Consider the following 55469-nt stretch of genomic DNA (forward strand, 5'->3'; position numbering starts at 1 on the left):
CTTGACCAGGTCGCCGTACTCGCCGGTCGCGGCGTTGAAGCCCTGGCCCTTGTCGAGCTCGGCGACCTTGGAGGTGATGACGTAGCCCTCGAGGCCGGCGTTCTCGGCGATCCAGCGCAGCGGCTCGACGGCGGCCTTGCGGACGACCGCGACACCGGTGGCCTCGTCGCCGGTCTTGTCGAGGTTGCCCTCGAGGACCTTCACGGCGTGGACCAGAGCGGAGCCACCACCGGAGACGATGCCCTCCTCGACCGCGGCGCGGGTCGCGGAGATGGCGTCCTCCAGACGGTGCTTCTTCTCCTTCAGCTCCACCTCGGTGGCGGCGCCGACCTTGATCACGCACACGCCGCCGGCCAGCTTCGCGAGGCGCTCCTGGAGCTTCTCGCGGTCCCAGTCGGAGTCGGTGTTCTCGATCTCGGCCTTGATCTGGGCGACGCGGCCGTGGACGTCCTCGGACTTGCCGGCGCCGTCGACGATCGTGGTGTCGTCCTTGGTGACGGTGATCCGGCGAGCGGAACCGAGCACCTCCAGGCCGACCTGGTCGAGCTTGAGGCCGACCTCCTCGGAGATGACCGTGGCGCCGGTGAGGGTCGCCATGTCCTGGAGCATCGCCTTGCGGCGGTCACCGAAGCCGGGGGCCTTGACGGCGACCGCGTTGAAGGTGCCGCGGATCTTGTTCACGACCAGGGTCGACAGGGCCTCGCCGTCGACGTCCTCGGCGATGATCAGCAGCGGCTTGGAGGCACCGGCCTGGATGACCTTCTCCAGCAGCGGCAGCAGGTCCGCGATGGAGGAGATCTTGCCCTGGTTGATGAGGATGTAGGGGTCCTCCAGGACCGCCTCCATGCGCTCCTGGTCCGTCACGAAGTACGGCGACAGGTAGCCCTTGTCGAAGGCCATGCCCTCGGTGAAGTCCAGCTCCAGACCGAAGGTGTTGGACTCCTCGACGGTGATGACACCGTCCTTGCCGACCTTGTCCATCGCCTCGGCGATGAGCTCGCCGACCTGGGTGTCCTGGGCGGACAGACCGGCGACGGCGGCGATGTCGGACTTCTCGTCGATCGGGCGGGCGGTCGCGAGGAGCTCCTCGGAGACCGCGGCCACGGCCGCGTCGATGCCCTTCTTCAGCAGCGCCGGGGAAGCACCCGCGGCGACGTTCTTGAGGCCCTCGCGCACCAGCGCCTGGGCCAGCACGGTGGCGGTGGTCGTACCGTCACCCGCGATGTCGTTGGTCTTGGTCGCCACCTCCTTCACCAGCTGGGCACCGAGGTTCTCGTACGGGTCCTCGACCTCGACCTCACGGGCGATCGTGACACCGTCGTTGGTGATGGTGGGCGCGCCGAACTTCTTGTCGATGACGACGTTGCGGCCCTTGGGGCCGATCGTCACCTTGACCGTGTCGGCCAGCTTGTTGACGCCGCGCTCGAGGGCGCGACGGGCGTCCTCGTCGAACTTCAGGATCTTCGCCATGACAGCGGGAGCCCTCTCGAAATCTGTGGGTTAAAAAGACACTGCGCCCCGGGCGCCCGGCTTCTTATGTGGTCGCGGGGGCCAGGGGCGCAGCTGGAAGCAAAATGCTTGAGGTGTCTTACTTCTCGATGACCGCGAGCACGTCGCGGGACGAGAGGACGAGGTACTCCTCGCCGTTGTACTTCACCTCGGTGCCGCCGTACTTGCTGTACAGCACGATGTCGCCGACCTTCACGTCGAGCGGAAGGCGCTCGCCGTTCTCGAAGCGACCCGGGCCCACGGCCAGGATGACGCCCTCCTGGGGCTTCTCCTTGGCGGTGTCCGGGATGACCAGGCCAGAGGCGGTGGTCTGCTCGGCGTCGAGCGGCTGGACCACAATGCGGTCCTCGAGCGGCTTGATGGCAACCTTGGAGCTGGTGGTCGTCACGATCCGACCTCCCCCTTCGGAGATCTCACGGGGTTAACTGTCTGAGGTGGCGACCAGGTGGATCCGTCGTCGCGGGTGCCGGACCTGCCCGTCGCGTAGTTGGCACTCTCCAGTGGGGAGTGCCAGACCCGAGACTATGACCGTGATTAGCACTCGGTCAAGCGGACTGCTAATTCGCTGCGCCGGCTGTGCCGCGAACGGGTGACCGGTGCTTCCGGTGACCGGTGTTGCCGTGGCCGCACTGGGGCCCTGCCGCCCCCAGACCCCCGCCCTCGGCCTGAACGGCCTCGTCCTCAAACGCCGGACGGGCTGAGATTGCCTGGGCCGGCACGGAAAGTTCCGTCAGATGTAGTCCTCCAAGCGGCCCACCGTCAGTCCTCGCTCCTGGATCTCCCGCAGCAGCCTCGTCGTGCGTTCCCTCAGACTCAGCCCCGCCGGCTCACCCGATGGGATGGACACGATGTCGCCGGGGAGCAGCCGGGCGGCGCCCTTCGCGTACGTCAGTTCGCCGTCGCCCTCCACCGCGGCCCGCCACAGCACGACCGCCGTCACACCGCAGTCGGCCGCCGCGCGGAGCGTGGTGTCGTCGTACGTGCCGTAGGGCGGGCGGAAGAGGCGGGGGCGGATGCCGAAGCGGGACCCGAGCTTGTTCTGCTGGCCGCAGATCTCCGCGCGCTGGCCGGCGTACGGCAGTCCGCGCAGGGCGGCGTGGTCGAGGGTGTGGTTCTGGATCGACGCGCCGACCGAGCGCAGGCGCGCGAAGTGGCCGTAGCCCGGGCCGACCACGCTGTCCGTGAGGAACATGCTGACGGGCAGCCGCAGTTCCCGGACCAGGTCGATGAACCGGGGGTCCTTCTCGGCGCCGTCGTCGTAGGTGAGGAAGACGACCTGGTGACGGGTGGGGACGCGCTGCACGACGGGCAGCGGGTCGCCGCCCGACCGCACCTGTCTGCGGGCGGGCGGGGCCGGGGGTGCGGGCAGCGGGGCGGTCAGGCCCCAGTGGCGGTACGGCTGTGCCGTGCGCGTCGGGTTCTTGGCCGACCGTGCCGTTTGCTCGCGCGGGTCGGCCGAACCGGTCGCACAGCCGGCGAGGAGGGCGTACGCCAGGAGCGCCGCCGCGAGTGCCCGCGCCCCCGGCGCCGACCTCACAGGTAGTCCTCCAGCCGGGCCACCGCGTACCCCTCGGCCGTCACCTTGTTCAGGAACCGGCGGATCATGTCGGGCATTGTGCCCTTCCAGTCCTCCCGGCCCCGGAAGTGACTGAGCACGATGTCACCCGGTCGGATCTTCCGGTCCCACTCGCGGTACTCCCAGTGGTCGACGAAGACCTCCTCGTTCCACAGCGGGACGTACTCGATGCCGCAGGACTTGGCGGCCCGCAGGCTGTCCCGGTCGTAGTTGCCGTAGGGCGGGCGGAAGAGCAGTGGGCGCTTGCCGTAGCGCTCCTCGATGACCTCCTGCATGCCGCAGATCTCGTGCTGCTGGCGGCGGTAGGAGAGGGCCGGGAGGTAGGGGTGGTGGAGGGTGTGGTTGTTCAGGACGACGCCGTCGCGCTGCATCCGCCTGAAGTAGCCGTAGTCCTCCTTGATCAGGTAGTTGCTGAGGAAGGCGGTGTACGGCACCTGGAGGTCGTTCATCATCCGCAGGAACGTCGGGTCCTTCTCGGCACCGTCGTCGATGGTGAGGAAGACGACCCGCTGCTTGGTCGGGACGGTCGTGAAGACGGGCGGGAGACCGAGTTCGTCGTGGCCGTCGACCTCGAAGCCGTCGCGGGTGGTGATCTCGGGCTTATTCACGGGGGGCGGCGGCGCCGTGAGCGGCACGCTGTCCAGACGCCACCGCCGGGCGGCCGCGATCCGGGCGGTCCGGGCCTCCTGCGCCGACTGGGCCTTCTTGGCCTGCGGGTCCGGAGTGGTCGCCGGGGGCGGTGCCTTGAGCGGCGGCCGGCTCGCGGTGGGCCCCGCGGCCTGTGACCCACCACCGGCCCCGGTGCCGCTCCCGGTTCCCACTCCACCGGGCTGCGCACAGCCGGAGACGACCACGCCGGCGGCCAGCACCGCGAGGACGCCGTGGAGGCGGGCGCGGCGGGTCGTCCACCGACGGCGCGCCTTGCCGGATGCCCCATATCGGATGCTTTTGTCATTTTGTACTACTAGTCGCATGGAGCCGGATCTTGGCAGGCTCCCACCCCGAACCGACGCCGACACCGCCGTGGGCGGGGGACCATCCACCGAGTGGCCGATAGGGGGGTGGGGTGGGTAGGGCGCGGGGTGGTCTGAGGGGGCGAGGAGCGTGCGGGGTACGCGGCCAGGGCTGTGGGTGACTGGGCGGGGCTCGGTGTCGTCCGAAGTCGGCGGGCGCACTCCGCCTGGCCTGGCGAACTCGCGGTTCATCGCGCGGGCGAACGGGCGCGGGCCGCACCCCGCTTGGCCCGAGACAAGCGGCCGCGCGGCGTGGCCCCCGGGGGGAACGGGCCGTACGCCACTCGGCCCGGAGCCGGCGAGCAGCAGCCCCCGCTTGACCTGAGACGAGTGACCGCGCGGCGCGCCCCACGCGGTAGCAGGCGCGACGCCCACGTGGCCCGAAGCCGACGAACGGCACCCCGCCCGACCCGACACCAACGCCCACCTCCCCGCCCAGCCCAGCCCAAGACCACCAGCACCCCACCCCGGCCCAAGACACCCGAGGGTCCGTCACCCACCGCCCAAGGCCGGCCAAAGGCCCGCCGCCGCCCCGCAGTGAGCGGTCAGTCCCCCGGCTGGCCGACAATGACTCGGTGAACGACCATCTCGCCGCCTTCTCCGCCCTCCTCGCCCCCGAGGGCCGCGCCCTCCTCGACGTCGTCCGTGACACCGACCCCGCCGACGAGCTCGCCGTCGCCACCCGGCTGCGCCGCGAGCACCCCGTCGAGCTGGTGTCGGCGGCGCTCGGGCAGGCGCGGTTGCGGCAGCGGGCGGTGGCGAAGTTCGGGGCGGCGGACGCGGGGCGGATGTTCTTCACGCCGAACGGGGTGGAGCAGTCGACGCGGGCGAGTGTCGCGGCGTACCGGGCCGAGTGCTTCCGCGCGGCAGGGGTGCGGTCCGTCGCGGACCTGTGCTGCGGGATCGGGGGCGACGCGATCGCACTGGCGCGGGCCGGGATCCGGGTGCTGGCGGTGGACCGGGATCCGTTGACGGCGGAGGTGGCGCGGGCGAATGTGGCGAGCCTCGGGCTCGACGACCTCGTCGAGGTGCGGGAGGCCGACGTCACCGAGGTGGACACGAGTGGCTACGACGCCGTCTTCGTCGACCCCGCCCGACGCGGCGGCCGGGGTCGGATCTTCGACCCCGAGGCGTACTCACCACCCCTGTCGTGGGCCGTCGAAGCGGCCCGCACGGCCCCCCGCGCCGCGCTGAAGATCGCGCCCGGCATCCCCCACGAGGCGATCCCCGACGACGCCGGCGCCGAGTGGATCTCGGACGGCGGGGACGTGAAGGAGGCCGTGCTGTGGTTCTGCGCCGGTGCCGACACCGGCCTCGGCACCCAGCCCGGCGCCGTGCGGGCCACCCTGCTGCCGGGCCCACGCTCCCTGCTCTCCCGTGGCCTTCCCGACCCCGAGGTCCGGCCCGTCGGCCGGTACTTGTACGAACCCGACGGCGCCGTCATCCGCGCCCATCTGGTCGCCGAGGTCGCCGAGCACCTGGACGGCGGCCTGATCGACGCGACCATCGCGTACGTCACGGCGGACGAGCCCCGGCAGACGCCGTACGCGACGGCTTACGAGATCACCGACCGACTGCCCTTCAACGTCAAGAAGTTGAAGGCGCTCCTGCGTGAGCGCGAGGTCGGCATCCTCACCGTCAAGAAGCGCGGCTCCGCCGTGGAACCGGAGGAGCTGCGCAAGAAGGTCAAGCCGCAGGGGCCGAACTCGGCGACGGTGTTCCTGACCCGGGTGGCGGGAGCGCCGACGATGCTGGTCGGACGGCCGGTCTGAGCTACGCGGTCTCCCCGGCCCGGCGCAACAACATCTCCCGCTCCGCCGCGTTCCGGGTCAGCGCCGCCGCCCGTTCGAACTCGGCCCGCGCCTGTGCCGTACGGCCGAGCCGCAGCAGCAGGTCGCCCCGCACGCTGGGGAGCAGGTGGTAGTCCCGCAGGGCCGGTTCGGCGGCGAGGGCGTCGACGATCTCCAGGGCCGGCTCCGGGCCCTCGGTCATCGAGACGGCGACCGCGCGGTTCAACTCGACGACGGGCGAGGGGGATCGGGCGGCCAGCAGACGGTAGAGGGTGGCGATGGAGGTCCAGTCGGTCTCCTCGTACGTGTACGCGTGCGCGTGGCAGGCGGCGATGGCGGCCTGTAGGGCGTACGGGCCGGGGGCGCCCGTGGCGGTGGCCTCCGCGCGGGACAGCGCGGTGATGCCGCGGGCGATGAGCATGCGGTTCCAGCGGCTGCGGTTCTGGTCCTTGAGGAGGACCGGTTCGCCGGACGGGCCGGTGCGGGCCGCCGCGCGGGACGCCTGGAACTCCAACAGGGCGGCCAGCGCGTGCACCTCCGGCTCCTTCGGCATCAGCCCCGAGAGCACACGGGCCAGCCGCAGCGCGTCCTCGCACAGCGCCGGGCGCAGCCAGTCGTCACCGGCCGTGGCTGCGTACCCCTCGTTGAAGATCAGGTAGATGACGTCGAGGACCGAGCCGAGGCGGGCCTCGCGGTCGGGGCCGTACGGGACCTCGAAGGCGACGTTCCTGGTCGCGAGGGTGCGCTTGGCGCGGACGATGCGCTGGGCGACCGTCGCCTCCGGGACCAGGAACGCGCGGGCGATCTCCGGGGTGGTCAGGCCGCCGAGGAGGCGCAGGGTGAGGGCGATACGGGCCTCCGGCGACAGCACCGGGTGGCAGGTGGTGAAGACCAGGCGGAGCAGGTCGTCGTCGATGTCGTCGGGGTCGGAGGGCTCCTGGGGCGGTGCCGTCGTCTCCAGGTCGCGGCCGATCTCCGCGAGCTTGCGGGCGTAGTTCTCGCGGCGCCGGACCAGGTCCACGGCACGGTGCTTGGCGGCGGCCATGAGCCAGGCGCCGGGGTTGTCCGGGACACCGTCCCGGGGCCACTGCTCCAGCGCGGCGACCAGCGCGTCCTGGGCCAGCTCCTCGGCGATGCCGACGTCCCGGACCATCCGGGTGACGGCGGCGATGACGCGTGGGGACTCGATCCGGAAGACGGTCTCGACGGTCGCGGCGGCGCTGTCCTTGGTGGGCTGGGGCTGCGGTTCCACAGCCCACCATCAGACACCCGTACGGCGCCGGAGCCAAGGAACCGGCTCAGCCCTCCACGATCTCCCGCACCTCACAGGTGATCGTCCAGTGCTCCTCGTGGATCTTCAGGAACCGCTTGGTCCACTCGATCGCCTCGGCCCGGTCCTTGCACTGCATGAGCGCGTACCCGCCGACGACCTCCTTGGCCTCGGTGAACGGCCCGTCGGTCACGGACAGTTGGCCGCCCTCGTAGCGCACACGGGAACCCTGGGCGGTCGGGGTCAGCCCGGCGGTGTCGAGCAGGACGCCCGCCTTGGTCATCTCCTCGATCAGCTCGCCCATCCGCTGCATCAGCTCGGGGCTGGGGCCCTCGGCGGCGGCCGACTCGTCGACACGGATCATGGAGAGATAGCGCGGCATGGTGACTCCTGGGTTTCGGTGACCGGGTCGGTCCCGGCCTCTCACCCCTGCGTCGATCGGCGGACCACCGGATCGACACGCTCCGCGAAATACCTCGAAGTTTTTTCTCTCACCGCAGCGCCGCCCACAGCTCCGCCGCCTCCTGCTCGCGGACCACCACCCGGTTACGGTCCGACGGAGCGGGCGTCACGGGCATCGTCACCGTCCGCACCGCGTCCGACGACAGCCCCGTCAGACTGCGCGCGAGACTCGTCAGTTCGGTCAGCGAGTCCAGACCGGTGTCGGTCGTGAGGCTGCCCGTCACCGCGTCGGCGACCCGGTAGAGCCGGGCCGGGTCGGTGAGCACACTGGTGGCGGAGATCCGGTCCAGGAGGGCCTTCACCAGTGTCTGCTGGAGGCCGATGCGGCCCAGGTCGCTGCCGTCGCCGATGCCGTGACGGGTGCGGGCCAGCGCCAGCGCCTGGGTGCCGTCCAGGTGGTGCGTGCCCGCTTCGAGGGTCAGATGGCTGTCCTCGTCGTCGATGTCCTCGTCCGTGGTGACCGTGACGCCGCCCAGCGCGTCGACGAGTTTCGCGAAGCCCGAGAAGTCGATCTCGACGTAGTGGTCCATGCGGATGTTCGTGATCGACTCGACGGTCCTGACCGCGCACACGGGGCCGCCGACCGCGTAGGCGCTGTTGAACATGGAGTTGTACGTCACCTGGGTCGAACCCCCCGACGGCAGCGGGCAGGACGGACGGGTGACCAGGGTGTCGCGCGGGATGCTGACGACCGTGGCCCGGGTCCGGCCGGCGTCGAGGTGGACCACCATCGCCGTGTCGGAACGGGCGCCGGTGCTGCTCCCGCCGCCCAGCTCCTGGTTCGCCTCGCCACTGCGCGAATCCGAGCCCAGGACCAGGATGTTGAGGGACCCGGTGTGGAGCGGGGACGCGGAGGGGGACGGGGTGGTCGTCCCTCTCGGCGGGCGGTTGTCGCCGAGCGCGCTGTTGATGTCGACGCTCTTGATGTTGTCGTCGAGATGCCGGTAGACCCAGCCCGCCCCGGCGACGCCGAGCACCAGGACGCCGGCGAGGAGAAACCCCACGGTTCTGAGCCCGGTCCCCCGCCGACCCTCGCGTCCGCCGTCGTCCCCGCCCGCTTCCCGCCCGTTCGCGCCAAGTCCCGTCACAGGCAGGAACGTACGTCCGATTTATTACGGCCAGGAACGTCAGAACGCCGTTTCTTCGGAAATTCTCAGACTTCCCCTCCCTGTCCGATCCCGCCGTCACCGCCCCCACACGCGGACGCCGGGGAACCCTCGAAAGTTTCGACGGAGTAACCGACTGACTTCGCCGGGGTGCTGGGGACGTCGCGAAACACCCGCCGGTACAGCGACACCAACACCCCCTCCCGCTAAACCGCCGGAGGCTCCCCCGTACTGCTCCGCACCACCAGGCTGGTCGCCAGCTCCACCCGCGTCGCCACCGGCGCCTCCTCCGCCCCCGCGAGGTCGAGGACCAGCTTCGCCGCCGCCTCCGCCATCTCCGTGAGCGGCTGCCGTACGGTCGTCAGCGGCGGCCCCACCCAACGGGCGATCGGCAGATCGTCGAACCCGACCACGCTCAGGTCCTCGGGAATCCGCAGCCCCAGCTCGCGCGCTGCCTCGTACAGCCCGAGCGCCTGGAGGTCGTTGCCGGCGAAGACGGCGGTCGGCCGGTCCGGGCGGCGCAACAGTTCCAGGCCCTGCCGGTAACCGGTCTCGTGGTGGAAGTCGCCGGGCCGGACCAGGTCCTGCTCGACCGGCAGTCCGGCCGTCTCCAGGGCGGCGCGGTAGCCGTCCACGCGGGCGCGGCTGCACATCATCCGGGACGGCCCGGTGATCGCGCCGATCCTGCGGTGCCCCAGCTCGACGAGATGCCGGGTGGCGGCGAGCCCGCCCTGCCAGTTGGTCGCCCCGATCGACGGCACGTCGGCGCCCGGGTCGCCCGCCGGGTCCATCACCACGAACGGGATCGAGCGACTGGTGAGCAGGGCGCGCTGGGACTCGTCGAGGCCGGACAGCACGAGGATCACGCCGTGCGGTCGGCGTGCGGCGACCTGGTCGGCCCATGTCCTGCCCGGGGTCAGCCGCCCGGCGCTCTCACTCAGCACGACGCTCAGGCCCGCGTCCCGGGCGACGTTCTCCACCCCCCGGATGACCTCCATCGCCCAGGCGCTCTCCAGCTCGTGAAAGACCAGGTCGATCAGAGGAGAACGGCTCGCTTCGGCCCGCCGTCTGCGGTAGCCGTGGGCCCGCAGCAGTCCCTCGACACGGGTGCGGGTGGCCGGGGCGACGTCGGCACGGCCGTTGAGGACCTTCGAAACAGTCGGCGCGGAGACGCCGGCCTCGCGGGCGATCTCGGCGAGCGTCGCGGTCCGGGCGGACCGGCCGGTCGGCGGCGGGGTCGTCCGGTTTTCGCGCGTCGTCGTACGGGTTTCCCGCGCTGTCGTCCGGGATTCAGCGGGCTCCGGGGCAGTCATGGCGGCGATCGTATCCCTGCGCGACCTCTTGACGAACCCTTCTCACCGGCCCTAGGTTCCCGGAACATTCGAGGTGAACAACGAAACATTCGTAGCGGGCCTCCCGCCCCGACAGGAGTTTCATGACCACCGCCCCCTGGCGCGACCCCGCCCTGCCCGCCGCCGCCCGCGTCGAGGACCTCCTCTCCCGGATGACGTTGGAGGAGAAGACCGCCCAGCTGTACGGCGTGTGGGTGGGCGCCGCGACGGACGGCGAGGCACGGGCCGAGGGAGTCGCCCCGCACCAGCACGACATGACCGCCGACTACGACTGGTCCGAGCTGATCACCCACGGCCTCGGCCAGCTCACCCGCTCCTTCGGCACCGCGCCCGTGGATCCGGTGCTGGGCGCGCAGGCATTGGCCCGGGCCCAGCGCCGTATCGCCGAGGCGGGCCGCTTCGGCATCCCGGCGGTGGCGCACGAGGAGTGCCTGGCGGGCTTCACGGCCTGGCAGGCCACGGCGTACCCGGTCCCGCTGGCGTGGGGTGCCACCTTCGACCCCCCGCTCATCGAGGAGATGGCCCGCCGCATCGGCCGGGACCTGCGCTCGGTCGGCGTCCACCAGGGCCTCGCGCCGGTCCTGGACGTCGTACGCGATCCACGCTGGGGCCGGGTCGAGGAGACGATCGGCGAGGACCCGTATCTGACCGGCACGATCGGCACGGCGTACGTCCGGGGCCTGGAGTCGGCCGGGGTCGTCGCGACGCTGAAGCACTTCGCCGGGTACGCGTCGTCGGCGGGCGCGCGGAACCTGGCGCCGGTGCGGGCGGGGGTGCGGGAGCTGGCGGACGTGACGCTGCCTCCGTTCGAGATGGCGCTGCGCGAGGGCGGGGCGCGGTCGGTGATGGCGGCGTACAACGAGACGGACGGCGTGCCGGCGTCGGCGGACCCGGGGCTGCTGACGGAACTCCTGCGCACGGTATGGGGATTCACCGGCACCGTCGTGGCCGACTACTTCGGCATCGGCTTCCTGGAGACCCTGCACCGGGTGGCGGGCAGCGCGGGCCAGGCGGCGCACGCGGCGCTGGCGGCGGGCATCGACGTGGAGCTGCCGACGGTGAAGTGCTACGGGAAGCCGCTGGTGGAGGCGGTACGGGCGGGCGAGGTGCCGGAGTCCTTGGTGGACCGGGCCGCCCGTCGCGTCCTGCTCCAGAAGTGCGAGCTGGGCCTGCTGGACGAGGACTGGACCCCGGAGCCCACGGGGTCCCGGATCGACCTGGACTCCCCCGCGAACCGGGCGCTGGCGCGGCGGGTGGCGGAGGAGTCGGTGGTCCTGCTGGACAACCCCGACGGCATCCTGCCCCTGCCCGCCGACGCCCGTGTCGCGGTGATCGGCCCCCGCGCGGCGGACGCCCTGGCCATGCTCGGCTGCTACTCCTTCCCGTCCCACGTCCTCACGCATCACCCCGAGGTGCCGATGGGAGTGGAGATCCCGACACTCCTGGAGTCGCTGCGCGCCGAACTCCCGGACGCCAAGGTGACGTTCGCGGAGGGCTGCGGAGTCTCGGCCCCCGACACGTCCGGCTTCGCGGAGGCGGTGGCCCGGGCGTCGGAAGCGGATGTCTGCCTGGCGGTACTGGGCGACCGGGCGGGCCTGTTCGGACGCGGCACCTCGGGCGAGGGCTGCGATGTGACGGACCTACGACTGCCAGGAGCACAGGGCGAGCTGCTGGACGCGCTGGTGGCAACAGGCGTCCCGGTGGTACTGGTCCTGCTGACAGGCCGCCCGTACGCGCTCGGACGCTGGCAGGGCAGTTTGGCGGCAGCCGTCCAGGCGTTCTTCCCGGGGGAGGAGGGCGGGCCGGCGGTGGCGGGGGTGCTGTCGGGGCGGGTGAATCCGTCCGGGCGACTGCCGGTGAGCGTGCCGCGGGAGCCCGGGGGGCAGCCGTGGACGTACCTTCAACCGCCGCTGGGGCTGGCGGGCGAGGTGAGCAACCTGGATCCGACGCCGTTGTACGCCTTCGGGCACGGGCGGTCGTACACGTCGTTCGCGTGGGAGGACTTCCGGGGGACGGCGACGCAGATCACCACGGACGGCACGCACGACCTCTCGTTCACCGTCCGCAACACGGGGGAGCTCGCGGGGGCCGAGGTCGTGCAGCTGTACCTGCACGATCCGGTGGCGTCGGTGACGCGGCCGGATGTGCGGCTGATCGGGTATCAGCGGGTCGAGTTGGGAGCGGGCGAGGCGCGGCGGGTGACGTTCCGCTTCCACGCGGATCTGTCGTCGTTCACCGATCGGGCGGGGCGGAGGGTGGTGGAGCCGGGTGTGCTGGAGCTGCGGTTGGCGGCGTGCAGTGCCGATGTCCGGCACTCGGCACGGCTCGAACTCTCCGGAGCCGTACGGGCATTGGGGCCGGACCGGCGGTTGCTGTGCGAGACGGAGGTGTCAGCGCCGGTCTGATGTCCGCACAGCCGGCGCTTCGACTCCCACCGACTCGAACCGCCACCGATGAACCGCCCGACTCACCAGCCCCCCATCAGGCTCGGCAATCTCAGGAAGCTCGGCGTCGAAGCCCGCCTCCCACCACGTCATGACGAGCACCCGGTCCTCCGGCGCGCGAAACGTCTCCCGTCGCAGTGGTGCTACGGGCAACTCCTGTGCGCCGGCCCACGCGAGCAGTTCCTCCCCCCGGCCCGGAACCGCCCGCGCTTCCCACATCAGGACGACCGTCACGAGTAGAGGTTCTCCTTGCTGACCTCGTGCACATGGTCGTGCGAGTGGGCGGTTCCCGGTACGTGCGGGTCCGTCACCGGCAGGGAGGAGTCCGCCGACAGGTCCCAGCTCGACGCCGCCCGGTTGCGCGCCACCATCTCCGCGCCCAGGGCCGCCACCATCGCGCCGTTGTCCGTGCACAACTTCGGCCGCGGTACCCGGAGTCGGATACCGACCCGCTCGCACCGCTCCTGGGCCATCGCCCGCAGCCGGGAGTTGGCGGCCACACCGCCGCCGATCATCAGGTGGTCGACGCCCTCGTCCTTGCAGGCCCGTACGGCCTTGCGGGTCAGGACGTCGACGACCGCCTCCTGGAAGGACGCCGACACGTCACGCACCGGCACCTCCTCCCCGGCCGCCCGCTTGGCCTCGATCCAGCGGGCCACGGCGGTCTTCAGGCCGGAGAAGGAGAAGTCGTACGCCGGGTCGCGCGGACCGGTGAGGCCGCGCGGGAAGGCGATGGCGTCCGGGTCGCCCTCGCGGGCGTAGCGGTCGATGACCGGGCCGCCGGGGAAGCCCAGGTTCAGCACCCGGGCGATCTTGTCGAAGGCCTCGCCCGCCGCGTCGTCGATGGTCGCGCCGAGCGGCCGTACGTCCGAGGTGATGTCCGTCGAGAGCAGCAGGGACGAGTGGCCGCCCGACACCAGCAGCGCCATCGTCGGCTCCGGCAGCGCGCCGTGCTCCAGCTGGTCCACGCAGATGTGGGAGGCGAGGTGGTTGACGCCGTAGAGCGGCTTGCCCAGCGCGTAGGCGTACGCCTTCGCCGCCGAAACGCCGACCAGCAGGGCACCGGCGAGGCCGGGGCCGGCCGTCACCGCGATGCCGTCCAGGTCACGGGCGCTCACGCCCGCCTCCTTCAGCGCGCGGTCGATGGTCGGGACCATCGCCTCCAGGTGCGCCCGTGAGGCGACCTCCGGCACGACGCCGCCGAAGCGGGCGTGCTCGTCGACGCTGGAGGCGATGGCGTCGGCGAGCAGGGTGGTGCCGCGGACGATGCCGACGCCGGTCTCGTCACAGGAGGTCTCGATACCGAGGACGAGGGGTTCGTCGCGCGAGTCAGCCATTGATCTCGGTTCCTTGTACGGAGTTTTCGGGGGCGGTCAGTCGCATCACGAGGGCGTCCACGTTCCCCGGCTGGTAGTAGCCGCGCCGGAAGCCGATGGCCTCGAAGCCGAAGCGCTCGTAGAGCTTCTGCGCGCGGACGTTGTCCACACGGCACTCCAGCATCACTTCGGCACACTCGAAGGCGGTCGCGGCGTGCAGCAGTTCGGTCAGGAGGCGGCCGCCGAGGCCCGTGCCCCAGTGGTCGCGGGCGACGGCGATGGTCTGGATGTCGGCGAGGTCCCCGGCGGAGGCCAGGCCGGCGTAGCCCACGACCCGTTCGGGGTCCTCGGCGACGACATAGCGCCGGGTCGCCTCGGGTCCGCGCGCATGGGCCAGCTCGGACCAGAACATCCCCCGGGACCAGGCGTCCTCGGGGAACAGGTCCTTCTCCAGCTCCAGCACGGAGTCGATGTCCCACCAGCGCATCTCGCGCAGCACGGGACCGGAGACAGCGGCGGAAGGGGTCACGGGTCCGGTCACTTGGGGGTGACCACCTTGTAGTTCTTGGGCACCTGGGCGTCGGGCCGGCGCAGGTACAGCGGCCGGGGCGCGGGCAGTTCCTCACCCGCCACCAGCTTCTCGGCGGCCAGCGCCGCGAGCGCCGCCGCCGACACGTGCTCGGGCTCGTGGGTGCTGGGGAAGGTGTCCGGGTACAGCAGCGCGCCCGCGCCGACCGCGGGCAGTCCGGCGACCTGGTCGGCGATGTCGGCGGGCCGGTCGACGGCCGGCTCGGTCAGCCGGGTGCGGGAGTCGGCGTACCGCGCCCAGTAGACCTCCTTGCGCCGGGCGTCGGTCGCGACGACGAAGGGGCCCTTCTCGATGTCGGCGGCGTAGGCGAGGCCGTCCAGGGTGCACAGGCCGTGCACGGGGACGCCGAGGACGAGCCCGAACGTGTCGGCGGTCATCAGACCGACGCGCAGTCCGGTGTACGGGCCGGGTCCGATGCCTACGACGATGCCGGTGACGGCGTCGAGTTTCACACCGGCCTCGGCGAGGACGCGGTCGACGGCCGGCAGCAGCAGCTCGCCGTGCCGGCGCGCGTCCACCTGGCTCGACGAGGCGATGACGTCCGTGCCGTCGTGCAGCGCGACGGTGACGGCGGGGGTGGCGGTATCCAGAGCGAGCAAGAGCACGCAAACAGCCTACGGCGCCCACGGCTCCAGAAGCGCCGTCCCGGTGCTCCGGTCACCGGCTGCTACGGTCGGGCTGGATCAGGACAAACGATGCGAAAGCTGAGGTGGACGACAGTGGCGGCAAGCAGCTCCGGATTGGTCGCGGGGCTCACCGTTGCTGCCCTGGCGACCGTCGGCTTCCTGACTTTCCGGGCCTCGGCGACCGTCCCGCCCGACCTGAGCAGGCCACGAGCCGCCAGCTCACTCGATGTGAGCACCTCCAAAGTGCCCCGCGACAAGAAGGAGCCGGACGCGCTGCCGGCCAGGTCCGGTACGGGGGAGCGGGTCGTGTACTCGGTGGACGACGACCGGGTGTGGCTGGTCGACCGGGCCGGCAAGGTCAAGCGGACGTTCCGCGTCGCCCCCGGATCGGTCGACCCGCCGACGGGCGTCTACGCGGTCGGCTCCCGTTCCAACCGGGTCACCGGCACCGACGGCATGCCCATCGAGCACGTCATCCGCTTCGCCACCGTGGACGGCGTGACCATCGGCTTCAGCACGGCCGTCGAGGGCGCGACACCGCCCCCCAACCCGAACCCGACCCTCAAGACGGGCGGCATCCGCGAGTCCCGCACGAACGGCGACGCCATGTGGGACTTCGCGACCATCGGCCGAACCATCGTGGTAATCCCCTGAGCAACCCCCTGAGCCCGCCGACCGACGGCTAGGCAGCGCCGACGGCTGGGCAACGCCCTAAAGGGGCGCGGGGAACTGCGCGACCAGCCACAACACACCCGCAGACACACGACGACCGCCCACGCCACCCCCCTCCCGCCCAACCCGCGGAGCGCTACGCGGCCTCGCGCCCGACACGATCGACGCGACCGCCGACCGCCGACGAAGTCTCCGCATCCGGCACCCGCGGCGGCGTAGAGATCACGTTCGCCGCGACACCGGCGGCCAGGAGATCGCGCATGGACACCCCGGCGACCACCTGGGGCCGCTGCTGGACCTTGTTCTCCGATGCCGACATGGACGCCTCCTGGGAGCCGGGGGCGGACGTAGTTAGGCACACCTAACTAGAGACTGGGTACCATGTGACCACGCCCAGGACCAGGAACGCAATATCTTGCCGACGTCTTGTCGGAATGTTCATCAGCGGCGGCGCCCCGCCCCGATCGGCCCCCGCTCAGGCGGAGAGCACGCTCAGATCCACCGCCGCCCAGCGCTCCCCGAGCCCGCTCACCGTCACATGCCGCACCTCGTCCGTCGTGTCACCGACGGCCCGGTGGATGACGACCTGGAGCCGTTCCTCGGTCAGGTCCTCGACCTTGCCCTCGCCCCACTCCACGACGATCACCGACTCGGGCAGCGAGACGTCCAGGTCGAGGTCCTCCATCTCGTCGAGGCCGCCGGACAGCCGGTAGGCGTCGACGTGGACGAGCGGCGGGCCGTCGCCGAGGGAGGGATGCACACGGGCGATCACGAAGGTCGGGGACGTGACCGCTCCCCTGACCCCCATCCCCTCGCCCAGCCCGCGCGTCAGCGTCGTCTTGCCCGCGCCGAGCTCCCCGCTCAGCATCAGGAGGTCGCCGGCGCGCAGCAGCTTGGCGAGTCGACGGCCGAGCTCCCGCATCTGGTCGGGAGAAGTGACGGTCAGTTCGAGGTCACCCGCGTCGTGCGGTGCTGCTGGTGCTTCCATAGCCACTAACCGTAGCCCCTGCGGGCACGGCACCCGCCCGGGTGAGCAGGTCGGCCATACGGTCGGTGACCACTTCCGGGTGCTCCAGCATCACCAGGTGCCCGGCGTCCGGCACCAGGACCAGCTCGGCCTCCGGCAGCAGGTCGGCGATCGCCTCACTGTGCTCACTGGGCGTGACGAGGTCGCCCACGCCGGCCAGGACGAGCACCGGCATGTCCGTGAACAGGGCCAGCGCCTCGGTCTTGTCGTGGTCCGCGAAGGCCGGATAGAACTCCGCGACCACGTCGATCGGCGTCCCCTCGATCATCCGTTCGGCGAACCGGGCGATGGCCGGGTCGACGTCCCGGGACGAGAACGAGTACCGCTTGATGATCCCGGCGAACAGGTCGGCGGTGGCCCGGCGGCCCTTCTCCACCAGGTCGGCCCGCTGCCCCAGCAGCCTGAGCACGCCCGGCAGCACTCGCCGGACCGCGTTCACCCCGGCGACGGGCAGCCCGAAGTTGACCTCGCCGAGCTTCCCGGACGACGTACCGACGAAGGCGGTGGCGACGACCCGGTCGCGGATCAGGTCGGGGTACTGGTCCGCGAGCGCCATGATCGTCATCCCGCCCATGGAGTGCCCGACCAGCACCAGCGGCCCCTCGGGCGCGGCCGCGTCGATGACGGCCTTCATATCGCGCCCGAGCTGCTCGATGTCGACGTGCGTGCCCTCCTGCATCTGGGCGACACCGCGCCCGGAGCGGCCGTGGCTGCGCTGGTCCCAGTGCACGGTGCGGACGACGCCCCTGAGCGCGGCGCGCTGGAAGTGCCAGGAGTCCTGGCTGAGGCAGTAGCCGTGGCTGAAGACGACGGTGACGGGAGCGGGTGCCTTGCGGCCGAAGAGCCGGCGCCGGCGCGGGGTGAGGGTGGGGGCGGCCTCGGGGTCGACGTCGTCGACCTCGTAGTACAGCTCGGTGCCGTCGTCGGCCTCCGCCTTGCCGGGCGTGCCGCGCAGCGAGCCGTACGGGCCCGCCGAGTCGAGGGCGAGCCGGGCCTTCTGCCGCATGCCGCGGCCCACGGTCATCCGCTCTATGGCGACACCGGCCGCCGCGCCCGCCGCGATCACGCCTATCGCCGCACCGGCGATGCCGGTCGCCCTGCGCCAGTTCGCGGCCGCCCCCGTGGCGGAGGCGACGGCCGCGACGGCCTCCGCGCTGCTCTCGCTCACGTACCGCTCCTCTTCGCCGGGTGCTGCCGGTCTGTCGTTGTGCTGTCGGTCTGTCGTCGTGCTGTAGGTCTGTCTGCTGTCGCTCTGTCGCTGTCGTTCCGGTGCCGGTCCGTCGGTGCGAAACCGGCCCGTTGGTCTGATGCCCGTTGTCCCGGTCTGATGCCCGGAACGGGTTACCCGTCTCGTACTTCCTTCACATAACCGCATTCGCGGGGGCGCATCACATTGCCCGCGTCACATAGCCGCATCACGAAGACGCATCACATGGGCGGAGCACCTGCGTGGGTCACCCGGACGCGTCACAGGCGTACATCACTCGGACGCAGTCTCCGACGCGTTTCTGTAGACGCGTGGAACGCGCGTTCCGATCCGGGTGACGATTTCGTACGCGATGGTCCCGGCGGCCTGTGCCCAGTCCTCGGCGGTGGGCTCACCGCGGTCGCCGGGTCCGAACAGCACGGCCTCGGCACCCGGGTCGGGTTGGTCCCCGCCGAGGTCGACGACGAACTGGTCCATCGCGATCCGCCCCGCGACCGTCCGCCACTTGCCGCCGACCAGCACCGGGCCGGCGCCGGAGGCGTGCCGCGGGATGCCGTCGGCGTAACCGAGGGGGACCAGGCCGAGGGTGGTCTCGCCCGGGGTGAGGTAGGTGTGGCCGTAGCTGACGCCGTGGCCTCCCGGCACGTGCTTGACCAGCGCGAGGGAGGCCGAGAGCGTCATCACCGGCCGCAGCCCGAAGTCGGCGGGGCTGCCCAGCTCGGGGCTGGGCGAGATGCCGTAGGTCGCGATGCCGGTGCGCACCAGGTCGAAGTGGCTGTCCGGGAGGGTGAGCGTGGCGGGTGAGTTGGCGATGTGCCGCACCTCGGGCCGGGCGCCCCGCTCCTCGGCGTACGACACCATCTCGCGGAAGCGGTCGAGCTGGGCGGCGATGGAGGGATGGCCGGGCTCGTCGGCGCAGGCGAAGTGCGACCAGAGCCCGGTGATCCGGATCAGCCCGTCGGCCTCGGCCCGCAGGGACTCGCGGACCAGCTCGGCCCAGTCCTCGCCGGGCTGGCAGCCGTTGCGCCCGAGCCCGGTGTCGGCCTTGAGCTGGACGCGCGCCGGGGCGCCGGCCTGCCGGGCGGCCTCGGTGACCTCCCGCAGCGCCCACATCCCGCTGACGGAGACGTCGAGGTCGGCCTCGATCGCCTCCCGCCAGGGCCCGCCCGGCGTCCACAGCCAGCACATGATCCGCATGCCCCGCAGTCCGGCGGCCCGCAGTGCGAGGGCCTCCTCCGGCGTGGCGGTGCCCAGCCAGCCGGCGCCCGCCGCCACGGCCGCGCGGGCACAGGGCACCGCCCCATGGCCGTACGCGTCCGACTTCACGACGGCCATCAGGGCCGCGCCCGGCGCATGGGCGCGCAGGGTCCGCACATTGGCCCGCAGGGCGGCCAGGTCGATCTCGGCGCGGGCTCGCAGGGGCGCGCTCGGCGGGGCTGTTGTCTCTGTCATCGCGCCCCCAGTGTCTCAGAGGGGTCCGACACCGCGACCGAGCCGGACCCCTCCTACGGCCGACCGGGCCTAGGCCGCCGGCCTGCGCCCCCACACGTACACCCGGTCGTTCTTCTTCAGCAGCACCCACAGCCTCCGGGCGTCCTCGACGCGCAGATTGACGCAGCCCATGGAGCCGACGCCGGTGAAGATGTTGCCGTAGATGCCGTGGAAGGCCTGGCCGCCGCTGAAGAACTGGGAGTAGGGCATCGGGCTGTTGTAGAGCGACGACACGTGGTTCTTGTGCCGCCAGTAGACGCGGTGCCACCCCTTGCGGGTGTCGTAGCCCGCCCGCCCGCTGCGGATGTGCACGGGCCCGTACACGACCTTCCGCCCTTGCTGCACCCACGCCATCTGCCGGTCGAGGTCGACGCAGGCGACCCGGTACTCGCGCACCGGGCACTTCTTGGCGGCGTTGGGGTTCTTGCTGGCGGTGACGAGCTGCATGGTGGCCCAGGTCACGTGCCCGGCGTACCCGATGGCGGGCCGGATCCTGTGCTTCTTCTGGAAGGCGCGGATGGCCTGGCAGTCACCCTTCGACTGCTCACCGTCCACCGGCCGCTTCAGCCACCGCTCGACCTCCCGCTGCCGCTGGCCGGTCTCCTCGCTGCACGTCACGTCCCCGAAGGAGTCCATGGGATCGACGTACTCCACGAGGTCGTCCGCGCCCTCCGGCGCGTCCTGCGGCTCGACGGCCTCCTCCTCTTCGCTGGGCTTGTACACCTTCGGCGGCAACGCCTGGTCGGGCGTGTCCAGCTGCCAGAGCGGGAGCAGGCTCAGGGGGATTCCGGGTGCGAGTTCGGCCTCGGGCCCGGAAGCCGGGGGTACGGGGTCGGCCGTGTCCGCCGATGCGCTGCCGAGGGGCAACAGCGTGGCCCCGGCGAGCAGCACGGCGATGCTCCGGCATGCGATACGTCCGCTGATCATGCGGACAGGGAAGCGTGAGGGTCCGCCCGTGCGGGGGCGCCGCGCGGTGGGGTCACTCTTTTGAGGAGCTTCTTCCGGGGACCCATAGGGTGCTCGGCATGAGCATCATCGGGGTCGGCATCGACGTGGCCGAGATCGACAGGTTCGAGGCGGCGCTGTCCCGCACCCCCGGCCTGGCCGAACGGCTGTTCCTGGAGCGCGAGTTGCTGCTGCCCAGCGGCGACCGCCGGGGCATCGCCTCGCTCGCCGCGCGCTTCGCCGCGAAGGAGGCCCTGGCGAAGGCGCTGGGCGCGCCGGCGGGTCTGCTCTGGACCGACGCCGAGGTCTGCGTCGAGGACAGCGGGCAGCCACGGCTGCGGGTGACGGGCACGGTGGCGGCTCGGGCGGCGGAACTCGGCGTCCGGTCCTGGCACGTGTCGTTGAGCCATGACGCCGGGGTGGCCTCGGCGGTGGTGGTGGCGGAGGGCTGACCGCCGGCGCGGGCGGTGGAGGCGACGCGGCGCGCCCGGTGCGGGAGACTCGATCGCATGCGGACTGCGTACAGCGTGGAGACGGTAAGGGCGGCCGAACGGGAGCTGATGGCACGGCTTCCGGACGGGACGCTGATGCAGCGGGCGGCGGCCGGACTGGCCGCGGCCTGCGCGGATCTGCTGGGCCGGGTGTACGGCAGCCGGGTCGTGCTGCTGGTCGGCAGCGGCGACAACGGCGGTGACGCCCTGTACGCCGGCGCCCGGCTGGCCCGGCGCGGGGCGGGTGTGACGGCGGTGCTGCTGTCGCCGGAGCGGGCGCACGCGGAGGGCCTCGCGGCGCTGCGCCGGGCGGGCGGCCGGTCGGTGGGCACCGACGCGGCCGAGGAGTTGATCGACCGCGCGGATCTCGTCCTGGACGGAATCGTCGGGATCGGCGGCAAGGGCGGCCTGCGCCCGGAAGCGGCACCGCTGGCCGACGCGGCGGCCCGGTCGAGGGCCGCGGTGGTCGCCGTGGACCTGCCGAGCGGCGTGGACGTGGACACCGGTGAGGTGCGCGGCACCGCGATGCGGGCCGACCTCACGGTCACCTTCGGCACCCACAAGCCGGGCCTGCTGATCGATCCGGCGCGGGAGTACGCCGGTGTCGTACGGCTCGTGGACATCGGACTGGCGCTGCCGAACGACGCGGTGGAACTCCAGGCCCTGCAACACGCGGACGTGGCGGAGCTGTTGCCCCTGCCGGCGGCGGAGACGGACAAGTACCGGCGGGGCGTGGTGGGCATCGCTGCGGGCTCGTCGAGGTACCCGGGCGCGGCGGTACTGGCCGTGTCGGGCGCCCTGCGGGGCGGCGCCGGGGCCGTGCGGTACGTCGGCCCGGCCGGGGACGCGGTGATCGCCCGGTTCCCCGAGACGCTGGTGTCGGACGGGGGCCCGAAGAAGGCGGGCCGCGTGCAGTCCTGGGTGGTCGGTCCGGGCGCCGGGGACGACGCGGCGACGGTGGCGGAGGTGCTGGCGACGGACGTACCGGTGCTGCTGGACGCGGACGGGCTGCGGCTGGCGGACCCGGCGGCGGTACGGGACCGTACGGCACCGACCCTGATGACCCCGCACGCCGGGGAGGCGGCGGCGCTGCTCGGTGTCTCCCGGGAGGAGGTCGAGGGGGCTCGGCTGGCTTCGGTACGGGAGTTGGCGGGGCGGTACGCGGCGACGGTGCTGCTGAAGGGCTCGACGACGCTGATCGCGGACGCGGGCGGCACCGGGCCCGTACGGGTGAACCCGACCGGAACCGGCTGGCTGGCCACGGCCGGCAGCGGGGACGTGCTCTCGGGCCTCGCGGGTTCGCTGCTGGCGGCCGGTCTCACGCCGGTGGACGCGGCGAGCGTCGGGGCCTACCTGCACGGCCTGTCGGCGAGGTTCGCGGCGGACGGGGCGCCGCTGGGGGCGCATGACGTGGCGGAGGGGATCCCGGAGGCCTGGCGGGACGTTCGCGGGTGACGGGAGCGGGGCGCGGCCCATGGGTTGACCGACACCGCCGGCTCGGCCACGTTGGCTGTCAGGACCAGGACGTGCGGGGCGTGAACGGGTGGGCGAGTCCGGCGGATTGAGGTCGTGGGATGCGGGCGATCGTCGTGGGAGCGGGCATCGGCGGACTGGCGGCGACGCTGAGCCTGCGCCGCGCGGGTGTCGAGGTGACGCTGCTCGAACAGTCCCGACGCTTCTCGGAGATCGGCGCCGGCATCCAGCTGGCGCCCAACGCCACCCGTGAGCTGCGCCGGCTGGACGTACTGGACGCGGTGGCGGCAGCGGCGGCCCATCCCGCGCACGTCAGCTTCCGCACCTGGTCGGACGGTTCGGAGATCTGCCGTTACGCGCTGGGGCGGGAGGCGGAGGAGGAGTTCGGGGCGCCGTATCTGGTGATCCACCGGGCGGATCTGCACAACGCCCTGGCCGCGGTGGTGCCCCCGGAGTCGGTACGCCTGGACACCACCGTCGTCGCCATCGACCAGGACACCGACTCGGCCCGGGTGACGACCGCGACAGGCGAGCACCTCACGGCGGACCTCGTGGTGGCCGCCGACGGCATCCGCTCCGCGGCCCGCCAGTGGCTCTTCGGCAAGGACGAGGCGGTGTTCTCGGGTACGGCCGCGTACCGGGCCGTGCTCCCCGCCGCCGAGATGAGTGACCTGGACCTCCCGCCCCTCGCCGTGTGGCTGGGCCCCGACCGCCACTTCGTCCACTACTGGGTGCGGCGCGGCGAACTGCTCAACGTGGTGGCCGTGTTCAGCACGGACGAGGCGGCGCGGGAGTCGTGGACGGCTGAGGCGGAACCCGATGAGCAACTCGGCGAGTTCACGGGCTGGGACCCCCGGGTCCGTACGGTCCTCGAACGCGCGGGGCAGGTACTGCGCTACGGCATCTACACCCGCACGCCCCTCACCCGCTGGAACGTCGGCCGGGTGACCCTCCTGGGCGACAGCGCCCACGCGATGGTCCCCTTCCAGGCCCAGGGCGCGGCCCAGGCGATCCTGGACGCGGCGGTACTGGGCGACGCCCTCAAGTCCGCGACGCCGGCCGACGTGCCCGAGGCCCTCGACGACTACGTGGGCCGGCGCCTCGCGTCCGCCACCGGCATGCAGTCCCGCTCGGCTCGGGCAGGCACCGAATTCCACCTCCCGGACGGGCCGGAGGCGGAGGCACGCAACGCCCGCATGGCGGCGTACGCGGCAGAACACCGGTTCATGCCCCAGGCGCCGGCGTGGCGGGCGGACGTGCGGGGCCGACCTCAATGACGGCCCAAAGAGCTGTGCGGTCTTTGTGGAACCGGTCGAGCAACTGAACGTATTCGGCTATATCAGTGCTGTGACTGTGGCGAGAGATGTGAACGCGGCCCGCATAGAACTCCAGGAGGTTCTGGAGCGTGGTGAAGCATGGCTCCAGGCTGCCGCCTCGGCCCCGGAGACGTCCGGCACGTGGCCGCAGGAGCTGGCGGAGGAAGCCGACGCGGTCCGGCGACTGCGCACCCGTGCGGCCTCGACCCTGATCAACGTGGCGCTGCTCGGCTACTTCTCGTCCGGCAAGAGCTTCCTGCTCAGTGGACTCCAGGGCGGGCTCGAACTGTTCGAGGAGACCACGGAGAGCGGTGAGAGCGGGGACAAGTACGTCGGCCTGCTCCCGTCCTCGCCCGTGCCGACGACGTCCTGGCCGTTCAGTGTGGTGCCGGTGGACGCCCAGGCGAGCGTCGACGGCTCGGGTACCGGCTTCCTCCAGGTGCGCTTCGACGACACGCCCCCGGACCGGTGGGAGCCGGTGGGCAACTCCCCCGCTCCCGCCGTGGTGGAGGCCTACGCGATGGCGCAGGGGGACATCGTCAACCGCCTCCGGTCGCACCGGGGACGCGAGGTGGCCGAGGCCCAGCTGCTGCTCACCGACCCGCCGCTGCCGGCCAAGTTCTACGACCTGCCCGGAGTCGGCTCGACCAACACGACGCACAACGGGATCGTGCGCCGCGCCCTGCTCGCCGCGGACTGCTACCTCTATGTGACCCCCGCGCACCGGACCCTCAGCGAGGTGGATCTGGAGCTCATCCGGGTCCTGTACGACCACATTCTGCTGTCGGGCCAGAACAACCGGCGCAAGCGCGTGGTGTGGGTGGTCACCGCGATCGACACCGCGAGCAACCTGGACCGGCACAACCGGCCCGAGTGGCAGGCGGCGGTCGCCAAGAACAACGAGTACCTGAAGGAGAACTTCCAGCGAAACGGCCGGCCCGACCTGGAGTTCATCGGTGAGGGCTTCATCGCCGTCTCCCCCGCGTGGGAGGCCCAGGCCGCCAAGCTGGCCGAGGAGGGGGCCGAGGCCGCCGCCCATCGGCTGCGCAACAAGAGCAACATGGACGACCTGCGCCAGGCGATCGAGAACCTCATCAGTACGGGCAGCGGCACCCGGTACCTCTCCGCGGTGGCCGCCGAGGCACGCTATCTGATCGGCCGGCGGCACGAGGTGCTCGACCAGCGGCTCCAGACGGAGCGCCTGGAGATCGACGACCTGAAGGAGCGGCTGGAGAACCAGCGGCGCGAGGTGGAACGTGTGGACGCCTTGCTGCCCACGATCCGGGAGGAACTCGAACGCAAGCTGCATCACCGCGTCGAGCGCGCGACCCGCCCGTTCGGTCACCTCGCCGCCCATCTGCACTCCGCGCTGGACGCCGACATCCGGGAGACCGACCTCATGCGGCCGGCGAAGGCCCATCAGATCCAGGTCTCCAAGGCGCAGACCCTGCACACCTGGCTGGAGGCGCCTGCCGGACCCGTCACCCTGTCGGCCCAGGAATACGCCGCGTTCAAGCAGGATGTCGTCCACCTGGTCGACCGTCACTTCCACGACCGCGAACTCACGGGCAATCTGCCGGAGTTCGTGTTCGACGTCGATGACGTGGCCATTCCGCAGCAGGAACGGCGTCCGGCGACCCGACCCGACGTCGTGCAGCGGGCTGCCGCACTGGTCGGCATCGTCACGCCCGTGGCGGCCGGCGGCGGCTGGATGTTCGGCCTGGCCGCGGCGGGCACCCTTGTCCCCCCGGCAGGGCTGATCGCCGGGCTCGCGGCGCTGGTCTACCTGGGCGTCAAGGCACGCCGGGGCCGCGCCTCCTCGCTCGACATCCTGCGGGAGGAATGGATCCAGCGGATCGACGAGGAAGTCCCGGCCGTTCGGGACCAGTTCACGCTGGCCATCAGTGTCCGGATGACCGAGATCATCGATCACCTCACGGACAATCTCACCCTGTACCGGGAGCACCTCGAAGAGTCGAGCGCACTGATCCGGGCGCGCATCGACCAGCCGGAGAACCAGGCCCGGCAGGAGATCATCGACGAGCTGGAGCCGCTGTGCACCGAAGCGGCGGGGCACCTGGACACGCTCAGGGTGCTGGAGCGACTGGACGACGAGCAGCACGACTAGGCGGCGGCGAGCTCGCACCATACGTACTTGCCCCGGCTGCCGCCTCTGGTCAGCGCCTGCCACCCCCACAGATCGGAACAGGCCCGCACCAGCGCGAGCCCCCGCCCTTCCTCCCCGTCCGTGAGCTGCTCCAACTCCCCCGGCGACTCGGGCGGTTCGGGATCGGCATCCCAGGCCCCGATCCACAGGACCCCACCGGCCCACCGCACCCGCAGCGCCGCGGGCCCCTTCGTATGCCGTACGGCGTTGGCGACCAGCTCGGCGGCGAGGAGCTCGGCGGTGTCGACGAGTCCGATGAGGCCGTGCAGGGTGAGGATGAGCCGGAGGGTACGGCGACTGACGGTGACGGCTCGGACGTCGTTCGGGATGTGGAGCGTGTACTCCCAGGGTTCTGATTCGGGCATGGGTGAACTCCGTTCGGGAGGTCGAAGGTGGGGGCTGCGCGGTGGCAGTGCCGCGGCCGTCGTGGCGGGACGGAGCGGTGCGCTTCCGCTGTGTGAGCTTTGCATCACCGACGGTAGACCTAATATTTCATCCACAGCAACTGGATCGCGTAATCTGCCCCCGAACGAGTCGCATCCACAAGCGCGTTGAACGAGGAGCAGTCGATGGTCCTGAGACGCGAACCCACGGCACGTCAGATGCGACTGGCGATCGAACTGCGAAGACTCCGCGACGCGGCAGGCCTGAAGGCACGCGAGGCAGCAGCGCTTCTCGGCGTGAGTTCGGTCCAGATCAGCCACATCGAGTCCGGCCTCACAGGGGTGAGCGAGGAACGACTACGCCGCCTCGCATCCCACTACGCCAGCACGGACTACCCACTCATCGACGCGTTGGTCGCGATGGCTACCGATCGGACCCACGGGTGGTGGGAGGAGTATCGGGGGCTACTGCCCACGTCGTTCCTGGACCTGGCAGAGATGGATCACCATGCCGCCTTTCAGCAGGACGTGGCCATCCTGTACGTACCCGGCCTGCTCCAAACGGAGGAGTACGCCCGGGCAGTCTTCTCATCCAGGCTGCCGGAACTCACGTGCGACGAATTGGAGTTGCGGGTCCGCCATAGGCTGGCGCGTCAACGCGAGGTCACGTTCCCTCACGAGATCGTGATCCACGAGGCCGCGCTACGCATCAGGGTCAGCGACCGCACCGCCATACGGGCTCAACTCGCCCAACTCCTGGAGCTTTCCGAAGCGGACCGCATCACTTTGCGTGTCATCCCCTTCGACCTGGACGGCTTTGCCCGAGCCTCAAGCACGATGACCTACGTGGGCGGCCCCGTACCCAAGCTCGACACCGTGGCACGCGACGCACCTCACGGCGCAGTCTTTCTCGACTCCGAGGCACAGCTCAACGCCTATCGAACGCGCTTCCGTAAAGTAGAAGCCGTTTCACTCGAACCGGACCGCTCGCGCGACTTCATCCATCGGCTGACGAAAGAGCTATGAGGCACCCCATGAACAACTGGCGAAAGTCGTCACACTCCGGCGAGGGCGACGGCAACAACTGCCTTGAAATGGCGACCTCCGCCACCCACATATCCATCCGTGACTCAAAGGCCCCGGCCAGAGCAACCCTCACCTTCCCGACCGGAGCCTTCACCGCCTTCCTCGACGATCTGAAGTCGGCTCACTCCACCGTCACTGCCACAAGGCCGGCGAAACAGCTGTGAGGCACTCGATGGACGCCCCCGGCGCATGGCGGAAGTCGTCCTACTCCGGCGGCGGCGACGGCAACAACTGCGTCGAGATCGCCGACACCCCCACCCACATATCCATCCGTGACTCAAAGGCCCCGGCCAGAGCAACCCTCACCTTCCCGACCGGAGCCTTCACCGCCTTCCTCGGCCACCTGAAGTCAGCTCACTCCACCGTCACCGACTTCGCCAGGTTCCGAGGCTGATCCACCTCGTTCCCCCGAGCAGTCGCCAGCTCGCACGCGAAGACCTGAAGCGGCACCGTGGCCACCATCGGCTGAAGCAGCGTCGGCGTGGCCGGGATCCAGATCAGGTGATCGGCGTACGGCACCACCGCCTCGTCCCCCTCCTCCGCGATGACGATGGTCCGCGCACCCCGAGCCCGGATCTCCTGCATGTTGGACACGATCTTGTCGTGCAGAACGGACCGCCCCCGAGGCGAGGGCACGACGACGACCACCGGCAGGTCATCCTCGATCAGGGCGATCGGACCGTGCTTCAACTCCCCCGCCGCGAACCCCTCGGCGTGCATATAGGCGAGTTCCTTGAGCTTCAGCGCACCCTCGAGCGCGACCGGATACCCCACGTGCCGTCCGAGAAAGAGCACCGTGTTCTTGTGGGCGAGGCTCCGCGCCAGCGCCCGCACCGGCTCCATGGTCTCCAGCACCCGCTCGACCTCACTGCCGATGTGCGACAGATCCCGCACGACGACGTGGATCTCGTCGCCCCACTTGGTGCCGCGCACCTGACCCAGGTACAGCGCGACGAGATAACAGGCCACGAGCTGCGTCAGAAAGGCCTTCGTGGACGCGACGGCGACCTCCGGCCCGGCGTGGGTGTACAGCACCGCATCCGATTCCCGGGGAATCGTGGACCCGTTGGTGTTGCAGATCGCCAGCACCTTGGAGCCCTGCTCGCGGGCGTGCCGTAGGGCCATGAGGGTGTCCATGGTCTCGCCGGACTGGGAGATGGCGATGACGAGGGTCTGCTGGTCGAGGATCGGATCCCGGTACCGGAACTCACTGGCCAGCTCCACCTCGCACGGAATCCGGGTCCAGTGCTCGATGGCGTACTTGGCGATGAGCCCCGCGTGAAAAGCCGTACCGCACGCCACAATCACGACCTTGTCGACTTCCCGCAGTTCGGAGGCGCTGATCCGGACCTCGTCGAGCGTGAGGGAGCCGGCCGCGTCGATACGCCCGAGCAAGGTGTCGGCGACGGCTTTGGGCTGCTCGGCGATCTCCTTGAGCATGAAGTAGTCGTAGCCGCCCTTCTCCGCGGCGGCGGCGTCCCAGTCGATGCGATACGACCGCACATCGGCGGGCCGCCCGTCGAACCCGGTGACGGTCACACCGTCCCGCCGCAGCTCCACGACCTGGTCCTGCCCCAGCTCGATGGCCGACCGGGTGTGGTCGATGAAGGCGGCGACGTCGGACGCGAGGAAGGCCTCCCCCTCACCCACGCCCACCACGAGCGGCGAGTTCCGGCGCGCCCCGACCACTACATCGGGCTCGTCCGCGTGCACGGCGACGAGCGTGAAGGCCCCCTCCAGCCGCAGGCAGACGAGTCGCATGGCCTCGGCGAGATCGGCGCACCCGGAGAACTCCTCGGCGAGCAGATGTGCGACCACCTCGGTGTCGGTCTCGGAGCTGAGCTCATGCCCTCGCTCCTCCAACTCCGCCCGCAGCCCGGCGAAGTTCTCGATGATCCCGTTGTGGACGACCGCGACGCGTCCGGCGTTGTCGAGATGCGGATGAGCGTTCACGTCCGTCGGCCCCCCGTGGGTGGCCCACCGCGTATGCCCGATCCCGGTGTTCCCGCTCGGCAGCGGCCGCTCTTTCAACTCCTTCTCGAGATTGACGAGCTTCCCCGCCCGCTTGGCGGCCGCCAGCCCCCCGTCCGCCAGCACGGCGACCCCGGCCGAGTCATAGCCCCGGTACTCCAGCCGCTTCAGCCCAGCGGTGACAACCTCAAGCGCCGACTGCGCCCCCACGTATCCCACGATTCCACACATGCGCGGCAGCCTACGGCCGAACCAGCGCTGAAAAGTGGCGAAGCGTGCCCCATTTCGGAAATTCCCACGGGGGTACGAACCCTCAACTGGGCTGGATCCGGCCACGGACGGAGCAGGCACTCATCCGCCCGACGCAAGCCGGCACGGTCACGTCTTCGCCCGATAGGCCCGCATGGCCAACGGACAGAACACCAGCACCAGCCCCGCGGCCCACACCAACGACCACAACACCGGCTCGGCCACGGCCCCACCCAGCAGCAACCCCCTGAAGGCATCGGAGAGATGCGTCACCGGATTCACGTCGCTCCACGCCTGCAACCACCCCGGCATCGTGTCCACCATCACGAACGCGCTACTGGTGAAGGTGATCGGGAAGATGATCGTGAAGGCGAAGGCCTGCACCTTCTCCGCGTCCCCGGCCAGCATTCCGATCAGTACCGCGCCCCACGACACCGCCGCGGCGAAGACGACCACCAGCAGTGTGCCGAGCAGGAAGCCGCCCACGCCCCCGGTGATCCGGAAGCCGAGCAGCAGGCCCAGGCCGATCATCAGCAGCAGGGCCCAGACGTGCTTGGCGAGGTCCGCGGTGATGCGGCCGATGAGCGGGGCCGAGCGGGCGATCGGGAGGCTGCGCAGGCGGTCGAAGACGCCTTTGGTGAGGTCGGTGTTCAGCGCCATCGCCGTGTACATGGTCATGAAGAGCGTGTTCTGGACGATGATCCCCGGCAGCGCGTACTTCAGATACGCCTCGGGGGAGCCCGCCATCTGCCCGCCCAGCACGTACGTGAAGAGGAACACGAACATGATCGGCGTGATGCTGTAGTCGACCAGTTCCAGCGGGTTGTGCTTCACCGCCACCAGGCTCCGCCAGGCCATCGTGAAGGTCTGCCGCAGCCCGTCCAGCGGGCGCACCCGGCCCGATTCGGTGATCGGCGCCGTGACGGTCGTGGCGGCGGCGGTCATGACCGGCTCACCGCCTTCTCCAGCTCGCTCTCGTCCTCGTCCCGTACGGTCGCCCCGCCGTTCCCCTCCGGCTCGCCGGGCTCGGCCCGGTGCCCGGTCAGGGACAGGAAGACCTCGTCCAGCGACGAACGGCGCAGCGCCAGCTCGCCCACCGCGATCCCCTCGCGGTCCAGCGTGCGCACGACGGACGGCATCAGCGCGGGGTCCTTCACGGGAGCCGTGATCATCTCGCCCTCGATCCGGCACTCGGCCCCGGCGGTTCCGGCCACCAGCCGGTGGGCCCGCGCCAGGTCCTGCCCCAGCACCGGCCGCAGCTCCAGCACCTGTCCGCCGACCTGCGACTTCAGCTGGTCCGGAGTGCCCTCGGCGATCACCCGGCCCTTGTCGATCACCACGATGTCGTCGGCGAGCACATCGGCCTCGTTCAGATACTGCGTGGTCAGCAGGGCCGTCGCACCGTCCGCGACCAGCCCCCGCAACAGATCCCACAGCTCACCGCGGCTGTGCGGGTCCAGGCCGGTGGTCGGCTCGTCGAGGAAGAGGATGCTGGGCCGGCCGACCAGGCTGGCCGCGAGATCCAGCCGCCTGCGCATACCGCCCGAGTAGGTCTTCGCGGCACGGCCGGCCGCGTCGGCCAGCTGGAAGCGCTCCAGCAGCTCGGCCGCGCGCGCCCTCGCCTCCCGCCGTGGCAGGCCTAGCAGACGCCCGATGAGCAGCAGGTTCTCGGTACCGGTGAGGTTCTCGTCCACCGCCGCGTACTGCCCGGTCAGCCCCACCATGGCCCGTACGACCCCGGCCTCCCGGACGACGTCGTGCCCGGCCACATGGGCCCTGCCCCCGTCGGGCTGAAGCAGCGTCGCGAAGATCCGTACCGCGGTCGTCTTCCCCGCGCCGTTGGGACCCAGCAGCCCGAGCACCGTGCCACGGCGGGCCCCCAGGTCGACCCCGGCCAGCGCCTCGGTGTCCTTGAACCGCTTGACCAGGCCTTCCGCCTCTATCGCATACGTCGTCATGGGCAACCCCTCGGCGTTCACGCGCCCTCGGCGTCCATGGGCCCCGACCCGGGCCCACCTCTCCCACAACTGTGACGCACGCCACTGACATTCCCCACCTTGTCCCGGTTCGCCCGGAAATCGGGGCGGCGTGACGGATCCCACCCCACCGTCCGTTCGTCCTGCCGTAACAATGGACTGTGATCTCTCCGGTCTCCTCGATGCCCCGGAGCGCCCACCGGCAGAGGCCGGAGGCGACTCCCTACGTCGACCTCACCCGTGACGAGTGGAGCGCGCTGCGCGAAAAGACCCCACTCCCCCTCACCGCCGACGAGGTCGAGAAGCTGCGCGGCCTCGGCGACGTCATCGACCTCGACGAGGTGCGGGACATCTACCTCCCGCTCTCCCGCCTGCTCAACCTCTACGTCGGCGCCACCGACGGCCTCAGAGGCGCCCTGAACACCTTCCTCGGCGACACCGGCGAAAAGGGCTCCCAGTCCGGCACCCCGTTCGTCATAGGGGTCGCCGGCTCCGTCGCCGTAGGAAAGTCCACGGTGGCGCGCCTCCTCCAGGCCCTGCTCTCCCGCTGGCCCGAGCACCCGCGCGTCGAGCTGGTCACCACCGACGGCTTCCTGCTGCCCACCAAGGAGCTCCAGGCCCGCGGCCTCATGTCGCGGAAAGGTTTCCCCGAGTCCTACGACCGCCGCGCGCTGACCCGCTTCGTCGCCGACATCAAGGCGGGCAAGGCCGAGGTCACCGCCCCCGTCTACTCCCATCTGATCTACGACATCCTCCAGGACCAGCGGCTCACCGTCCGCCGCCCCGACATCCTGATCGTCGAGGGCCTGAACGTCCTCCAGCCCGCCCTGCCCGGCAAGGACGGCCGCACCCGGGTCGGTCTCGCCGACTACTTCGACTTCAGCGTGTACGTCGACGCCCGCACCGAGGACATCGAGACCTGGTACCTCAACCGCTTCAAGCGGCTGCGCGAGACCGCGTTCCAGAACCCCTCCTCGTACTTCCGCAAGTACACCCAGGTGTCCGAGGAGGAGGCGCTCGACTACGCCCGCACGATGTGGCGGACCATCAACAAGCCCAACCTGGTGGAGAACATCGCCCCGACCCGCGGCCGCGCCACCCTCGTCGTACGAAAGGGCCCGGACCACAAGGTGCAGCGCCTGAGTCTGCGCAAGCTGTGACGGCTAGTCTGCCCCCATGCTGCACCTGCGCCTGATCACGCCGTCCGACAAGACCGACGACGTGGTCCGCCTGATCGAGAAGACGGTGGGGACGGCCCACCTCGCCGTGCTGTCCGGCGCCGCCCGCAATCCCGCCGGGGACCTGGTGCTGTGCGACGTGGCGCGCGAGGCCGGTGACGAACTCCTCACCAAGCTCCAGGAGTTGGGCATCGACGAGTGCGGTTCGATCGCCGTCGAGGACATCGAACTGTCGCTGTCCAAGCGCGCCGACAAGGCCGAGAAGGAGGCGCCGGGCGAGGGCGCGGACGCGGTGCTGTGGGAGCACCTGACGGAGGCGACCCACGAGGAGTCGACTCTGTCTGTCACCTACCTCGCCTTCATCACCCTCGCGACGATGATCGCGGCCTGCGGTGTGGTGCTCGACAACGCGATCCTGATCGTGGGCGCGATGGCGGTCGGCCCGGAGTTCGGGCCGCTGGCCGGCATCTGTACGGCCATGGTGCAACGCGCTCCACGCCTCGCCCTGCGTTCACTGATCGCGCTGCTGGTGGGTTTCGCCGTGGCGATGGCGCTGACGGTGGGCTTCAGCTACTTCATGGACGCGGTCGGCCTGTTCACCGAGGCCAAACTAGAGGCGGACCGGCCCAACACCGGGTTCATCTACGATCCGGACTTGTTCTCCTTCGTCGTGGCGGTCCTCGCCGGCGCCGCCGGCACCCTCTCCCTCACGTCCGCCAAGTCCGGCGCCCTGGTCGGCGTCGCGATCTCGGTGACGACGGTCCCCGCCGCCGCCAACGCGTCCGTGGCCCTGTTCTACGGCGACTCCATGCAGACCTGGCTCTCGACGGGCCAGCTCCTGCTGAACCTGCTGGGCATCATCCTGGCCGGCACGATGACCCTGCTGATCCAGAAGTGGCTGTGGGCGAAGCAACGCCGGCGGGTCAACGCCGCCTGAGGGGCGCGGGGAACTGCGCGAGCAACCACGCACAACGGTCAGCCCGCGCCGAACAGAAACCCCCGCCCCCACCCGGCACCAGCACTTACCCCAGCGCGGACTTCACCACATCCGCCAGCCGCCCGGCGACAGACCGAGCCTGCTCGATATCGGCGGCCTCGACCATCACCCGCACAAGCGGCTCGGTACCGGACGGCCGCAGCAACACCCGCCCCGTCGACCCGAGTTCCCGCTCGGCGTCGACAACCGCCGCCGCGAGCTCCGCGGACGTCTTCACCCGCGACTTGTCCACGTCGGGCACATTGACCAGCACCTGCGGCAACCGCTCCATCACCGCGGCGAGGTCCCGCAGCGTACGACCGGTCTGCGCGACCCGGGCCGCCAGCAGCAGCCCGGTCAGCGTGCCGTCACCGGTCGTGGCGTGGTCGAGGATGATGACGTGCCCGGACTGCTCGCCGCCGAGGGCGTAGCCGTGCTCCTTCATCTCCTCCAGCACATACCGGTCACCGACGGCGGTCTGCACCAGGTTCAGCCCCTCGCGCTCCAGCGCCAGCTTGAAGCCGAGGTTGGACATCACGGTCGCCACGACGGTCTCGGAGCGCAGCGCGGACCGCTCCCGCATGGCGAGCGCGAGCACGGCGAGGATCTGGTCGCCGTCCACCTCGTCGCCGGTGTGGTCCACGGCGAGGCACCGGTCGGCGTCCCCGTCGTGCGCGATCCCCAGCGCGGCCCCGTGCTCGATCACGGCGGCCTTCAGCTTGCCCAGATGCGTGGACCCGCAGCCGTCGTTGATGTTGAGCCCGTCCGGCTCGGCACCGATGGTGACGATCTCCGCCCCGGCCCGCGTGAACGCCTCCGGGGAGACACCCGCAGCGGCGCCGTGCGCCTCGTCGAGGACGATCTTCAGCCCGTCCAGCCGGTTGGGCAGCACGCCCAGGAGGTGGCCGACGTACTCGTCGAACCCCTGGTCGTACGACCGCACCCGCCCGACGGCCGCACCGGTCGGCCGCTCCCACGGCTCACCGTGCCGATGCTCGTCGTAGACGGTCTCGATACGGTCCTCCAGCTCGTCGGCGAGCTTGTGGCCGCCGCGGGCGAAGAACTTGATGCCGTTGTCGGGCATGGCGTTGTGGCTGGCGGAGAGCATCACACCGAGGTCGGCGCCGAGCGAGCCGGTCAGGTAGGCGACGGCGGGCGTCGGCAGCACGCCGACCCGCAGCACGTCGACTCCCGCGCTCGCGAGGCCCGCGACCACGGCGGCCTCCAGGAACTCCCCGGACGCGCGCGGGTCCCGTCCGACCACCGCGGTGGGCCGGTGGCCCGCGAAGGTGCCCGCCTCGGCCAGTACGTGCGCCGCCGCCACCGACAGACCCAGCGCCATCTCGGCGGTCAGATCCGCATTGGCGACACCGCGCACGCCGTCCGTGCCGAAGAGTCGTCCCACTTGTCCTCCTGAGGAAACATCAGATCCGGAAGCGGAGCCGGCGCTCGCGGTTCCGCACACCGCCGGGGGCTCCCGCTTCCAGGCATTCCATGCCTGGGTATCGGATCACACAAGCCTTTGAACGTCTTGTGCCGTTATACGCCCGAGCCTATGGATAAGACGAACGCCCCGGCGGCACTGTGGCGTGCCGCCGGGGCGTTCGGAGTACCGGAGTACGAGCAGAGGCAGCCGGCGCTTAGCGCTTGCTGTACTGCGGAGCCTTGCGGGCCTTCTTCAGACCGGCCTTCTTGCGCTCGACCGCACGGTCGTCGCGCTTGAGGAAGCCGGCCTTCTTCAGCGGGCCGCGGTTGTTGTCGACGTCGGCCTCGTTCAGGGCGCGGGCGACACCGAGACGCAGCGCACCGGCCTGACCGGAGACACCGCCACCCGCGATGCGGGCGATGACGTCGTAGCGGCCCTCGAGCTCGAGCACCTTGAAGGGCTCGTTGACTTCCTGCTGGTGCACCTTGTTGGGGAAGTAGTCCTCAAGGGTGCGACCGTTGATCTTCCACTTGCCGGTGCCCGGAACGATCCGGACGCGGGCGATGGCGTTCTTGCGGCGACCCAGGCCCGCGGCGGGCTGGGGCTCACCGAAGCGCGAGGCCATGGACTCGGAGGTGTACTCACCCTCCACAGGAACCTCGGACTCGGTGGTGTAGCTGTCGATGTCGATGTTCTCGACGTTCTCGTCGAGCGGCTGCTCGGCAGTGGTCTCGGCCACGATTCTCCTCAGATTCTCTTCAGTCTTAGGGGGTGGCCGGACTTACTGCGCGACCTGGGTGATCTCGTACGGCTGCGGCTGCTGCGCGCCGTGCGGGTGCTGGTCACCCTTGTAGACCTTCAGCTTCGAGAGCATCTGACGGCCCAGGGAGTTCTTGGGGAGCATGCCCTTGACGGCCTTCTCGATGGCCTTCTCGGGGTTCTTGTCGAGCAGCTCGTCGTAACGGACGGAGCGCAGACCACCCGGGTAGCCGGAGTGGCGGTACGCCATCTTCTGGGTCCGCTTGTTGCCGGACAGGTGCACCTTGTCGGCGTTGATGATGATGACGAAGTCACCAGCGTCGACGTGGGGGGCGTAGATCGGCTTGTGCTTGCCCCGGAGAAGGGTCGCTGCGGTGGTGGCGAGACGACCCAGGACGACGTCCTGAGCGTCAATGACGTGCCACTGGCGCGTCACATCGCCGGGCTTGGGGCTGTACGTACGCACGGTTCGTAGCCTTCGCTTCGAGTGAATGGTCCTGAACAGGTCACCGAAACGATCACGACAGCCTGGACCGCACGGCGGCGACGCATACCGCGTACATGGGGTCGCTGGTCATCGGCCCGGTGGACCGGTGTAAGGGCCCGTCCCGTGAGAATGAGCAAGCCAATACACAACGAACATGCAGGATACCTGCGGCGCCACGGCCGGGTCAAAACGGCACCGCAAGGACGCCTCCACCCCCGGCCTCCCGGCCCCGAAAGCGCCTTCGTCCTCAAACGCCGGACGCGCTGGAAGACGGCAAGCGCACGGCCTCCGCACCCCAGCATGCACCCACCGCCCCGGTACGAGCCACGCCCTCTGGCCCACACCTCCCCCCCCCACCGACACCCCGGCGACGGGACGACCACTGCCGACCGGCACCCCACCCCCACCCTTCCTCGCCCCACCGCCCGCCGACACCCTCTCCGCCACCCCGGGGCGAGGGTGATCACTGCCGACCCGCGCCCCATCCCCACCCGTCCTCGTCCCACCGCCGGTGGACACCCGCCCCGCTCGCACCCGAGCCTGACGGCTGGAGACCGGGCTGGCCGGCCCGCGCGCTCTCATCCCTCCGCCGGCCGACACCCGCCCCCCACTCCTGCCACTCCAGCTGCCTGGCCCCGCGGGCAGTAGCAGCGCGTAGCGGACTGTGCGGCCAGCCCGTGTCCCATCCCCACCCGCCTACGCGCCCCGCCAGTCCGGCAGCCGCGCCCGCGAGCAGCGGCCGGGGACCCCGCCGCCCCCTGATCCACCTCAATCGGCTTCGCCCCCCTGCCCCAGGTGGCAGACGACGACCTTGCTGCTACGCCGCACCCCGCCCCCGCTCCCAGCCACTCCCGCAGCCGCGCCCCGGGAGCAGGCCCCCCTGCCGCCCTCCCCTGACCCGGCCCCAGTCGGCTTCACCCCTGCCCCCCCGGGTGGCAGGCGCCGCCCCTGCTCCCACCCCCAGCCCCCCGGCCTACCGACTTGGCTCACGGCTCGCCGAGCTCGGGGTTCCGGGGGCGGAGCCCCCGGGGGACGGGGTCGAAGGGGCGGCGCCCCTGGTGGGTGGGACGGGTAGGGGCGGCGGGGACGAGAACAACCCGGCGTCACACCCACAGTGCACCCGCAACCGTCACCGCCAGACCGCACAGCGTCACCACGTCCCGAAAGGCACGCCGCTGCACCGCCTCCGCGTACGGCCACGTCACCCCCGGCAGCTGCGGTACCAGAGCCAGCCAGAACCAGGGCCCCCGCCCCACCGACCCCTCGCACGGCAGCACCGCCACCGGCGACGCCTCGCCCGGCCAGCAGCAGCACGAGGTGAGCGAAGGGGGCGAACCCCACCGCGATGCCGATCAGACCGAGAGCGGGGAACCGAGTGCGCAGTCCCACCCCGTGCAGCCGCCGCGCGCAGACCCATCCGCCCACCAGACAGCCGGTCACCGCCACCGGCACCAGGACACCCAGCACACCCCGCGGCAGCAGCGCCTGCCGAGCCGCCGTCGGCACCGCGCTCGGCAGATACAGGAAGTGGGAGTCGTCATACGGCGAACCCCCGGCCGACCAGACCCGCGCCGCCCGCACGACGATCGCGTTGTCCATCCCTTCGTCCGAGGTCACCCGGGCCGTACGCACCACGAGGGCGACCAGTACGGCCCCGAGCGCCACCCACAGATGCCAGGTGGCACGTCGTACCAACCACCCGGAGATGTCGCTTTTGCGCTCGCCCACCTTGTGAACGCCAGGTGCCCGTGCGCCGCTTGGGGCGGACCGGCACACCCGAGCTCCGTCTAAGATGCGCCCCATGAGCTATGGGCAGCAGGGGGGACCCCAGTCCCAGTGGGATCCCTGGACACCGCATTCCCAGCAGCCGTGGAACGACGGCGCCGACGGGACCCCGGACTGGGCCGCTCTCGCCGAGGCGTCCGAGAGCCGCAACAAGCGGCGTCGGCTGCTGTTCATCGGCGGCGGCGCGCTGGCCACCGTCGCCATCGGTGCCGCCGTCGCCGTGGCCGTGGTGTCGGCGAACGACGGCAACTCAGCCGCCAACAACCCGACTTCGACGCTTCCCGCGACGGCGGAGCTGCCGGGCGAGTCCGCCGCGGCACCGTCGTTCGCGCCGACGAGCGCTCCGCCGCCGCTGGACCCGAAGGACTTCATCTCCAGCAAGAACAAGGACACCGCGCCGCTCGGCGCCCAGATCCTCTTCCCCGGCACACAGCTGACCATGGGTGAGACGGTCTACAAGAAGGGCGCGACGGACGACACGAAGAACTGCTCCGCGGCCACCAAGGGCGGTCTCCCGAAGATCCTCACCGCCAACGACTGCACCCGCTTCCTGCGCGTCTCGTACATCAAGGACGGCATCGCGGTGACGGTCGGGGTCGCCGTCTTCGACTCCGAGGCGCAGGCCGCCAAGGTCAAGGGCCAGGTCAACACCAAGAAGGACATCGTCAGGTCCCTCTCGGGCGAGGGCGTCAAGGACTTCTGCACCTCGTCCGTGTGCCGCTCGACCTCCAACTCCTACGGCCGTTACGCCTACTTCACCATCACCGGCTTCACCAACGGCCGGGACATGACGGACAAGGACACCCGGGCCTTCCAGGCCGGCGACGACCTGGCCGAGTTCACGTTCCGCCAGATCCGCCGGCGGGGCGAGGCGCAGGCGTCCGCGGCGAGCGAGTAGCGGCGCGAGCGGCGGCCGACGCACGGTCGACCGCCGCTCACCGGCTCACCTGTGCTTCAGGCGCAGCCGGATCGGTACGACCGCCGACTCCAGCTGCGTCCGGAGCGTCATCTTGGACACGCCCTCCGTCCGCTCCTCGAAGCGGATCGGGATCTCGACGGCGCTGTGTCCGGCCCGTACGGCCTTGTACTTCAGCTCGACCTGGAAGCTGTAACCGGCGCTGTCCAGGGTGGCCAGGTCGATGTCCCGCAGGGTCGCCGCCGACCACAGGTTGAAGCCGGCCGTGATGTCCCGGATCTTCGTGCCGAGCACGGCGCGGGCGTAGCGGTTGGCGAACCGGGACAGCAGCACCCGGTGCATGCCCCAGTCCTCGTCGAGCGAGCCGCCCTCGACGTACCGGCTGCCGACGACCAGGCCCACCCCCGAGGCCACCGCCGTCCCCAGCATCCGCGGCACGGCCTCCGCCGGGTGGCTGCCGTCGGCGTCCATCTGGACGACGTAGGCGGCCCCCTCGTCGAGCGCGGCGCTCATGCCCGCGACGTACGCCCGCCCCAGACCATCCTTCTCGGTGCGGTGCAGCACGCTCATCCGGTGCCGGCCGTCCCAGTTGTACTTCTCGGCGAGTTCCTCGGCGATCCGCCCGGTGCCGTCCGGGCTGGAGTCGTCGACGATCTTCAGGTGCAGCCCGTCGATCGGCAGCCCGAGCACCAGCTCGGCCATCCGCGCCACATTCGCGGCCTCGTTGTACGTCGGCATGACCACGGTGACCGGTACGCCCGGGTGTCTGTCGTGGTTGTCACGTCCCGTCATGGCTTTCTCTTTCCCTCCCCTAGGGGCCTCTACCGAGGCCCCTCCCCAACGGGCGCGGGCCTTCCCAGCGCCCGGAACCACCAGCCCGCCGCGGTCCAGCGGTCCGCGTCGAGCACCCCCCGCCCGTCCACGATCCGTGGACGGGAAACCAGCGACCGGGCCCGCTCCGGGTCGATCTCCCGGAACTGCGGCCACTCGGTCAGATGCAGCACGAGATCGGCGCCGCGCAGCGCGTCCTCCGCGGACAGCGCGTATCCGAGGAGCGGGAACGCCTTGCGGGCGTTGTCCATCGCCTCGGGGTCGTGGACCGTGACATCGGCGCCGTCCAGCCGCAGCCGCGCGGCGACATTGAGCGCCGGCGAGTCACGGATGTCGTCGGAGTCGGGCTTGAAGGCGGCCCCGAGCACGGCGATACGGGCCCCCAGCACCGTTCCCCCGCAGATCTGACGGGCCAGCTCGACAACCTTGTCACGGCGCCGCATGTTGATCGCGTCGACCTCGCGCAGGAACGCCAGCGAGACGCCCAGCTCGTCGGCGCGGTGCGCGAAGGCGCGGATGTCCTTGGGCAGACAGCCCCCGCCGAAGCCGACGCCGGCCCGCAGGAACTTGCGGCCGATCCGGTCGTCGTAACCGATCGCCTCGGCGAGCACCCCGACGTCGCCGCCCGCGACCTCGCAGAGCTCCGCCATCGCGTTGATGAAGGAGATCTTGGTGGCGAGGAAGGCGTTGGCGGCCGTCTTGACCAGCTCGGCGGTCGGGAAGTCGGCCGTGACGAGCGGGGTTCCGGTGGCGAGGACGGGCGCGTACACCTCCCGCAGAATCGTTTCGGCACGCTCCGACCGCACCCCGAACACCAGCCGGTCCGGCCGCAGCGTGTCCTCGACGGCGAAGCCCTCCCGCAGGAACTCCGGGTTCCAGGCGACCTCGACACCGGCATGCGTGTCCGCGAGCCGGCCCGCGGTCCCGACCGGCACGGTCGACTTGCCGACGACCAGCGCGTCGGGGCCCGCGTGCGCGGCGATCGCCGCGAAGGCGGAGTCGACGTAGGTCAGGTCGGCACCCTCCGAGCCCTTGCGCTGAGGCGTGCCGACACACACGAAGTGCACGTCGGCGAAGGCCCCGGCCTGTGCGTAGTCGGTCGTGAACCGCAGCCGCCCGCTCGCCGTGTGCCTGGCGATCAGCTCGGGCAGGCCGGGCTCGTGGAACGGCACCCGGCCCGCCCGCAGCGCGGCGACCTTGTCCGGGTCCACGTCGACCCCGAGGACCTCGTGGCCGAGCTCCGCCATACAGGCGGCGTGGGTGGCACCGAGGTAGCCGGTGCCGATGACGGTGAGCCGCATGGGTACGGCCTTTCGTATACGGGGGTGAAGAAAGTGGAGGTGAGCGGCGGGCTCAGGACGTCTTCGTCCAGATCTTGTACGCGCCGGTGCCGCCCCCGCTGAGCGTGAAGGGGATCGTGCCGACCATGCGGTAGTGACCGCTCCGGGTCACCTGCTCCTCGAGGTACTTGTCGAGATCCGGCGTCGCCACGCCGTCCAGCACGATGAGGTCGAAGTAGCCGGCCTCGATGGCCAGGCGGTACCCCTCTCGGCCGTGGTGGATCTCACCCTTCTTGTCCGAATAGCCAATGCCGTAAGTCGATGTCCACTGCGAGTGGTTCGTCTTGTCCCGCAGGTAGTAGACGGGCACTTCGTACGTCGCCCCGAGGTAACGCGCCTTGGGCTTCATGTACGGCTCGACCGCCTTGACGAGCGGTGCGGAGTCGGGCCACAGTCCGAACCGCCACTCGGACTGGGAGACGCCGAGGCACAGGGCCGCGACCCAGACCATGATGCCCAGTTGCGGATAGCGGAAGTGCTTGCCCACCAGCCGGATCACGCCGATGCCCGCCATCGGGGCGGCGAAGAGCAGACCGAAGTCGAGGTGCTTGTAGAGCGACACCGCGGTGCTGAGGTGGATCTGGTACGCGGGCGCCAGCACTGCGGTGCCGGTCAGCAGCAGGCCCAGCAGGACACGCCAGCGCCAGCCGGGGCCGTTGAGGCCGTAGGAGCGCGGCGACTCGTTCATGCGGCCGCGCAGTGCGTAGGCCACCGCGCCCGCCACGGCGGTGGCGAACATCAGACCGCCCCACTCGGCGGACTTCTCCAGCAGCGACAGAGCGCTGTCGGTGCCGTGCGCACGGTTGGTGGTCGTCTGCCGCACACCGGCAAGCACATCGGTGTACATCAGGCCCACGCCGACCAGGGCGGCGGTGCCGACCCCCAGAAGGAACGCGCGGGACAGGCAACGCCAGCCCTTGTGGTGCCACGCGGTCAGCGCCGCGAGCACGACGAGCGTCGGGATGTACAGCGCGGACGCGTACTTCACCGCGACCGCCAGCACCATCACCGGCGCCGCGAGTAGCACCGCGATCGCGGGCGCCCGGTTGGTGCGGACGACGATCCATGCGGACAGCGCCAGCAGGAAGATCGCCGGAGCGTCGTACGTCGCGAACCAGCCGAGCACGATCGTCGGCTGGGTCACCGCGAACAGGGCGGCGGCCACGAGCGCGACCCGCTCGTTGAACATGCGCCGGGTGAAGGAGTACAGCAGCCCGGTCGCGCCCAGCATGCTGAGCAGGCTCAGCGCCCGGGCGCCGGAGAGCCCGAAGTACCCGTCGACGACGGCCGCCGCGACCGGGTACAGCATCGGCGAGCCGGAGAAGTACGTCTCGTAACCGCTGTACAGCGGCGTGCCGTTCGCCCAGTGGTCGAGGATGTTGTGACCCGCCGCCAGGTACAGGGCCTCGTCCTGGAACGCCGTGTTGGACAGCCTCAGCGACAACACGGCCTGGATCACCATGAGGACCGCGAGGACACCGCGGCTGACCCAGGCACGGCGTCGGCTCGGCCGGTCGTCCCAGCCCGCCTCCGGCGTCTCCGGGATGTGGTACCCCGGCTCGTCGTCCGGCACCTGCTGGTACTGGACCGTGCGCAGCGCGTACGTCGGCTGGTCCTGCTGAGGGTCGCGGTACTGCTCGTCGTACCCGTACTCCTGGTGCCCAGGCTGCCCGTGCTGCCCGGGCTGCCCCTGCTGATGCGGCGCCCCGACCTGGCCGTCGGAGTTGAACCAGGTGAAGTCGCCCTCGGCGTACGGATCGTAGGGCTGAGGCGTGAAGTGATCGTTTCGGGAGGTCATCACGGCGTCCGTACGTCGAAGCCGAAGCCGTCGTCGGCGGCCAGGCGCTTGAACTCCTTCAGCGCCAGCGGGCTCGCCTCCAGTCGCCAGTCGGCACGCTTTTTGTGGTTGAACCAGACGAAACCGAGCATGTTGTCGTCCGCCGTCACGCCGGTGAACAGATTGCGGATGTCGGCACGGCGCCGCTCACCCGCCATCGCGGCGGTCTCCAGCAGGATCATCGGCTTCTTGGTGAAGGTGCGGACCTGGTTCCGGGTCGGCCCGAAGACGCTGTCGAAGGCGTTGTCCTCGTCGATGGTCCAGTAGCCGATCAGGCCGACCCAGTCGACGTAGGCGTCGCCCGGGTAGTACGGCTTGAGCTTCACCTCGGCGACCGGGTTGACGATGTTGGGCGACCAGGCCCAGATGACGTTCGAGGCACCGGCGTCGATGAAGGTCTCGTGGATGTGCCGCCAGGCGGCGACATAGTCCGCGGGGGTCACATCCTTCGTGCCCCACTTCTCCCAGTGCCCGTTGAACTCGTCGGCGAAGGAGATCACGACCGGCAGGTTCAGCTTGCGCACCGCGGTCGCGTACTTCTTGATGTACGCGTCGGACTTGCCGGCCGCGATGTCGGCGATCGGAGTGTCGAAGGGCTCCCACGACATCAGCGTCATGGCGCCCTCGCCCCAGGCGTTGCGCACGCCGGTGGCGTCGAAGCCGTCGCCCCAGGCGGCGTAGTACTCGAGGAGGTTCGGCTGCTTGCCGACCATCTTCGTGTACGCGTCCACGCCCTTCATGGAGGTCGGCGCGCCGTCGACGGCGGCACCGAAGTACTTCTTGTCCGGCTTCAGCAGAGGTACGACGTCGTAGGGGACGTCGGCCTCCGGGTTCGCCGAGGAGTCGCCGGCGCCGGCCTCGCCCTGCCGGTCGGTCTGGCCGGAGCCGGCCGAATCGTCGCCGAGGACGGAGCAGCCGCTGAGCGCGAGCACTCCGCCGAGCACACAGGCAGTCAAAGCCGTTCGGACCCGGGTGAACGTGCGCATCAGACAGCCACCGCCTTCTCGCGCGGCTGGACCAGGACCCGGCCCACGACAAGGGCGTAGAAGAGCCCGGAGGACAGGATCAGGGCGAAGTCCGGGGCGTTCATGGTGAACGTCCGGTAGACCGCTCCCACCACCCAGATCAGCGCGGTGCCGCCGCTCCAGACCCACATGCCGATCCAGAAGCGCCGCGTCTTGTTCTTCTTGGCGCCGGAGGAGCCGGTGGGCTGCCAGCCCATGCGGTTCTTGCGGAGGATGTCCCAGATGGCGAACACATGGGCCCAGCCGTACATCAGGCGGGCTGCCCAGGCCTCCAGGCGGTAGGGCGACCTGTGCCACATCGGGAAGATGATCGTGGTGTAGATGATGCTGGGCAGCACCAGGACCAGGTGCTCGACCATGAGCTTGTCCGGCATCATCACGAGCAGCGCGATCGGGATGACCGGGGCGGCGAAGGTGAACAGCGCCGTGTGGATGTAGTAGAAGAAGCCGGACATGTAGCACAGGCGACTGGAGAAACGTATCTTCGCCTGCCAGAACTTCCGGCTGCCGAGCAGGCTCATCGACCCCGAGCACCAGCGGTACTGCTGGTTGAAGAAGGCGCCCGCGGTGTCCGGGCAGACGCCGGTGGACACGGCGACCGGCACATAGCGCAGGTCCCAGCCGAGGCCCCGCAGGTCGAAGCCGGTGTGCACGTCCTCGGAGTGCTCGATCAGCGTCGTACCGCCGTTGGTCTCCAGTGCGGCCCGCCGGTACACCGCGCAACTGCCCACGCAGATCGCGCCGTCGCTGCCCTGCCGGGACACCTGCACGGACCGGTAGAACAGCTCCTGCACCGCGCCCGCGCCGCGCTCGATCCAGTTCTGCGAGTCCAGCACCCGGAAGTACTGCGGCGACTGGACGATCCCTACGCGCGGGTCCGCCTCCATGTACGGCAGCAGCTCCTGGAGCAGGTCGGAGCGCGGGGTGAAGTCGGCGTCCAGGATCAGGATGTACTGGCCGTCGGACTGCCCGAACCCGAAGTGCAGGTTGCCGGCCTTCTTGAACCAGCCCCGGTTCTCCCGGGTGCCGTAGCGGAACCCGAAGTCCCGCGCCATGGCGGCCAGCTCGGGGCTGGCCCCGTCGTCGAGCACGAACGGCACGCACACACCCGGGTACCGGTCGGCCATCTCGCGCACATGCCGCCAGGTGTTGTGGAGCACCTCGATGGGCTCACCGCACACCGGCAGGAACACATCGACCGTCGGGTACACCTCGGGCCGCCAGTTGTGCACCAGCCGCTTGTGGTGCGCGATGTCGAAGTCCCGGGTGAAGCCGTTCACCCGGAGCGACACCAGGTAGTACACGACCGTGAAGACGAGCAGCGGCGTGTAGATCCACAGCAGCGGCGTCGAGGCGGCCAGCTTGAACTGGCTCAGCACCAGACAGCAGAAGCTGACCAGCGAGCTGATCGTCAGAATCCACAGATGCCGACGGGCGTAGGAGTACTTCTCCTTGTCCGTCGGCGGCAACGGCAGCAGCCCCAGCGGAGCGCCGTCACCCCGCCCCGCCCTCCGTCGTCCGCCACTGTTGCCGTTCTGGCGCGTGCTGCGCCGCCCCCCGGTCCGCGCAGGACCAACTGCACTCATGAGAAATCCACCCCCGGGCCCGGATACGGCCCGTACGACCCCCACCCCTACTCGGCCTTCCCCATGTCGATTTCTCGAACAATGGCCGAGCAGCTCGAACAAGTAGTTCGAGCGACGAAAGGTTATACGAGAGGCGAGGAGGCTGTAAGGGGCATCAAGAGGAACTACGCCCGGAAAGTCCCGACATGGACGCTATCTGACCTCAAATGTCAGGTAACTAACAGGTTTCGCATCCGGGCGTCCCGGGCAGGGATCGCCTGTTTCGTGCTTCCTTGCTCCGCGCCGCCAGCAACGCGTCGGCCGGATACCCCACCTCTTCGAGCGTCAGCCCGTGCGGCCGCACGACATGCACGGCGGAGTCCCGCACACCCGCGGCGAGCACCTTGCCGGGCCAGTCGGCGGGCCGGTGCCCGTCCCCCACGAACAGCAGCGCCCCGATGAGCGAGCGCACCATGTTGTGGCAGAAGGCGTCGGCCCGCACGGTCGCGGTGATGATTCCGTCGTCCCCCCGCACCAGGCTCAGCTCCTGCAACGTACGGATGGTGGTGGCCCCCTCCCGCTTCTTGCAGTAGGCGGCGAAGTCGTGCTCCCCGAGCAGCCGTTCGGCGGCCTCGTTCATCGCGTCGACGTCCAGCGGCCAGTCGTGCCAGAGGACATGACCCCGCAGCAACGGATCGACGCCCCCGGGATTGTCGGTGACGCGATAGGCGTACCGCCGCCAGATGGCCGAGAACCGCGCGTTGAACCCGGCGGGCGCCTCCCTCAGCGCCCAGACCCGCACATCCTTCGGCAGCCGCCCGGCAAGCCGCTTGAGCAACTTCTCACTGTGCTCGGCCCACACCGCCCGCGGCAGATCGACATGCGCCACCTGCCCCCGAGCATGCACCCCGGCATCGGTCCGCCCGGCGACGGTCAGCTCGTACGTCGTGCTCCCGGACCGCGTGACGGTCCGCAACGCGTCCTCGATCTCCCCCTGCACGGTCCGCCGCCCGCCGGCCTGCTTGGCCCACCCGGAGAACTCGGAGCCGTCGTAGGACAGGTCAAGACGAATACGGACGTAACCGGGCGCGACTTCTTCGCTCACAAGCAGATCCTCTCAGCAACACAAAAGCGGGCCCGCCCCTCGAAAGGAACGGACCCGCCAACGCCCTGAAGGGGCGCGGGGAACTGCGCGAGCAACCACGACGAAAGCCGCACCCGCCGACGAGCAATTCCCCGGCAGAACGCTTACGCGTCCTTCGACTCCTCGGCAGCCTCATCGGCCTGAGCCTCGGCAGCCTCATCGGCCTTGGTCGTGTCGACCTTGGCCTCGGAGACCTCGGCGTCCTTGGCAGCGCGCTTCGTCGCGGCCTCGGCCTCGCCGGTGGCCTCCTGAGCAACCGTCAGCGCCTCGACCAGCTCGATGACAGCCATGGGCGCGTTGTCGCCACGGCGGTTACCGATCTTGGTGATGCGGGTGTAGCCACCCGGACGGTTCTCGTACCGCGGGCCGATCTCGGTGAAGAGCGTGTGGACGACGCTCTTGTCCGTGATGACCTGGAGCACCTGGCGGCGGTTGTGAAGGTCGCCCTTCTTCGCCTTGGTCACCAGACGCTCGGCGTAGGGCCGCAGACGGCGGGCCTTCGCCTCGGTGGTGGTGATACGGCCGTGCTCGAAGAGCGACTTCGCGAGGTTCGCGAGGAGCAGCTTCTCGTGCGCGGCGCTGCCGCCCAGACGGGCACCCTTGGTGGGCTTCGGCATTGTTCTTCTCCTGTGTGTCTGCCCCGGCCGTGTCAGGTACCGGGGTCAGGAACCCGATGAGCGGATGCTCACCGGCAACGACCGATCAGTACTGCTCGGTCTCCACGAAACCCGCGTCCGCGTCGTCGTCGGCGCCAAAGGCGTCGGCGGCGGCCGTGGGGTCGAATCCGGGCGGGCTGTCCTTCAGAGCCAGGCCCATGCCGGCCAGCTTCGCCTTGACCTCGTCGATGGACTTCGCACCGAAGTTACGGATGTCCAGGAGGTCGGCCTCGGAACGCGCCACGAGCTCACCCACGGAGTGGATGCCCTCACGCTTGAGGCAGTTGTACGACCGAACGGTGAGCTCCAGCTCCTCGATCGGCAGCGCCAGATCGGCGGCAAGGGCGGCGTCCGTGGGGGACGGGCCCATGTCGATGCCCTCGGCGTCGATGTTCAGCTCGCGGGCGAGACCGAACAGCTCGACCAGGGTCTTACCGGCGGAGGCCATGGCGTCACGCGGACGCATCGCCTGCTTGGTCTCGACGTCGACGATCAGCTTGTCGAAGTCGGTGCGCTGCTCGACACGCGTGGCCTCGACCTTGTACGTGACCTTCAGCACCGGCGAGTAGATGGAGTCGACCGGGATACGGCCGATCTCCTGGCCCACCTGCTTGTTCTGCACGGCGGAGACGTAACCGCGGCCACGCTCGACCGTGAGCTCCATCTCCAGCTTGCCCTTGCCGTTGAGCGTGGCGAGGACGAGGTCGGGGTTGTGCACCTCGACACCGGCCGGGGGCGCGATGTCGGCGGCGGTGACCAGACCCGGGCCCTGCTTGCGCAGGTACATCACGACCGGCTCGTCGTGCTCCGAGGAGACGACCAGCTGCTTGATGTTGAGGATCAGGTCGGTGACGTCCTCCTTGACGCCCGGCACGGTGGTGAACTCGTGCAGCACGCCGTCGATACGGATGGACGTGACCGCCGCACCCGGGATCGAGGACAGGAGGGTCCGGCGCAGGGAGTTGCCGAGGGTGTAACCGAAGCCCGGCTCCAGCGGCTCGATCACGAACCGGGAGCGGAACTCGTCGACGACCTCTTCGGTCAACGAGGGACGCTGAGCGATCAGCATGTGTGGATCAGATCCTTCTTTCGTGGACGCCCGCTATTTGACGCCCGACGGAAACCGCACCCTGTGAGAAGCGCGGGTACTGCAAGGGTACGGGCGATACGGCCTTACAGCGCCGTACCGCCCGAAACCAAGCCTGCGTGCAGCAGCCGTGCGTCAGACGCGACGACGCTTCGGCGGACGGCAGCCGTTGTGCGGGGTCGGGGTGACGTCCTGGATGGAGCCGACCTCGAGACCGGTCGCCTGGAGCGAACGGATGGCGGTCTCACGACCGGAACCCGGGCCCTTGACGAACACGTCGACCTTGCGCATGCCGTGCTCCTGCGCGCGACGGGCAGCCGACTCGGCGGCCATCTGCGCGGCGAACGGCGTGGACTTGCGGGAGCCCTTGAAGCCGACGTGGCCGGCGGAGGCCCAGGAGATCACGTTGCCCGACGGGTCCGTGATGGAGACGATCGTGTTGTTGAACGTGCTCTTGATGTGCGCGTGGCCGTGAGCGACGTTCTTCTTTTCCTTGCGGCGCACCTTCTTGGCAGCGCCCTGACGACCCTTGGGGGGCATCTGTACTCCTACGGGAGGTGGTCGGTCCTACAGCGAAGACCGCTGGACGGCGAAGTCCGCTGTGGACTACTTCTTGCCCGGCTTCTTCTTGCCGGCGATGGCGCGACGCGGGCCCTTGCGGGTGCGGGCGTTGGTGCTGGTGCGCTGACCGCGGACGGGCAGACCGCGGCGGTGCCGCAGACCCTGGTAGCAGCCGATCTCGACCTTGCGGCGGATGTCGGCCTGGATCTCACGACGGAGGTCACCCTCGGTCCTGATGTTGTTGTCGACGTACTCACGAATCGCGACGAGCTGCTCCTCGGAGAGGTCGCGAACGCGGGTGTTCGGGTCGATGCCGGTCTCAGCCAGCGTCTGCTGCGAAAGCGTCCGGCCGATGCCGAACACGTAGGTGAGGGCGACCTCCACGCGCTTGTCGCGCGGGATGTCAACACCGGAAACGCGTGCCATTCAATGGCTCCTGGTGATCTTCGGAGGTCTTCCGCAGAATCGGATCCCAGCCGCCGGCCTCTTCACGCTGTTCAACAGATGCAGCCAAAGATTAGGTACGGACTGGGTCCCCGGCCTCCGAGCCGGGGGTGTCAGGCGAGTGCCTGGATCCTGCGTATGAACATATTCAGCTCGCGTCGCGCGAAGTACTGCGAATGCAGATGGAACGGTCTTGCGATCAGCCCTGGCGCTGCTTGTGGCGCGGGTTGTCGCAGATGACCATGACCCGACCGTGACGGCGGATCACCCTGCACTTGTCGCAGATCTTCTTGACGCTCGGCTTGACCTTCATTGGGTGAGGTTCTCCGGGTCAGTGCCATCACCCCGGGAAACCCCGGGGCGCGGGCAAGATCTACTTGTATCGGTAGACGATCCGGCCACGCGTCAGGTCGTACGGAGACAGCTCCACCACGACCCGGTCGTCAGGGAGGATGCGGATGTAGTGCATGCGCATCTTGCCGCTGATGTGTGCCAGGACCTGGTGGCCGTTCTGGAGCTCGACCTTGAACATGGCGTTCGGCAGAGACTCGACGACAGTGCCCTCGATCTCGATGGCACCTTGCTTCTTGGCCACGCTTCGCCCTTCGGAATCGACTACCTTGATCGACTCCGTGCGAGTGCATGCAGGCATGCGAGTGCACGAGAGCCGACGAGTCAGTCTACGTCAGGGCACCCGGAAAGACGAATCGGGGAAGTCTGCCCCAACAGGCAGATCATTAAGCGAGCGGATCCGGAGCCGCCGTGATCCCGTGCTCGGCGAGCTTCGCCCTGCCCCCGTCGGGAGCGGTGAGCACCAGGGGACCCTCTTCGGTCAGCGCGACCGAGTGCTCCCAGTGACTCGACCAGGTGCCGTCCGTGGTGATGACGGTCCAGTCGTCCGACAGGACCTCCGTCTTCGCCGTCCCCAGCGAGACCATCGGCTCGATCGCGAGGCAGAACCCGGGAACCAGCTTCGGGCCCTTGCCCCGCCGCCGGTCGACGTAGTTCAGCAGGTGCGGGTCCATGTGCATCTCGGTGCCGATGCCGTGGCCGCCGTAGTCCTCGATGATCCCGTACTTGCCGCCGCCCGGCTTCGGCTGTCGGCGGATGTACGTCTCGATGGCGCGGGAGACGTCGACGAGCCGGTTGCCCTGCTTCATCGCCGCGATGCCGGCCCACATCGACTCCTCGGTCACCCGGGAGAGCTCGACCAGCTCCGGAGCGTGACCGGAGCCCACGAAGGCGGTGTAGGCCGCATCGCCGTGCCAGCCGTCGATGATCGCGCCGCAGTCGATGGAGATGATGTCGCCGTCCTTGAGGACGACGTCCTCGGACGGGATGCCGTGGACGACGACGTCGTTCACGGAGGTGCAGATCGTCGCGGGGAAGCCGCCGTAGCCGAGGAAGTTCGACTTGGCGCCGTGCTCGGCGAGCACCTTGCGGGCGACCTCGTCCAGATCCTTGGTGCTGGCCCCGGGCACCGCGGCCTCGCGCGTGGCCGCGTGAATGGCGGCCACGACCAGCCCCGCCTCGCGCATCTTGGCGATCTGCTCGGGGTTCTTGATCTGCACCATGGGGACGAGCGCCTTTCCTGGGCCGGAATACAGGGGACTGCTTCAACCATAAGGGCGGAGCCGATCCGCCCCACCCCACGCAGCAGCCGCGGCCCCCTCAGTGGGAACCGCGGCCTGAGCTACGTACGAGCGGCGAACGCTCCTACTTGCCGTCCTCGTCACGCTTGAGCGCCTCCATGGCGCGCGCCGTGACCTCTTCGACCTTGCCCAGCGCGGAGATGGTGACGACCAGCCCCTGCGCCTTGTAGTAGTCGATGATCGGCTCGGTCTGCGTGTGGTAGACCTCGAGGCGCTTGCGGACGGTCTCCTCCGAGTCGTCGTCGCGCTGGTACAGCTCGCCGCCGCAGACGTCGCAGACGCCTTCCTGCTTCGGCTTGCTGTACGTCACGTGGAAGACGTGGCTGGAGTCCTTGCGGCAGATCCGCCGCCCGGCGATCCGCTTGACGACCTCTTCCTCGGGGACCTCCAGGTCGAGCACCGCGTCCAGCTTCATGCTCTCGGACTGGAGCATCTCGTCGAGCGCCTCGGCCTGGGACACATTGCGCGGGAAGCCGTCCAGCAGGAAGCCGTTCTCGGCGTCCGGCTTCTCCATGCGGTCCTTGGCCATCCCGATGGTGACCTCGTCCGGCACCAGGTTGCCCGCGTCCATGTAGGACTTCGCGAGCTTCCCGAGCTCCGTCTGCTGGCTGATGTTGGCCCGGAACAGGTCGCCCGTGGAGATGTGCGGAATCGACAGGTTCTTGGCGAGGAACGCGGCCTGCGTTCCCTTACCGGCACCCGGCGGCCCGACGAGGACGATACGCATCAGCGGAGGAACCCTTCGTAATTGCGCTGCTGGAGCTGGCTCTCGATCTGCTTCACCGTCTCCAGGCCCACACCCACGATGATCAGGATGCTGGTCCCGCCGAAGGGGAAGTTCTGGTTTGCCCCGAAACCAGCCAACGCCATCGTCGGCACGAGAGCGATCAGACCCAAGTACAGCGAGCCCGGCCAGGTGATCCGGTTGAGCACGTAGGAAAGGTACTCAGCGGTCGGTCGGCCAGCCCGGATGCCCGGGATGAAGCCACCATACTTCTTCATGTTGTCCGCGACTTCCTCGGGGTTGAACGAGATGGCCACGTAGAAGAACGCGAAGAAGACAATCAGGAGGAAATAGAGGGCGATGTGGACGGGCGCCGCCGTATCGGCGAGGTTCTTTGTGACCCAGGTCGCCCATCCCGACTCGGAGTTCGCGAACTGGACGATCAACGCCGGAATGTAGAGCAGCGACGAGGCGAAGATCACCGGAATGACACCGGCCTGGTTCACCTTGAGCGGGATGTACGTCGACGTACCACCATAGGAACGCCGACCGATCATGCGCTTCGCGTACTGCACCGGAATCCGGCGTTGCGCCTGTTCGACGAAGACGACGAGGCCGACCATGACCAGGCCCACGGCGATGACGGTGCCGAACTCGATCCAGCCGCCCGCCAGGGAGCCCTGCTGCTTGATGGCCCACAGAGCGGACGGGAAGGTGGCGGCGATCGAGATGAACATCAGGATCGACATGCCGTTACCGATGCCGCGGTCCGTGATGAGCTCACCGAGCCACATGACGGTCGCCGTACCGGCCGTCATGGTGATGACCATGACGATGGTGGTGAAGATCGAGCGGTCCGGAACGATCTGGCCGGCCACCTGACAGTTCGGGAACAGCGAGCCGCTGCGGGCGGTGGCCACCAGGCCGGTGCCCTGAAGGATCGCGAGGGCCACGGTCAGATAGCGGGTGTACTGCGTGATCTTGGCCGTACCCGCCTGCCCCTCCTTCTTCAGGGCTTCCAGACGCGGGATCACGACGGTCAGCAATTGCAGGATGATGCTCGCCGTGATGTACGGCATGATGCCGAGCGCGAAGATCGTGATCTGGAGCAGCGCGCCACCACTGAACATGTTGACCAGACCGAACAGACCCTGGTTGGTCTGCGCCTGGTCGATACAGACCTGAACGGCCTTGTAGTCGACGCCGGGGATCGGGATGTGTGTACCGACCCGGTAGATCACGATGATGGCGAGCGTGAAGAGCAGCTTCTTGCGCAGGTCGGGCGTCTTGAACGCCCGGGCGAACGCGGTGAGCACGGTGCCTCCTGCGACCCCCGCGCTACTGCGTCAAGGGTGACGGTCTTGAGGTTCGACTAATAGGAACGACTTAGCTAACGGTCAACTGCCGCTCAGAGTGCCTCATACGAAGCACTAAGAAAAAGTGGGCAGTGCAGGCCACCTTACCGGCGAGACCGCCCCCCTTGGAACGACCAACCGGGGATACCCCATTTGTGGGGTATCCCCGGTCGGGATCGCTCAAGTCATCGAGGCGCCTGATTCGTTCAGACGAGCTCGGTGACGGTACCGCCGGCGGCGGTGATCTTCTCCTTGGCGGAGCCGGAGACGGCGTCGACCGTCACCTGGAGCGCCACGGAGACCTCGCCCTGGCCGAGGACCTTGACGAGGCTGTTCTTGCGAACCGCACCCTTGGCGACGAGACCCTCGACGGTGACCTCGCCACCCTCCGGGTACAGCGCGGCCAGCTTGTCGAGGTTCACGACCTGGAACTCGGTCTTGAACGGGTTCTTGAAGCCCTTCAGCTTCGGAAGACGCATGTGGAGGGGCATCTGCCCACCCTCGAAGCGCTCCGGAACCTGGTAACGAGCCTTCGTACCCTTGGTACCACGACCGGCCGTCTTACCCTTCGACGCCTCACCACGACCCACACGGGTCTTGGCGGTCTTGGCGCCCGGGGCCGGACGGAGGTTGTGGATCTTGAGCGGGTTGTTCTCCGCCATGATCAGACCTCCTCAACCGTCACGAGGTGGCGGACGGTGTGCACCATGCCGCGGAACTCGGGGCGGTCCTCCTTGACGACCTGCGTGTTGATGCCCTTGAGACCAAGGGACCGCAGGGTGTCACGGTGGTTCTGCTTGCTGCCGATGTAGGACTTGACCTGCGTAATCTTGAGCTGCGCCATGATTACGCACCCGCCCCGGCACGCGCACGCAGCAGAGCCGCGGGAGCGACGTCCTCGAGCGGCAGGCCACGGCGGGCCGCGACCTCCTCGGGACGCTGCAGGCCCTTCAGGGCCGCCACGGTGGCGTGCACGATGTTGATCGCGTTGTCGGAGCCGAGCGACTTCGACAGGATGTCGTGGATACCGGCGCACTCGAGCACGGCACGCACCGGACCACCGGCGATAACACCGGTACCGGGCGACGCGGGCTTGAGCAGCACGACGCCGGCAGCCTTCTCACCCTGGATCGGGTGCGGGATGGTGCCCTGGATACGGGGGACCTTGAAGAAGTGCTTCTTGGCCTCCTCAACACCCTTGGCGATGGCGGCCGGCACCTCCTTGGCCTTGCCGTAACCGACACCCACGGTGCCGTCACCGTCGCCCACCACGACCAGCGCGGTGAAGCTGAAGCGACGACCACCCTTCACAACCTTGGCGACACGGTTGATCGCGACGACACGCTCAACGTAAGCGGTCTTCTCGGCGGCGGCTGCGCCACCGTCACGACCCTTACGGTCCCGCCGCTCGCCGCCACCGGCACCGCCACCGCGGCGCTGGGGTCCAGCCATTGGATTACCTCTCTCTTTCCGCTAGCTACGAGCGGCTCAGAACTTGAGCCCGGCTTCGCGGGCGGCGTCCGCCAGGGCGGCGATGCGCCCGGCGTACTGGTTACCACCACGGTCGAATACGACGGCCTCGACGCCGGCGGCCTTGGCGCGCTCGGCGACCAGGGCTCCGACCTGCTTGGCCTGCGCGGACTTGTCGCCCTCGCCACCGCGGATCGAGGTGTCCAGGGTGGACGCCGACGCAAGGGTGTGACCCTTGAGGTCGTCGATCACCTGGGCCACGATGTGGCGGTTCGAGCGGGTAACGACCAGACGCGGACGCTCCGCCGTTCCGTTGATGTGCTTACGGATCCGGATGTGGCGGCGCTTGATCGCGGCGCGCTTGTAGGCGTCGCCCTTGAGGATCTTCTGTCCGTATGCCATGGCTTACTTACCCGCCTTTCCGACCTTGCGGCGGATGACTTCGCCCTCGTACTTGACGCCCTTGGCCTTGTACGGGTCGGGCTTGCGCAGCTTGCGGATGTTGGCCGCAACCTCGCCGACCTTCTGCTTGTCGATGCCCTCGACGGAGAAGCGCGTGGGGGCCTCCACCTTGAAGGTGATGCCCTCGGGCGCCTCGACCAGGATCGGGTGGCTGTAACCGAGGGAGAACTCCAGGTTCGAACCCTTGGCGACAACGCGGTAACCGACACCGCTGATCTCGAGCTTCTTCACGTAACCCTGGGTCACGCCGGTGATCATGTTCGCCACCAGCGTGCGGGACAG

Annotated in this window: 59 protein-coding genes (2 of these 59 cut by a window edge); 14 read left to right on the forward strand and 45 right to left on the reverse strand. The window is 69.8% G+C overall.

The genetic code is table 11. From position 1 onward, the window contains the following. The 4 genes from groL to ACIQWG_RS25625 form a co-directional block, all read right to left on the reverse strand. On the reverse strand, window positions 1-1470 hold the 5' portion of the coding sequence (gene groL, locus ACIQWG_RS25610; protein ID WP_404099927.1) for a chaperonin GroEL. It extends 156 nt beyond the left edge of the window; the window shows 1470 of its 1626 coding nt (coding positions 1-1470); its start codon is at window positions 1468-1470; its stop codon lies beyond the left edge, outside the window. Window positions 1471-1588: 118 nt separating this feature from the next. Continuing rightward, window positions 1589-1897, reverse strand: coding sequence for a co-chaperone GroES (groES, locus tag ACIQWG_RS25615; RefSeq protein WP_013001368.1), 309 nt, complete (start codon window positions 1895-1897; stop codon window positions 1589-1591). 342 nt (window positions 1898-2239) lie between these two features. After that, window positions 2240-3046, reverse strand: coding sequence for a polysaccharide deacetylase family protein (locus tag ACIQWG_RS25620; protein WP_404099929.1), 807 nt, complete (start codon window positions 3044-3046; stop codon window positions 2240-2242). Further along, a complete protein-coding gene (locus ACIQWG_RS25625; protein ID WP_404099931.1) occupies window positions 3043-4059 on the reverse strand; it encodes a polysaccharide deacetylase family protein in 1017 nt (338 codons plus the stop codon). Before ACIQWG_RS25625 ends, ACIQWG_RS25620 begins: the two co-directional genes overlap by 4 nt. A gap of 596 nt (window positions 4060-4655) precedes the next feature. Here ACIQWG_RS25625 and ACIQWG_RS25630 point away from each other — a divergent pair. Continuing rightward, on the forward strand, window positions 4656-5870 hold the full coding sequence (locus ACIQWG_RS25630; RefSeq protein WP_404100366.1) for a methyltransferase domain-containing protein: 1215 nt from the start codon (window positions 4656-4658) through the stop codon (window positions 5868-5870). A gap of 1 nt (window position 5871) precedes the next feature. Here the strand turns inward: ACIQWG_RS25630 and ACIQWG_RS25635 are convergent, their stop codons facing one another. The 4 genes from ACIQWG_RS25635 to ACIQWG_RS25650 form a co-directional block, all read right to left on the reverse strand. Continuing rightward, on the reverse strand, window positions 5872-7140 hold the full coding sequence (locus tag ACIQWG_RS25635; protein WP_404099933.1) for an RNA polymerase sigma factor: 1269 nt from the start codon (window positions 7138-7140) through the stop codon (window positions 5872-5874). A 46-nt stretch (window positions 7141-7186) separates the two neighbouring features. Continuing rightward, entirely contained in the window at window positions 7187-7540 is a 354-nt protein-coding gene (locus ACIQWG_RS25640; protein ID WP_404099935.1) for a YciI family protein, read from the reverse strand. Window positions 7541-7649: 109 nt separating this feature from the next. After that, window positions 7650-8708, reverse strand: coding sequence for an LCP family protein (locus ACIQWG_RS25645; RefSeq protein ID WP_404099937.1), 1059 nt, complete (start codon window positions 8706-8708; stop codon window positions 7650-7652). Window positions 8709-8932: 224 nt separating this feature from the next. After that, complete coding sequence (locus tag ACIQWG_RS25650; protein WP_404099939.1) at window positions 8933-10039, reverse strand: LacI family DNA-binding transcriptional regulator; 1107 nt, start codon at window positions 10037-10039, stop codon at window positions 8933-8935. A gap of 122 nt (window positions 10040-10161) precedes the next feature. Here ACIQWG_RS25650 and ACIQWG_RS25655 point away from each other — a divergent pair, with 122 nt between their 5' ends. Continuing rightward, window positions 10162-12483, forward strand: a complete 2322-nt coding sequence (locus ACIQWG_RS25655) for a glycoside hydrolase family 3 N-terminal domain-containing protein (RefSeq protein ID WP_404099941.1) — start codon at window positions 10162-10164, stop codon at window positions 12481-12483. Here ACIQWG_RS25655 and ACIQWG_RS25660 read toward each other — a convergent pair. From ACIQWG_RS25660 to tsaB, 4 genes are read right to left on the reverse strand one after another with little or no spacing between them, the layout of a single operon-like run. Then, complete coding sequence (locus ACIQWG_RS25660) at window positions 12469-12756, reverse strand: hypothetical protein (RefSeq protein WP_404099943.1); 288 nt, start codon at window positions 12754-12756, stop codon at window positions 12469-12471. The two genes, ACIQWG_RS25655 and ACIQWG_RS25660, sit on opposite strands and share 15 nt — an antisense overlap. Next, window positions 12753-13859, reverse strand: a complete 1107-nt coding sequence (gene tsaD / locus ACIQWG_RS25665) for a tRNA (adenosine(37)-N6)-threonylcarbamoyltransferase complex transferase subunit TsaD (RefSeq protein WP_404099945.1) — start codon at window positions 13857-13859, stop codon at window positions 12753-12755. The genes ACIQWG_RS25660 and tsaD overlap by 4 nt, the downstream gene beginning before the upstream one ends. Beyond that, window positions 13852-14325, reverse strand: a complete 474-nt coding sequence (rimI, locus tag ACIQWG_RS25670) for a ribosomal protein S18-alanine N-acetyltransferase (RefSeq protein ID WP_404100368.1) — start codon at window positions 14323-14325, stop codon at window positions 13852-13854. The genes tsaD and rimI overlap by 8 nt, the downstream gene beginning before the upstream one ends. A gap of 50 nt (window positions 14326-14375) precedes the next feature. After that, on the reverse strand, window positions 14376-15032 hold the full coding sequence (tsaB, locus tag ACIQWG_RS25675) for a tRNA (adenosine(37)-N6)-threonylcarbamoyltransferase complex dimerization subunit type 1 TsaB (RefSeq protein WP_404099947.1): 657 nt from the start codon (window positions 15030-15032) through the stop codon (window positions 14376-14378). Between the two features lie 114 nt (window positions 15033-15146). Here tsaB and ACIQWG_RS25680 point away from each other — a divergent pair, with 114 nt between their 5' ends. Further along, window positions 15147-15707 (forward strand): hypothetical protein, encoded by a 561-nt coding sequence (locus tag ACIQWG_RS25680; protein WP_404099949.1) that lies wholly within the window; start codon window positions 15147-15149, stop codon window positions 15705-15707. Window positions 15708-15861: 154 nt separating this feature from the next. Here the strand turns inward: ACIQWG_RS25680 and ACIQWG_RS25685 are convergent, their stop codons facing one another. From ACIQWG_RS25685 to ACIQWG_RS25705, 5 genes are all read right to left on the reverse strand, one after another. Further along, the gene (locus ACIQWG_RS25685) at window positions 15862-16044 is read right to left on the reverse strand and encodes a hypothetical protein (protein WP_404099951.1); all 183 of its coding nucleotides are present in this window, start codon (window positions 16042-16044) and stop codon (window positions 15862-15864) included. A 156-nt stretch (window positions 16045-16200) separates the two neighbouring features. Continuing rightward, on the reverse strand, window positions 16201-16713 hold the full coding sequence (tsaE, locus tag ACIQWG_RS25690) for a tRNA (adenosine(37)-N6)-threonylcarbamoyltransferase complex ATPase subunit type 1 TsaE (RefSeq protein WP_404099953.1): 513 nt from the start codon (window positions 16711-16713) through the stop codon (window positions 16201-16203). Next, entirely contained in the window at window positions 16679-17920 is a 1242-nt protein-coding gene (locus tag ACIQWG_RS25695) for an alpha/beta fold hydrolase (protein WP_404099955.1), read from the reverse strand. The genes tsaE and ACIQWG_RS25695 overlap by 35 nt, the downstream gene beginning before the upstream one ends. 312 nt (window positions 17921-18232) lie before the next feature. Continuing rightward, window positions 18233-19411, reverse strand: coding sequence for an alanine racemase (gene alr, locus ACIQWG_RS25700; RefSeq protein ID WP_404099957.1), 1179 nt, complete (start codon window positions 19409-19411; stop codon window positions 18233-18235). 69 nt (window positions 19412-19480) lie between these two features. Next, window positions 19481-20377, reverse strand: coding sequence for a L,D-transpeptidase family protein (locus tag ACIQWG_RS25705; protein WP_404099959.1), 897 nt, complete (start codon window positions 20375-20377; stop codon window positions 19481-19483). A gap of 98 nt (window positions 20378-20475) precedes the next feature. Here ACIQWG_RS25705 and ACIQWG_RS25710 point away from each other — a divergent pair, with 98 nt between their 5' ends. From ACIQWG_RS25710 to ACIQWG_RS25725, 4 genes are all read left to right on the forward strand, one after another. Then, entirely contained in the window at window positions 20476-20847 is a 372-nt protein-coding gene (locus ACIQWG_RS25710; protein WP_404099961.1) for a holo-ACP synthase, read from the forward strand. A gap of 57 nt (window positions 20848-20904) precedes the next feature. Further along, the gene (locus ACIQWG_RS25715) at window positions 20905-22341 is read left to right on the forward strand and encodes an NAD(P)H-hydrate dehydratase (RefSeq protein ID WP_404099963.1); all 1437 of its coding nucleotides are present in this window, start codon (window positions 20905-20907) and stop codon (window positions 22339-22341) included. A 119-nt stretch (window positions 22342-22460) separates the two neighbouring features. Next, window positions 22461-23636, forward strand: a complete 1176-nt coding sequence (locus ACIQWG_RS25720; RefSeq protein WP_404099965.1) for an FAD-dependent monooxygenase — start codon at window positions 22461-22463, stop codon at window positions 23634-23636. A gap of 70 nt (window positions 23637-23706) precedes the next feature. Continuing rightward, window positions 23707-25803 carry a hypothetical protein gene (locus tag ACIQWG_RS25725; RefSeq protein ID WP_404099967.1) on the forward strand — a complete coding sequence of 699 codons (2097 nt, stop codon included), beginning with the start codon at window positions 23707-23709 and terminating at the stop codon, window positions 25801-25803. Here the strand turns inward: ACIQWG_RS25725 and ACIQWG_RS25730 are convergent. Beyond that, the gene (locus tag ACIQWG_RS25730) at window positions 25800-26207 is read right to left on the reverse strand and encodes an ATP-binding protein (protein ID WP_404099969.1); all 408 of its coding nucleotides are present in this window, start codon (window positions 26205-26207) and stop codon (window positions 25800-25802) included. The two genes, ACIQWG_RS25725 and ACIQWG_RS25730, sit on opposite strands and share 4 nt — an antisense overlap. Window positions 26208-26411: 204 nt before the next feature. Between ACIQWG_RS25730 and ACIQWG_RS25735 the strand changes: the two genes are divergently transcribed. The 3 genes from ACIQWG_RS25735 to ACIQWG_RS25745 are packed head-to-tail and all read left to right on the forward strand — an operon-like array spanning window position 26412 to window position 27705. Then, a complete protein-coding gene (locus ACIQWG_RS25735; RefSeq protein WP_404099971.1) occupies window positions 26412-27251 on the forward strand; it encodes a helix-turn-helix domain-containing protein in 840 nt (279 codons plus the stop codon). A gap of 8 nt (window positions 27252-27259) precedes the next feature. Further along, the gene (locus tag ACIQWG_RS25740; protein ID WP_404099973.1) at window positions 27260-27475 is read left to right on the forward strand and encodes a DUF397 domain-containing protein; all 216 of its coding nucleotides are present in this window, start codon (window positions 27260-27262) and stop codon (window positions 27473-27475) included. Window positions 27476-27483: 8 nt separating this feature from the next. Continuing rightward, window positions 27484-27705, forward strand: a complete 222-nt coding sequence (locus ACIQWG_RS25745) for a DUF397 domain-containing protein (RefSeq protein ID WP_404099975.1) — start codon at window positions 27484-27486, stop codon at window positions 27703-27705. On the opposite strand, the gene glmS is transcribed toward ACIQWG_RS25745, so the two are convergent. From glmS to ACIQWG_RS25760, 3 genes are all read right to left on the reverse strand, one after another. Next, complete coding sequence (glmS, locus tag ACIQWG_RS25750; RefSeq protein ID WP_404099977.1) at window positions 27666-29513, reverse strand: glutamine--fructose-6-phosphate transaminase (isomerizing); 1848 nt, start codon at window positions 29511-29513, stop codon at window positions 27666-27668. The genes ACIQWG_RS25745 and glmS overlap by 40 nt on opposite strands. Before the next feature lie 147 nt (window positions 29514-29660). Then, on the reverse strand, window positions 29661-30476 hold the full coding sequence (locus tag ACIQWG_RS25755) for an ABC transporter permease (RefSeq protein ID WP_404099979.1): 816 nt from the start codon (window positions 30474-30476) through the stop codon (window positions 29661-29663). Further along, a complete protein-coding gene (locus ACIQWG_RS25760) occupies window positions 30473-31489 on the reverse strand; it encodes an ATP-binding cassette domain-containing protein (RefSeq protein ID WP_404099981.1) in 1017 nt (338 codons plus the stop codon). Before ACIQWG_RS25760 ends, ACIQWG_RS25755 begins: the two co-directional genes overlap by 4 nt. A 200-nt stretch (window positions 31490-31689) precedes the next feature. Between ACIQWG_RS25760 and coaA the strand changes: the two genes are divergently transcribed. Together coaA and ACIQWG_RS25770 are read left to right on the forward strand one after the other, a co-directional pair. Beyond that, the gene (gene coaA / locus ACIQWG_RS25765) at window positions 31690-32667 is read left to right on the forward strand and encodes a type I pantothenate kinase (RefSeq protein WP_404099983.1); all 978 of its coding nucleotides are present in this window, start codon (window positions 31690-31692) and stop codon (window positions 32665-32667) included. Between the two features lie 16 nt (window positions 32668-32683). Next, window positions 32684-33622 (forward strand): DUF389 domain-containing protein, encoded by a 939-nt coding sequence (locus ACIQWG_RS25770; RefSeq protein ID WP_404099985.1) that lies wholly within the window; start codon window positions 32684-32686, stop codon window positions 33620-33622. An 85-nt stretch (window positions 33623-33707) separates the two neighbouring features. On the opposite strand, the gene glmM is transcribed toward ACIQWG_RS25770, so the two are convergent. The 4 genes from glmM to ACIQWG_RS25790 all read right to left on the reverse strand — a co-directional run bounded on the left by glmM (window position 33708) and on the right by ACIQWG_RS25790 (window position 37616). Next, window positions 33708-35066, reverse strand: coding sequence for a phosphoglucosamine mutase (glmM, locus tag ACIQWG_RS25775; RefSeq protein ID WP_404099987.1), 1359 nt, complete (start codon window positions 35064-35066; stop codon window positions 33708-33710). Between the two features lie 235 nt (window positions 35067-35301). Further along, the gene (gene rpsI, locus ACIQWG_RS25780) at window positions 35302-35826 is read right to left on the reverse strand and encodes a 30S ribosomal protein S9 (RefSeq protein ID WP_404099989.1); all 525 of its coding nucleotides are present in this window, start codon (window positions 35824-35826) and stop codon (window positions 35302-35304) included. 42 nt (window positions 35827-35868) lie between these two features. Then, complete coding sequence (rplM, locus tag ACIQWG_RS25785; protein WP_003998796.1) at window positions 35869-36312, reverse strand: 50S ribosomal protein L13; 444 nt, start codon at window positions 36310-36312, stop codon at window positions 35869-35871. A gap of 1124 nt (window positions 36313-37436) precedes the next feature. After that, window positions 37437-37616, reverse strand: a complete 180-nt coding sequence (locus tag ACIQWG_RS25790) for a hypothetical protein (RefSeq protein WP_404099992.1) — start codon at window positions 37614-37616, stop codon at window positions 37437-37439. A 92-nt stretch (window positions 37617-37708) separates the two neighbouring features. Here ACIQWG_RS25790 and ACIQWG_RS25795 point away from each other — a divergent pair, with 92 nt between their 5' ends. Next, complete coding sequence (locus ACIQWG_RS25795; protein ID WP_404099994.1) at window positions 37709-38068, forward strand: hypothetical protein; 360 nt, start codon at window positions 37709-37711, stop codon at window positions 38066-38068. A gap of 66 nt (window positions 38069-38134) precedes the next feature. Further along, window positions 38135-39016 (forward strand): hypothetical protein, encoded by an 882-nt coding sequence (locus ACIQWG_RS25800; protein WP_404099996.1) that lies wholly within the window; start codon window positions 38135-38137, stop codon window positions 39014-39016. 45 nt (window positions 39017-39061) lie between these two features. Here the strand turns inward: ACIQWG_RS25800 and ACIQWG_RS25805 are convergent, their stop codons facing one another. The 20 genes from ACIQWG_RS25805 to rplF form a co-directional block, all read right to left on the reverse strand. Then, entirely contained in the window at window positions 39062-39826 is a 765-nt protein-coding gene (locus tag ACIQWG_RS25805) for a polyprenol monophosphomannose synthase (RefSeq protein WP_404099998.1), read from the reverse strand. Window positions 39827-39855: 29 nt separating this feature from the next. Further along, window positions 39856-41166, reverse strand: a complete 1311-nt coding sequence (locus ACIQWG_RS25810; RefSeq protein WP_404100000.1) for a UDP-glucose dehydrogenase family protein — start codon at window positions 41164-41166, stop codon at window positions 39856-39858. A gap of 52 nt (window positions 41167-41218) precedes the next feature. Then, window positions 41219-43003: an ArnT family glycosyltransferase gene (locus ACIQWG_RS25815; protein ID WP_404100002.1), complete on the reverse strand. Its 1785-nt coding sequence runs from the start codon at window positions 43001-43003 to the stop codon at window positions 41219-41221. Next, a complete protein-coding gene (locus ACIQWG_RS25820) occupies window positions 43003-44028 on the reverse strand; it encodes a glycoside hydrolase family 26 protein (RefSeq protein ID WP_404100004.1) in 1026 nt (341 codons plus the stop codon). The genes ACIQWG_RS25815 and ACIQWG_RS25820 overlap by 1 nt, the downstream gene beginning before the upstream one ends. Beyond that, a complete protein-coding gene (locus tag ACIQWG_RS25825) occupies window positions 44028-45446 on the reverse strand; it encodes a glycosyltransferase family 2 protein (protein WP_404100370.1) in 1419 nt (472 codons plus the stop codon). Before ACIQWG_RS25825 ends, ACIQWG_RS25820 begins: the two co-directional genes overlap by 1 nt. Before the next feature lie 424 nt (window positions 45447-45870). After that, window positions 45871-46737, reverse strand: a complete 867-nt coding sequence (gene truA, locus ACIQWG_RS25830) for a tRNA pseudouridine(38-40) synthase TruA (protein WP_404100006.1) — start codon at window positions 46735-46737, stop codon at window positions 45871-45873. A 143-nt stretch (window positions 46738-46880) separates the two neighbouring features. Then, window positions 46881-47393, reverse strand: coding sequence for a 50S ribosomal protein L17 (gene rplQ / locus ACIQWG_RS25835; protein WP_404100008.1), 513 nt, complete (start codon window positions 47391-47393; stop codon window positions 46881-46883). Window positions 47394-47478: 85 nt separating this feature from the next. Continuing rightward, window positions 47479-48501 carry a DNA-directed RNA polymerase subunit alpha gene (locus ACIQWG_RS25840; RefSeq protein ID WP_003966937.1) on the reverse strand — a complete coding sequence of 341 codons (1023 nt, stop codon included), beginning with the start codon at window positions 48499-48501 and terminating at the stop codon, window positions 47479-47481. A gap of 153 nt (window positions 48502-48654) precedes the next feature. After that, window positions 48655-49059 carry a 30S ribosomal protein S11 gene (gene rpsK, locus ACIQWG_RS25845; protein WP_003956432.1) on the reverse strand — a complete coding sequence of 135 codons (405 nt, stop codon included), beginning with the start codon at window positions 49057-49059 and terminating at the stop codon, window positions 48655-48657. A 66-nt stretch (window positions 49060-49125) separates the two neighbouring features. Next, window positions 49126-49506 (reverse strand): 30S ribosomal protein S13, encoded by a 381-nt coding sequence (gene rpsM, locus ACIQWG_RS25850; RefSeq protein ID WP_404100010.1) that lies wholly within the window; start codon window positions 49504-49506, stop codon window positions 49126-49128. A 217-nt stretch (window positions 49507-49723) separates the two neighbouring features. After that, window positions 49724-49837: a 50S ribosomal protein L36 gene (rpmJ, locus tag ACIQWG_RS25855; RefSeq protein WP_003974245.1), complete on the reverse strand. Its 114-nt coding sequence runs from the start codon at window positions 49835-49837 to the stop codon at window positions 49724-49726. A gap of 60 nt (window positions 49838-49897) precedes the next feature. Then, window positions 49898-50119, reverse strand: coding sequence for a translation initiation factor IF-1 (gene infA / locus ACIQWG_RS25860; RefSeq protein WP_003948620.1), 222 nt, complete (start codon window positions 50117-50119; stop codon window positions 49898-49900). A gap of 142 nt (window positions 50120-50261) precedes the next feature. Then, the gene (map, locus tag ACIQWG_RS25865) at window positions 50262-51098 is read right to left on the reverse strand and encodes a type I methionyl aminopeptidase (protein ID WP_404100012.1); all 837 of its coding nucleotides are present in this window, start codon (window positions 51096-51098) and stop codon (window positions 50262-50264) included. A 142-nt stretch (window positions 51099-51240) separates the two neighbouring features. Continuing rightward, complete coding sequence (locus ACIQWG_RS25870; RefSeq protein ID WP_404100014.1) at window positions 51241-51903, reverse strand: adenylate kinase; 663 nt, start codon at window positions 51901-51903, stop codon at window positions 51241-51243. Further along, entirely contained in the window at window positions 51903-53216 is a 1314-nt protein-coding gene (gene secY, locus ACIQWG_RS25875; RefSeq protein WP_404100016.1) for a preprotein translocase subunit SecY, read from the reverse strand. The genes ACIQWG_RS25870 and secY overlap by 1 nt, the downstream gene beginning before the upstream one ends. Before the next feature lie 245 nt (window positions 53217-53461). Next, window positions 53462-53917 carry a 50S ribosomal protein L15 gene (rplO, locus tag ACIQWG_RS25880; RefSeq protein ID WP_007443991.1) on the reverse strand — a complete coding sequence of 152 codons (456 nt, stop codon included), beginning with the start codon at window positions 53915-53917 and terminating at the stop codon, window positions 53462-53464. Between the two features lie 2 nt (window positions 53918-53919). Then, the gene (gene rpmD / locus ACIQWG_RS25885; RefSeq protein WP_052580766.1) at window positions 53920-54099 is read right to left on the reverse strand and encodes a 50S ribosomal protein L30; all 180 of its coding nucleotides are present in this window, start codon (window positions 54097-54099) and stop codon (window positions 53920-53922) included. Between the two features lie 2 nt (window positions 54100-54101). Then, window positions 54102-54707, reverse strand: a complete 606-nt coding sequence (gene rpsE / locus ACIQWG_RS25890) for a 30S ribosomal protein S5 (RefSeq protein WP_007494753.1) — start codon at window positions 54705-54707, stop codon at window positions 54102-54104. A 36-nt stretch (window positions 54708-54743) separates the two neighbouring features. Next, the gene (gene rplR / locus ACIQWG_RS25895) at window positions 54744-55127 is read right to left on the reverse strand and encodes a 50S ribosomal protein L18 (RefSeq protein ID WP_030967303.1); all 384 of its coding nucleotides are present in this window, start codon (window positions 55125-55127) and stop codon (window positions 54744-54746) included. A 3-nt stretch (window positions 55128-55130) separates the two neighbouring features. Continuing rightward, a protein-coding gene (gene rplF, locus ACIQWG_RS25900) for a 50S ribosomal protein L6 (RefSeq protein WP_393512148.1) crosses the window boundary here: on the reverse strand, window positions 55131-55469 show its 3' portion. 201 nt of this gene lie beyond the right edge of the window; the window shows 339 of its 540 coding nt (coding positions 202-540); the start codon falls outside the window, past its right edge; the stop codon is at window positions 55131-55133.

The organism is Streptomyces sp. NPDC098781, from assembly GCF_044759995.1.
Classification (GTDB): domain Bacteria; phylum Actinomycetota; class Actinomycetes; order Streptomycetales; family Streptomycetaceae; genus Streptomyces.

Coding starts and splice junctions, on each gene's coding strand:
- alr (WP_404099957.1), bottom strand. CDS start 19,411: ATGACAGAGACAACAGCCCCGCCGAGCGCGCCCCTGCGAGCCCGCGCC.
- ACIQWG_RS25745 (WP_404099975.1), top strand. CDS start 27,484: ATGGACGCCCCCGGCGCATGGCGGAAGTCGTCCTACTCCGGCGGCGGC.
- rplO (WP_007443991.1), bottom strand. CDS start 53,917: ATGGCGGAGAACAACCCGCTCAAGATCCACAACCTCCGTCCGGCCCCG.
- ACIQWG_RS25805 (WP_404099998.1), bottom strand. CDS start 39,826: ATGACGGGACGTGACAACCACGACAGACACCCGGGCGTACCGGTCACC.
- tsaE (WP_404099953.1), bottom strand. CDS start 16,713: ATGGAAGCACCAGCAGCACCGCACGACGCGGGTGACCTCGAACTGACC.
- ACIQWG_RS25625 (WP_404099931.1), bottom strand. CDS start 4,059: ATGCGACTAGTAGTACAAAATGACAAAAGCATCCGATATGGGGCATCC.
- rpsM (WP_404100010.1), bottom strand. CDS start 49,506: ATGGCACGCGTTTCCGGTGTTGACATCCCGCGCGACAAGCGCGTGGAG.
- rpmJ (WP_003974245.1), bottom strand. CDS start 49,837: ATGAAGGTCAAGCCGAGCGTCAAGAAGATCTGCGACAAGTGCAGGGTG.
- ACIQWG_RS25640 (WP_404099935.1), bottom strand. CDS start 7,540: ATGCCGCGCTATCTCTCCATGATCCGTGTCGACGAGTCGGCCGCCGCC.
- rpsE (WP_007494753.1), bottom strand. CDS start 54,707: ATGGCTGGACCCCAGCGCCGCGGTGGCGGTGCCGGTGGCGGCGAGCGG.
- map (WP_404100012.1), bottom strand. CDS start 51,098: ATGGTGCAGATCAAGAACCCCGAGCAGATCGCCAAGATGCGCGAGGCG.
- ACIQWG_RS25715 (WP_404099963.1), top strand. CDS start 20,905: ATGCGGACTGCGTACAGCGTGGAGACGGTAAGGGCGGCCGAACGGGAG.
- ACIQWG_RS25720 (WP_404099965.1), top strand. CDS start 22,461: ATGCGGGCGATCGTCGTGGGAGCGGGCATCGGCGGACTGGCGGCGACG.
- ACIQWG_RS25710 (WP_404099961.1), top strand. CDS start 20,476: ATGAGCATCATCGGGGTCGGCATCGACGTGGCCGAGATCGACAGGTTC.
- ACIQWG_RS25740 (WP_404099973.1), top strand. CDS start 27,260: ATGAACAACTGGCGAAAGTCGTCACACTCCGGCGAGGGCGACGGCAAC.
- ACIQWG_RS25820 (WP_404100004.1), bottom strand. CDS start 44,028: ATGCGCACGTTCACCCGGGTCCGAACGGCTTTGACTGCCTGTGTGCTC.
- ACIQWG_RS25810 (WP_404100000.1), bottom strand. CDS start 41,166: ATGCGGCTCACCGTCATCGGCACCGGCTACCTCGGTGCCACCCACGCC.
- ACIQWG_RS25755 (WP_404099979.1), bottom strand. CDS start 30,476: ATGACCGCCGCCGCCACGACCGTCACGGCGCCGATCACCGAATCGGGC.
- coaA (WP_404099983.1), top strand. CDS start 31,690: ATGCCCCGGAGCGCCCACCGGCAGAGGCCGGAGGCGACTCCCTACGTC.
- ACIQWG_RS25840 (WP_003966937.1), bottom strand. CDS start 48,501: ATGCTGATCGCTCAGCGTCCCTCGTTGACCGAAGAGGTCGTCGACGAG.
- ACIQWG_RS25735 (WP_404099971.1), top strand. CDS start 26,412: ATGGTCCTGAGACGCGAACCCACGGCACGTCAGATGCGACTGGCGATC.
- ACIQWG_RS25815 (WP_404100002.1), bottom strand. CDS start 43,003: ATGACCTCCCGAAACGATCACTTCACGCCTCAGCCCTACGATCCGTAC.
- ACIQWG_RS25650 (WP_404099939.1), bottom strand. CDS start 10,039: ATGACTGCCCCGGAGCCCGCTGAATCCCGGACGACAGCGCGGGAAACC.
- rplQ (WP_404100008.1), bottom strand. CDS start 47,393: ATGCCGAAGCCCACCAAGGGTGCCCGTCTGGGCGGCAGCGCCGCGCAC.
- ACIQWG_RS25685 (WP_404099951.1), bottom strand. CDS start 16,044: ATGTCGGCATCGGAGAACAAGGTCCAGCAGCGGCCCCAGGTGGTCGCC.
- ACIQWG_RS25870 (WP_404100014.1), bottom strand. CDS start 51,903: ATGCGTATCGTCCTCGTCGGGCCGCCGGGTGCCGGTAAGGGAACGCAG.
- rpmD (WP_052580766.1), bottom strand. CDS start 54,099: ATGGCGCAGCTCAAGATTACGCAGGTCAAGTCCTACATCGGCAGCAAG.
- rplR (WP_030967303.1), bottom strand. CDS start 55,127: ATGGCATACGGACAGAAGATCCTCAAGGGCGACGCCTACAAGCGCGCC.
- ACIQWG_RS25730 (WP_404099969.1), bottom strand. CDS start 26,207: ATGCCCGAATCAGAACCCTGGGAGTACACGCTCCACATCCCGAACGAC.
- ACIQWG_RS25705 (WP_404099959.1), bottom strand. CDS start 20,377: ATGATCAGCGGACGTATCGCATGCCGGAGCATCGCCGTGCTGCTCGCC.
- glmS (WP_404099977.1), bottom strand. CDS start 29,513: ATGTGTGGAATCGTGGGATACGTGGGGGCGCAGTCGGCGCTTGAGGTT.
- rpsK (WP_003956432.1), bottom strand. CDS start 49,059: ATGCCCCCCAAGGGTCGTCAGGGCGCTGCCAAGAAGGTGCGCCGCAAG.
- ACIQWG_RS25770 (WP_404099985.1), top strand. CDS start 32,684: ATGCTGCACCTGCGCCTGATCACGCCGTCCGACAAGACCGACGACGTG.
- ACIQWG_RS25655 (WP_404099941.1), top strand. CDS start 10,162: ATGACCACCGCCCCCTGGCGCGACCCCGCCCTGCCCGCCGCCGCCCGC.
- ACIQWG_RS25760 (WP_404099981.1), bottom strand. CDS start 31,489: ATGACGACGTATGCGATAGAGGCGGAAGGCCTGGTCAAGCGGTTCAAG.
- rimI (WP_404100368.1), bottom strand. CDS start 14,325: ATGCGCTGGTGGGACATCGACTCCGTGCTGGAGCTGGAGAAGGACCTG.
- ACIQWG_RS25800 (WP_404099996.1), top strand. CDS start 38,135: ATGAGCTATGGGCAGCAGGGGGGACCCCAGTCCCAGTGGGATCCCTGG.
- tsaD (WP_404099945.1), bottom strand. CDS start 13,859: ATGGCTGACTCGCGCGACGAACCCCTCGTCCTCGGTATCGAGACCTCC.